We start from the raw sequence: 56914 nt of genomic DNA, 5'->3' as shown, positions 1-56914 counted from the left end.
ATCGACTTCGGCAGAGCGGAAGTTGATGTGGATGACTTCGGTGCCGCCACGGACCATGAAGAACGGTGGCTTCTCGATCACATCGTGGCCGATGTTGATGATCAGGTCGGCGGCTTCGACGGCGCGGTGAACGAAGTCGCCCGACGACAGCGCAGCGTTGCCGAGGAAGCGCGGGTGGCGCTCGTCGACCACGCCTTTACCCATCTGGGTGGTGATGAACGGGATGCCCGTCTTGTCGATCAGTTGCTTGAGGACCTTGGCGGTCATCTTGCGGTTGGCACCGGCACCGATCACCAGGATCGGATTACGCGCGTTCTGCAGTTTTTCGACGGCAGCTTCGATGGCCACGTGCTCGGCCAGCGGGCGGCGGTGCAGGCTGCGCGGGATCGGCAGCGCGTCGGTCTGCTCGGCGGCGATGTCTTCCGGCAGCTCCAGGTGCACCGCACCTGGCTTTTCTTCTTCGGCCAGGCGGAAGGCTTCGCGCATGCGGGCCGGGATGTTGTCGGCCGAGGCGAACTGGTGGGTGTACTTGGTGATGGGGTCCATCATGCCGCACACGTCAATGATCTGGAAGCGACCCTGCTTGGACTTCTTGATCGGCTTCTGCCCGGTGATCATCATCATCGGCATGCCGCCCAGGTAGGCGTAGGCGCTGGCGGTCACCAGGTTGGTGGCACCAGGGCCGAGGGTCGACAGGCTGACGCCGGTCTTGCCGGTCAGACGACCGTAGGTGGCAGCCATGAAACCTGCAGACTGCTCGTGACGGGTCAGTACCAGCTTGATCTTCGACTTGCGCAGGGATTCGAGCAGGTCGAGGTTTTCCTCACCGGGAATGCCGAATACATACTCGACACCTTCGTTTTCCAGGCATTGCACAACGACATCGGCGGCCTTGGCCATTTGGGGTACTACCTCAAAATCTTTGTGGGATTGCAGATTTATTAAGCTGCGTGACTGAGATGTTGCAGGATGTCTCAGTGGCGCGCATCGTAGGCCCTCTGGTTAATAATAATAAATATATTGTTATGATGCTTAGCATCACAGTTCGTTATGAATGCATCTCGCATGAAAGGTAGCACCCCTCAATGAACCTCAAGGCATTGCGCTGCTGTGTCGAAATCGTCCGCCAAGGCAGCTTCACCAAGGCCGCGCAGCACCTGCACATCGCCCAGCCAGCGCTGAGCATGGCCGTTACCCGGCTGGAAGAAGAACTGGGGGTAACCCTGTTCAACCGCACCACGCGCAAAGTGATCCTCACGGCAGAAGGCGAGCAGTTCTTGCCGCGCATTGCCTCTGCCCTGCGCGAAATGGACGTTGCCCGGCAAGAACTGCGCGACATGGCCAACCTCAAGCGCGGTGAGGTGCGCCTGGGTATCCCGCCGATGTTCGGCCTGCACTACGTCCCCGGGTTGATGAACGCCTTCCGCAAGTCGTACCCGGGCATTGCCATGACCGTGTTCGAAGGCAGTGCCGAAGACATTGGCCATCGCCTGGAGCAACGCGAAATCGACCTGGCGCTGCTGGAGTCCCGGCGTGTACCGCCCGACAAGGAGTCGATCCTGCTGGGCAGCGACGAGATGCTGGCGTGCATGCACCCGGATCACCCCTATGCCGGCAAGGCCTACCTCACCGCCGAAGACCTGCGCAATACCGACATGGTGGTGTTCGATCGCACCTTCGTTCAACGCCATCTTCTGGATGCGTTCTTCGCCGAACATGGCATCACATACCAGGTGGCGCTACAGAGCAACTTCGTCTCGCTGGTGGTGCAGGCCGCGCTGGACAACATGGGGGTGGCGACCCTGCTGCGCTCGGTGCAGCAACGCACGCCTGGCATCGTCGGCGTGCCGTTCCGGCCAGCACAGCAGATGAGCTTCCGCTTGTGCTGGCGCTCGGGGGAATACCTGTCGCTGGCCAGCAAGCGGTTCATCGACTTTGCTGCACAGACGCATTACCTGGAGCGGTGAGGGCCAGTCTTCTGGGCGAGATGAGCAATCACCTGCTCCGCGGCACGCCCCAGGCAGCCTTTGAAAAAGTGATTGGCACCGGCGTATACCGACACTGCCCGTTGTTCAGGGCCAGCCCATTGCAGCAGGTTGGCCAGCGGTGCCATTTCATCCTGTTCACCATGCAGTAACAGGCAATCCCCAGGCAGCGGCAATGGCTCGTAATAGCGCCCTCCCGGTACATCCCCCACCGGCAGCCCCATCAATGCGACTGCCTGCAACTGCCCTTCCAGCGCACAAGCAACCCGGGCGAACACGTAGGCCCCAAAGGAAAACCCGACCAGGGCTACCGGCAGCTCGGGCTGTTGCTGGTTGAGGTGACGGATGACCGCGATGCAATCCTCGGCTTCACCGATGCCCTGGTCGTGCGCGCCTTGCGTCTGCCCCACCCCACGAAAGCTCGGCCGTACCACTTGCCAGCCGGCTGCACGCAGCTGCCGTGCCAGGGTCAGCGGCACGATATGCCGTGGGCTACCGCCCAGCAGCGGTTGCGGATGGCTGACCAGCACCAGCCCTTTGGGTGGCCCGTCGGGGTAGTCGATCAACAGCTCGATCTGGCCGACGGCCCCATCGATAAGCAGCGGGTTGCGCGGGGTATCTGACATTGCAGTTGTCCTTGTGAACCGAATGTGTGGCGCGTGTACTCACCGTTTGCCGAGCATTGGCGCGTCAACGCCCGCAGTCTAAAAGAGCAGGCGTACCCGCTGCCACAGGATCCCGTCACTTCAGCCAGGGGCGTAGCAAGCGCGCCCGTACTGAGCAGGACACGGGCTGCAACGTCGCGGAAGCCGGGGCAGCATCCTCGACGTTGCAGCCATCGATTGACTATTATCCCGACTTGAACGTTTCAGCATGTTTCAATAGGGATACAGATGTCAGTCCAGGAACGCCCCCCGCTACCCAGTAAAAACACCGTCGCCAAGATGGAAGCCGCAATGGCACTGGGCAGCTTTGCCATCGGCACCGGCGAATTCGCCATCATGGGCCTGATGCCCGACATTGCCAGTAATTTGCAGTTGAGCGAACCGCAGGTGGGCCATGCCATCAGCGCGTATGCGCTGGGGGTAATGGTTGGCGCCCCGACACTGGCCATTCTCGGTGCCAAACTGTTGCGCAAGCACATGCTGCTGCTGTTGATGCTGCTGTATGCCGTGGGCAACCTGGCCACTGCCTTTGCCCCCTCGTTCGGTGGCCTGGTCGCATTTCGTTTCATCAGCGGCTTGCCCCACGGCGCCTACTTCGGCATTGCCGCAGTGGTGGCCTCGAGCATGGTCGCCAAGGATCAGCGCGCGGGGGCCGTTGCCCGGGTGATGATGGGCCTGACCTTGGCCATGTTGCTCGGCAACCCGGTTGCCACCTTCCTGGGCCAGTACTTCGGCTGGCGTTCGGCATTCGTGCTGGTCGGCGCGATCGCCCTGTGCACCATCGCCCTGGTCTGGCGTTTCGTGCCCCAGCGCCACGACGAAACACGCAGCGACCCGCGCAAGGAGCTCCAGGCCTTTGCCCTTCCACAGGTATGGATGGCGCTGGCCATCGCTTCGATCGGTTTTGCCGGCATGTTCTGCGTGTTCAGCTACCTGGCACCGACCATGCTGCAAGTGACCCAGGTGTCGCCACAGTGGATTCCGTTCGGTCTGGCGGCGTTCGGCGTGGGCGGTATCGTCGGCAACATCGCTGGCGGCAAGCTGTTCGACCGCCTACAGTTCCGCGCCGTGGGCTTGGTACTGATGTGGTCGGTCGCCGTGCTGCTGTTCTTTACCTTCGCCGCCCAGGCGCTGTGGAGCCTGCTGCTGGGCATCGGCCTGGTGGGCACCATGATCGCCTTGGCGGCACCGCTACAGATCCGCCTCATGGACATTGCCCATGAGGCGCCTAGCCTGGCAGCGGCGTCCAACCATGCGGCGTTCAACCTGGCCAATGCCCTGGGGCCGTGGCTGGGAGGCATGGCGATCACTGCCGGCATGGGCTGGACCAGCACCGGGTACATCGGCGCCGCGACTGCACTGGTTGGCCTGGGCATTTACCTGGTGGCGCGGCGGATGAAAGGCGGGCATTGAAGCCGGCATGGTCATAAAGGGTTACCCTACCCCTTTATGCACCCGCCACTGCCGAGTCATTCATGTTCGATTGGGAAGACCTGCGCCATTTCTCCGCCTTCAGCTCGGCCGGCTCGCTGTCGGCCGCTGCCAAGACCCTGGGTGTCGACCACGCCACCGTGGCCCGGCGCATCGCCTCGCTCGAAGCTTCGCTCAAGCTCAAGCTGGTCGACCGACGTCCCCGCGCTTATGCCCTCACCCACGAAGGCCAACGTGTTGCGGAACTCGCCGAGCAGATGGTCATGTCCTCTTTTGCCCTGGAGCATTTCGCCAGCGCCGGCCAACAGACAGTGGAAGGCGAAGTGGTGCTCTCGGCACCACCGGCGCTGCTGGGCAGCATCGTCGCCCGGCGCTTGGGCGAGCTGTACCAGCGCTACCCACAGCTGCGCCTGAAGCTGGTAGGCAGCAAATCCAAGGCATCCTTGGTCCGCCGCGAAGCTGACATCAGCATCGCCCTGGCCAGGCCGACAGAGCCAACTCTGGTGGTCAGCCTGCTGGGGCACCTGGATTACCGGCTGTATGCCTCGCCCGGTTACCTGGCCAGCGCAACGGTCAGGCGCTACATCGGCTACGACGAGTCTCAGGCCCGTTCCCCACAACAGCAATGGCTCAACCTCCAGGCCGGCCAGCAGCCGTTCGCATTGCACAGCAATGACCTGCGCATCCAGGCCCAAGCCTGTGCCGGCGGCATCGGCATCGCCTGCCTGCCCGCGTTCATGGCACAGGAACACGGTCTGAAAGAGGCAGGCAGCGCCCAACAGACAATGAGCATCGAAATCTGGCTGGCCGTGCATGAAGACGTGCGCGCCACGCCGCGGATCAAGGCGGTTACCGACTTCCTTCAGCAACAGGTGCGGCCGCTGCTACGCTTGTGAATTCTTGCAGATGGCGCATGCATCAATACGGAATTTTCGCCCAACCCTGCCAGCGTTAGGCTAACTCCATCACTCACGCCCTTGAAGGAGACGACGATGCAGTACGTAAAGCTGGGTAGCACTGGGCTGGACATTTCAAGGCTGTGCCTGGGCTGCATGACCTTCGGTGAACCCGACGCCGGCACTCATCCCTGGACCTTGGGCGAAGACGCCAGCCGGCCGATCATTCGCCATGCCGTCGAGCAAGGCATCAACTTCTTCGACACTGCCAATAGCTATTCCGCCGGCACCTCGGAAATCATCCTCGGCAAACTCCTGAGGGAGTTTACCCGCCGTGAAGAAACCGTGATCGCCACCAAGGTGTTCTTCCCTGCCAACATGTGGGAAGGCGCCAGCCGGCCCAATGAGCAAGGCTTGTCACGCAAGGCGATCATGGCCAACATCGACGCCAGCCTCAGCCGCCTGGGCACAGACTACGTCGACCTTTACCAGATCCACCGCTGGGATTACCACACCCCCATCGAGGAAACCATGGAAGCTCTGCATGATGTGGTCAAGGCCGGCAAGGCGCGCTACATCGGTGCATCGTCGATGTATGCCTGGCAGTTCGCCAAGGCGCAGCAGGTAGCCGCCAACCATGGCTGGAGCCGCTTCGTGTCGATGCAGAACTACCTCAACCTGATCTACCGCGAAGAAGAGCGAGAGATGATCCCGCTGTGCCTGGATCAAGGCGTCGGCCTGATGCCCTGGAGCCCGATGGCGCGCGGCCGCCTGACACGACCGCATGGGCAGCAAACCCAACGCACGCGCACCGATGTGTCCGGGCAGTCGTTCTATGAAAAGACCGAGGTGGAGGACGGCCGGGTAATCGATGTGGTCGAGCAGATCGCCAGCGAACGGGGGGTGCCGATGGCCCAGGTTGCGCTGGCCTGGGTGCTGGGTAGGGCCGGCGTTAGCGCCCCTATCGTCGGCGCCTCGAAGCCCGCCCACCTGGACGATGCCCTGGGCGCACTGTCACTGCAGTTGAGCGAGGACGAAGTGGCGCGCTTGCAGGCCCCTTACGTTCCCCACGCGGTCACCGGCTTCAAGTAGCAATGGCTTGCGGCAGTTCGATGCGCACCCGCAAGCCCCCTGTGGCGGCGGCCAGCGCGGTAATGCTGCCACCGTGCAAGGCGATGGCACGCTGGGCGATCGCCAGCCCCAGGCCGAAGCCGTCGCTGCTGTCGGTGCCACGGTCGAACGGTTCGAAGATGCGCTGCAGGCGCGCCGGGTCGACGCCCGGGCCATGGTCGCTGACGCACACCTGCAACCATTGCCCACCTGGTGCCGGTGCGGCCTCCACCAATACCGCCGTGCCGGGCTTGGTGTAGCGCACGGCATTGCGGATGACGTTCTCGAAGGCCCGGTACAGGAGTTCTTCATGGCCATGCATAAGAAACGCGCCCTGAGCCAGCAAGGACACTTGGCACTGCTTCATGCCTGCCTCGAAACGGGCATCCTCGACGATCTGCGCCAGCAGTTCGACCACATCCACGCTGGCGAAGTCATTGTTGCCTTGACGGGACTGGGCACGGGCCAGGGTCAGCAGTTGCTCGATCAGGTCGTCCATGCGCCGCGACTCGCGCTCGACCCGCTCCAGCATGTCGGGCCGGTCGGGTTGCTGGCGCATCAGGCCAATGGCGGCATGCATGCGGGTAAGCGGTGAGCGCAGCTCATGGGAAATATCATGCAGCAGGTTCTGCTGGGCCTGCACCAGGGCCTTGAGCTGGCCGGCCATGCGGTCACAGTCCTCGGCCAGGTCGACGATTTCGTCACGGCGCTTGCCCAGCCGCGGCCTGACCCGCACATCGAAACGGCCTTGGGCAACCTGGCCCATGGCCTCGCGCAGCCAGGTCAGCGGCCGGGTCAGGTAAAAGCTGCACAACAGCGCGAACAGCGCGCTCATCACCGCCCCTGTCACAAACGGGCCAAGGTTGCGTGGGCGCGGTGCCATACCGACACGGGTGGCCACCGAAGCGCGCAGCACCAGCGGGCGGCCGTCACGGTCGAGCAGTGCCTGCTCGAAACGCGCCACGTGCACCGTTTGGCCAGCCAGCAAGCGGCCTTGATCGTCGTAAAGGCCTACTTGCACATCCTGCGGCTGTGGCGATACGTCCAGCAACTGGCGGCCGGCCCGCTCGCCATGCCGTTCGAGCAATTGCAGCTCGGTGGCCAGCAGCGAACGCAGCCCGGGTGTATCGCCGCGCAGCTCATTGAGCATGAAGGCCCCCGCCCCCACCAGGAAGGTCAGGGTGTTGGCCAGCCAGAACGCCAGGAACAGCTTCCAGAACAGACGCCGGCGCATCATTCGACGATCAGCATGTAGCCCATGCCGCGCACGCTCTGGATCCAGCTGCTGCCATCGGCACGCGGGCCAAGTTTTTGCCGGATGCTGCTGACGTGCACATCGATGCGTCGGTCATAACGGGTCAGCGGCCGGCCCAGGGCATTGAGCGACAGGTCCTGCTTGCTGACCAGCTGACCGGCCTGGCGCGCCAGGGCTTCGAGCAGGCTGAACTCGGAGCCGGTCAATTCCAGCGTGGCTGCGCCCCAGCGTGCCTCGCGCCGCCCCGGCCACATTTTCAATGCGCCGCTGCGTACCTGTTCAGGTACCTCGGGCGCGCTGGTTTCACCCATCAGGTGTGGCTGCACGCGGCGCAGTATCGCCCGCAGGCGCGCCACCAGCTCGCCAGGAGAGCTGGGCTTGGGTACATAGTCGTCGGCACCCAGCTCAAGGCCGGCGATGCGGTCGATGTTGTCGCCACGGGCCGTCAGCAGCAGTACCGGCACCTGGCTGCGCGCGCGCACGCGGCGTAACACTTCGATGCCCGAAATGCCGGGCAGCATGACGTCCAGCACCACCACCTGGAAGTCACCGGACAACGCCTGGGTCTCGCCTTCTTCGCCGGTGTCCACGGCCGTTGCCTGGAAGCCTTCGCGCGCCAGGTACAAAGAGAGCATTTCGGTCAGTTCGCGGTCGTCGTCGACCAGCAGCACAGGGATCATCAGGGCCAGATATCGCAATTGCAGGGGGGGTAATGATCGCCCTACGCGCCGGCACTGTCACCGCCGGCCGGTCGGACTTTACACATCTTTACCCTCGGCTAACCGCGCCGTACACAGCCCGCCCGTATCCTCATCGCCCGCTGCTTGCGGGTTGCCCGCGCTCGCCTCCCTCCAAATCCGCTTGTCTGGAACCCCCGATGAACTACCCGCGCCTGTTGCTCTCCATCCTGCTGCTGAAAGCCACGCTGGCCCAGGCCTCACCGTTCAGGATCGCCGACATTCGCGTCAACGGCCTGCAGCGGGTTTCCGCTGGCAGTGTGTTCGGTGCCTTGCCGCTGAACGTTGGCGACCAGGCCGACGACCGCCGCCTGGTGGACTCGACGCGTTCCTTGTTCAAGACCGGGTTCTTCCAGGACATCCAGTTGAGCCGCGATGGCAATGTGCTGATCATCAACGTGGTCGAGCGCCCGTCGGTGTCGAGCATCGAGATTGAAGGCAACAAGGCGATCAGCACCGAAGACCTGATGAAGGGCCTGAAACAATCGGGCCTGGCCGAAGGCGAGATCTTCCAGCGTGCCACCCTCGAAGGTGTGCGTAACGAACTGCAACGCCAGTACGTGGCCCAGGGGCGCTACTCGGCCGAGGTCGACGCCGAAGTGGTGCCGCAGCCGCGCAACCGTGTGGCCCTGAAGATCAAGATCAACGAAGGCACCGTCGCCGCCATCCAGCACATCAACATCGTTGGCAACAACGTATTCGATGATGAGACCCTGGGGCAGCTGTTCGAGCTGAAGACCACCAACTGGCTGTCGTTCTTCAAGAACGACGACAAGTACGCCCGTGAAAAACTCTCCGGTGACCTGGAGCGCCTGCGTTCCTACTACCTGGACCGCGGCTACATCAACATGGACATCGCCTCCACCCAGGTGTCCATCACGCCGGACAAGAAGCACGTCTACATCACCGTCAATATCAACGAAGGCGAGAAATACACCGTTCGCGACGTGAAGCTGTCCGGTGACCTCAAGGTGCCGGAAGACCAGGTCAAGTCGCTGCTGCTGGTGCAGCCGGGGCAGGTATTCTCGCGCAAGGTGATGACCACCACGTCCGAGCTGATCACCCGCCGCCTGGGTAACGAAGGCTACACCTTCGCCAACGTCAACGGCGTGCCACAGCCGAACGACCAGGACCACACCGTCGACATCATGTTCGTGGTCGACCCGGGCAAGCGTGCCTACGTCAACCGCATCAACTACCGCGGCAACACCAAGACCGAAGACGAAGTGCTGCGTCGCGAAATGCGCCAGATGGAAGGTGGCTGGGCGTCGACCTACCTGATCGACCAGTCCAAGACCCGCCTGGAGCGCCTGGGCTTCTTCAAGGAAGTCAACATCGAGACCCCGCAGGTGCCTGGCACCGACGACCAGGTCGACGTCAACTACAGCGTCGAAGAGCAGGCCTCCGGCTCGATCACCGCCAGCGTCGGTTTCGCCCAGAGCGCCGGCCTGATCCTGGGGGGTTCGATCAGCCAGAGCAACTTTCTCGGTACCGGTAACAAGGTGTCCATCGGCCTGACCCGTTCGGAATACCAGACCAAGTACAACTTCGGCTTCGTCGACCCCTACTTCACCGCCGACGGCGTGAGCCTGGGCTACAACCTGTTCTACAACAGCACCGACTACAGCGATTACTACGACGATGGGGTTTCGTACTATGCAATCAACAGCTACGGCGCCGGGGTCAGCTTCGGCTACCCGATCAACGAAACCTCGCGCCTGACCTACGGCCTGACCCTGCAGCACGACGACATTTCGCCCGGCACCTACAGCGCTGACGAGATCTACGATTTCATCTCCCGCGAAGGCAAAAGCTTCAACAACCTCAAGGCGTCGATCGGTTGGTCGGAATCTACCCTCAACAAAGGCGTGCTAGCCACCCGGGGCCACTCGCAGAGCCTGACGCTGATGGCTACCACCCCTGGCAGCGACCTGTCGTTCTACAAGCTCGACTACAACGGCCAGGCTTTCCTGCCGGTCACCAGCAACACCACGCTGCGCCTGCACACCAACCTGGGCTACGGCAACGGCTATGGCTCCACCGACGGCTTGCCGTTCTATGAAAGCTACAACGCCGGTGGGCAGGGGTCGGTACGCGGGTTCAAGGACGGCACTCTCGGCCCGCGCAGCACACCGGCCACCGGGGCCTATTCCAGCGCTGGGCAGGCTTACTATTCCGACCGCGACACCGATGTGCTGGGGGGTAATATCCTGATTACCGGCGGTGCCGAGTACCTGTTCCCGCTGCCCTTCGTGAAGGACCAGAGCCAGCTGCGCAGCTCGGTGTTCGTCGATGCCGGCAACGTGTATGCCGACACCTGCTACCTGTCCACCACCCAAGGCTGCGGCAGCGTCGACCTGGCGCAGATAGCTGTGTCGCTGGGGGTTGGCGTGACCTGGTACAGCCCGATGGGGCCGCTGAGTTTCAGCCTGGCGGCGCCATTGAAAAAGCCGGATAACGCCGAAACCCAGGTGTTCCAGTTCTCGTTGGGGCAGACCTTCTGATGCTGCTCATGAAATGAACCGCGCAGCACGGGGGTTGAGCATTACCCGCTTTTACCCCCGCTTTACCCAAGTTGACAGTCACCTTGCCTAAGCTGGCCAGTACTCGAACCCCGCCCAGCAGGACACCCTCATGCCTCCGTTCACACCCTGTTTCCCTACATCACTGCGCGAAAATGAAATACCCGTCGCCCTGCTCGATCTGGTGCAGGAACGCCTGGCCACCCTGCTTGGCCCACGCTTCACGGTGGTACTGGGCGGTAGCGGCAACGGCGATGGTGTCAGTCATTACCACCTCGCAATCCAGCACAACCAGAGCGGGGTTTCCCTGGAGGACTACGGTGACGTCGGTGCCGGTTTCGTCGAGCACCTGCTGCGCATGGGCACCCAAGTGCGGGACATGCTCGACTCAGCCACATTCAACCGTATGGGCAGCGACGAACCTGGCCGACCATTGGTATGGCTCCGCGAGCTGGTCACCCCCGGGGAAACCATTACAATGCCCGGCCCAACCTGAAATATGTTTTCCCCATGAAATCACTGCTTTACGCCGTAACCTTATTATTTTCCTTTACCCTCCCCGCTCTGGCCAACCCGCCGGCCACCTTCACCGAAGCCAAGGTGGTGGCCAAGCAGAAGGTCTACCTGGACCAGGCCAGCAGTGCCATGGGCGACTTGTACTGCGGTTGCAAATGGACCTGGGTGGGCAAGTCTGGCGGGCGCATCGACGCTGCCTCGTGTGGCTACAAGACGCGCAAGCAGCAGAACCGCGCCGAACGCACCGAGTGGGAACACATCGTGCCCGCCCACACCTTCGGCAACCAGCGCCAGTGCTGGAAGAACGGCGGCCGTGAGCACTGCGTGGACAACGACCCGGTGTTCCGCGCCATGGAGGCCGACCTGTTCAACCTTTACCCGGCCGTGGGTGAGGTCAACGGTGACCGCAGCAACTTCAACTACGGCATGGTCACTGGCAATGCCGGCGAATACGGCCAATGCACCACCAAGGTCGATTTCGTCCAGCGCACCGCCGAACCGCGTGACGAAGTCAAAGGCCTGGTAGCCCGCACAACGTTCTACATGTTCGACCGCTACAAGCTGAACATGTCGCGCCAACAGCAACAGCTGCTGATGGCCTGGGACAAGCAGCACCCGGTGTCGGCCTGGGAGAAAGAACGCGACCGGCGCATTGCCGCGATCATGGGCCATGCCAACCCGTTCGTAAGCGGCGAACGCAAGTGGACTGCCGGCTACAAGCCGGTTGGCAGCGGCGTGGTACAGGCGGTGCCGGTAAACGCGGCCAAGCCAGAGGCCAAACCAAGCCTGGCCAGCGCCGGTTCGGTCGGCGCCGTGCTTGGCAACCGCAACAGCCACGTCTATCACCTGTCAGTCGGCTGCCCGGGCTACAACCAGGTTGCAGCGAAGAACCAGGTTACCTTCGCAAACGAAGGTGAAGCGCAGGCAGCGGGGTATCGCAAGGCAGGCAACTGCCGCTGACCGTTTCAAAGGCTGGCCGGCCCTGTAGGAACGGGGTCGCGTCAGCCGTTGACCAGGTTTACCGGCCGCTCACCGGCTAGCGCGCTGAGCAGGTTGTCCACCGCGCAACGCGCCATGGCCTGGCGGGTTTCCTCGGTCGCCGAGCCGATATGCGGGGTCGCTACCACGTTATCGAGCTGCAACAGCGGCGAGTCGGTCGGCAGCGGCTCGTGCACGAACACGTCCAGCCCCGCACCGCGGATACGCCTGGCCCGCAGCGCTTCGATCAGCGCCTGCTCATCCACCACACGCCCGCGTGAGATGTTCACCAGAATTGCCTCAGGCTTCATCAACGCAAGTTCCCGTGCGCCTATCAGGCCTTCGGTGCTGGCACTCAACGGCACCGTCAGGCAAACGAAATCTGCCTGCTGCAACAGCTCATCCAGGCTGCACTGGCATGCGGCATAGCGTGCTTCCACCTCGGGCTTGGCACGCTGGCTGTGATACAGCACGCGCATGCCAAAGCCGGCAGCCGCGCGCCGGGCCAGGGCCTCGCCAATGCGGCCCATGCCGACAATGCCTAGCGTCTTGCCGTGCACATCACTGCCAAAATGCGCCGGCCCCAGGTTGGCCTGCCAACGGCCGTCACGCACCCAGTTCGCCAGCTCCACCACCCGCCTGGCGGTAGCCAGGATCAAGGCAAAGCCTGTGTCGGCCGTGGTTTCGGTCAACACGTCGGGCGTGTTGGTAAGCATCACACCACGCCTGCTGAGTTCAGCAATGTCGTAGTTGTCCACGCCTACCGAAACGCTCGACACCACTTCCAGTTGCGGGGCAAGGTCGAGCAGGCTGGCATCCAGGCGCAGGCTGGCCCCCAGCAACCCGTGCGCCCCCGGTAACGCATCGCGCAGGCGGGCCAGGCCGTCGGGCTGAGTGGTATCCACCCAGGTCACCTCGACGCGATCTGAATCGCCCCTGGTTTCCTAGACACTCTCCAAGCTCAGGAAATAGCGTTTCTCATACTCTACTGGAGACAGCTGCATAGCACTGCTGTGTCGGCGTTTAGGGTTATAGAACATCTCGATGTAATCGAAAATATCACTTCGGGCTTCTTCACGGGTTGTGTAGATCTTTCGTCGGATTCGCTCCCGCTTCAAAAGCTGGAAAAAGCTCTCGGCTACGGCATTGTCGTGGCAGTTTCCCCGCCGGCTCATGCTGCTGATTACATTGTTAGCCTTCAAGAAGCTTTGCCAATCTGAGCTACTGAACTGACTACCCTGATCTGAGTGAATCATCACTTGCTGCTGTGGCTTGCGTCGCCACACAGCCATCAACATTGCGTCGATAGCGAGGTCGCTGCACATCCTTGGCTTCATTGACCAACCAATTACTTGGCGTGAGAACAGATCCAGCACTACCGCCAGGTAGAGCCATCCTTCATAGGTGCGGATGTAAGTGATATCTGTCACCCAGACCTTGTTCGGTTCACTGACATTGAACTGCCGCGCGAGGTGGTTGGGCGAGGCCACTGTTGGTTTACCACCGTAAAACCCTGGACGCCGCCGATAGCCCGTTTGCGAACGCAGCCCCTCCGCCTGCATCAAGCGCCCGACTCGATTTCGTCCGCATTCCTCTCCTAGCTCACGTAGGTCATCGTGAATTTTGCGGTAGCCGTATACGCCTCCGCTTTCTAGCCAAGCGTGTTTGATCAAGCCAAGCAGACGTTGATCTTCTTTTGCTCGGGCAGATTGAGGCTCGGCCAGCCAGGCGTAGTAGCCGCTGGGGTGCACCTTGAGGGTTTGGCAAAGGCGCCGCACCGGGTAATCAGTCGAGTGCTTCTTGATGAAGGCGTACTTTAACCGCACTCCTTGGCAAAGTACGCGGCGGCCTTTTTTAAGATGTCTCGCTCTTCCGTCACGCGCTTGAGTTCAGCGCGCAGCTTGCGCAGTTCGGCCTGCTGATCGTCGTCTTGCTGACGCTGCTCTTGGGGCTTGCTGTAGACCTTGATCCAGGCATAAAGGCTGTGCACGGACATGCCCAGGCGCTGGGCAACATCGGCGACGGGCTTGCCTTTCTCGGTGACTTGCTTGACCGCTTCGATCTTGAATTCTTCAGGGTAACGCTGACGACTCATGGCACCTCCTATTTGGGCCTCATTATGAGGCTTGGAGGTGTCTACGAAACCAGGGGCGATTCATATGCAAAATATGGATTTAGCCTTTCAAGGCTGGAAATGCTAACCAGCCGCCATCTGCTCATTCGATTCAATCGAAAAACTCAACAGGTCCACCTCCACCGCCCCGGCTATTGCGGCGGCATCGTAACCTTCCCATGGAAAACAACAGGAAGTACAGCCATCGACCCAGAAGATGACTCACTCAGCATGGGCATGCGACTAGGCCTGGTCTGGCACCCCAGCCGCACCGGCCTGCCCCACATGGAAATGACCCTGCTCGGCAAACAAGGCCAAGGCGGCAGCGAACTGCGTGATGAGTGGGAATTCATCCGCCGTTACATGGAAGAAGGCCCACACGCCGTCCCCCGCCCCCGCCTGAGCACCCAGCTACCCTCACCCATCCAGGCATTCAGCGCCCAGTTCGAAGGCCTTGGGCGTTTCTTCCGCAAGAGCAACTGGCTGTTCAAAGTTGTCCTGCTGTTTGTCTGGCCCGCTTTCGTTATCATCGGCACCGGCCACTGGCTCAGCCTGCTGCTGTGCTGGCGACCGCGCTGGCCGAAGGTCATCCGCGAGGCCGGCCTGCCCGGCAAGCCAGTCCCACCCGTGACAACCCTGAGCGACTACCCACCCGCAATCCAGGCACGCCTGCTCGCCAACGCCGACCGCTGGCAGCTCAAGCCCGGCAAGCGGCCAGCGAAAAAACCACGCAAACCGCGCAGATCCAAAGCGCAAGCGAAACCAGCTGCACCCAACGAAGATTGTGTCTGAATTCAGAATTCGAACGTGTACCCGACGATCACCCGGTTCTCATCCGCTGCATCGGCAAAATTCGAGCGCATGCTCGCATTGCGCCAACGCAGCGACACATTCCTGAGCGCCCCCGACTGCACCACATAGGTGATATCCGTAGTCCGCTCCCATTCCCGCCCCTCTCCGTCGCCAGCGGCCAATGCCCTGCCCTTGACGCTGGCAATGCGTTGCGGGGCCACCTGATCGCCCTTTACATAACGCACGTTGAACGTCAGCCCGGGGATGCCCACGGCAGCAAAGTTGTAGTCGTAGCGCAGCATCCACGCCCGTTCGTTGGCCAAGGCAAATGTGCTGACCTGCTGTTCGCTGAACAGGTAGGTATCGGTGCCCCCCACGTAGGCATATGCCGTATCCCCACGCACTTTCTGATAGCCGCCACTGAACGTCTGGCCCTGAACGCTGTACCCGAAGTTGGTACTGAGGGTCTGATTGTCGATTCCGCCCAGCAACGCCCGGCCCTGCTCCCTTGCATTGAACCAGCGCCACTCGGTGAACACATTCCCCGGCCCTAGGCGGGTCTTGAACTTGAACCCGGCAAAATCACGCCGGAACAGGTCTTCGAGCGCACTGGTGTGAAGGCTGAGGGTCAGGTTGTTCAACGGCTGGTAATCGACGCCGGCGTAGCGCAGACGATCACTGGTGACCGCCGCCGAATAGGCCCCTTGCTGCGCCATGGCGGTCAGGTCCTCATAGTCGGTGGAGTCACGCAATTTGGTGGCATCCACCTGCAGCAGGGTGAACGTAAACCGGTCCAAGTCTTTGCTCACCAGTTGCACACCGTTGAACCACTGGGGGAACAAGCGGCTGCTGTTGGACGCCAGCAATGGCAGTTGCGGGCTCAGGCCCCCCGCCTTCAATTCGCTCTGCGCCAGCCTGGCCTTGAAGGTAGCCACGGCCTTGGCGTAGTCATCCGCGGCGCGTTTGTCGCTGCCTCGCGGCAACAGGCCGGAACCGCTACGGTCAGGCGAGGAGTCCAGCTTGAGCCCCAGCATGCCGGCTGCGTCCAGGCCAAAGCCAACCACGCCGTCGGTATAGCCAGACTGCAAGCGCAGCATGAGGCCCTGGGCCCATTCACCGCGCCGCGATTGCGTGGCGCTGTCACCGTGAAAGTCGCGGTCGAAGTAGAAATTGCGCAGTTCCAGGCTGCCACTGCCGTCATGGATAAAGGCAGCCTGGGCGGTTTGACAGGCGCAGTAAAGCACCGAGAGCACCAGCGATGCTCGCCGAAAGATCACGATCATTGGTATGCCTTGCTCTTGTTCTTGTTGTTGTTCGAAGACTCAGCGCCAATCAACTTTTAGGGTTGCGCACGTAACGCATCACCACCAGGCATGCGACCAGGATCAGCGGCGCGATTGACAGCATGCCCATGTAGGTACTGTCGGTAAGGTCATTGATCTTGCCCACCATCACTGGTGCAACGATGCCGCTCAGCTGTCCCACCGAGTTGATCGCGGCGGTGCCGGTGGCAATTGCCAGCCCCGAGAACGTCGACTGTGGAATGGTCCAGAAGATCGGGATAGCGATAAAGGTGCCCGCAGTGGCCAGCACCAGCGCGGTCATCATCGCGAAGGGAGAGCCGGAGAACAGGCACGCCAGCAGGTAACCGACGGCGGCCGCCAGCAGGCAGTACACCAGATAGCGCTTACGCTCGCCGGTGCGGTCGGAGTGGCGAGTCAGCAACACCATGCCGATGCACGCTACCGCATAGGGCAATGCCGACAGTACGCCAACCCACAGCATGTCTTGCACCCCCGAGGACTTGATCAGGTGCGGCATCCAGAAATTCAGCCCGTAGGACGCGGTTTTGACCACGTAGTAGATGAACGCCATGATCGCCACTTCACGGGTCAGCAACACCCGCCAGATCGAGCCGAGTATCGGTTTTGCAGCGCGTTTGTCCTGGGCAAGGTTCTCCGCCAGCAGGTCCTTCTCCTCGCGGCTCAACCATTTCGCCGCCTCGATATCGCGGTCCAGCTTCCACAGCACCAGCAGGCCCAGCAGCACACACGGCAGCCCGGACATCAGGAACAACCAGTGCCAGCCAGCGAGGCCCAACACGCCGTCCATTGTCCCCAGCAAAAAGCCCGCAGCCGGGCCCCCCACCGCTCCGGCCAGCGGCACCGCCAGGAACCACAGGCCATTCATCTTCGCCAGGTGCTTGCGCGGGAACCAGCATGCCAGGTAGAACAGGATCGCCGGGCCGAAACCGGCCTCCATGACGCCGATCAGAAAGCGCAGGAAGTACAGCGTGTACTGGGTATAGGCAAATACCAGCGCAGCCGTCGCCAGGCCCCAGGACACCATGATCCGGCAGATCCAGGCCGGAGCCCCGTAGCGTTTCAGGCCGAGACTGCTGGGCACTTCGAACAGCACGTAGCCGACGAAGAACATGCTCGCGGCCAGGCCGTAGGCAGCATCGCTGAGGCCCAGTTCCTGCTGCATTTGTGTCTTCGCAAAACTGATGTTGATGCGATCGAAGTAGGAGAACAGGAAGCAGATGATAGCCAGCGGCATGATGCGCCAGGCCACACGGCGGTATAGCAGCAGCTCATTAATGTGACTGTCGTTGCGCTCACGCGCCAGTTCGCCGGTCAAAGCAACCATGGTGAATCTCCATTCTTGTAATTATTGGAGAGCAGCGACGTCTCGAAGGGCGTCACCAGCAGGTTTTTTAGCGAATACGGATCAGCTTTTCCTTGAAGCTCTGGCCTTTTGCGACGTACTCCGTCGCATTGCGCTGCATACCGGCGATGGCTTCGGCAGTGAGCTCGCGCACTACCTTGGCAGGTGCGCCCAGGATCAACGAGTTGTCGGGAAATACCTTGCCTTCGGTGACGATGGCGCCGGCACCCACCAGGCAGTTGTTGCCGATGACCGCGCCATTGAGCACCACCGCCTGAATGCCGATCAGCGCGCCATCGCCGATGGTGCAGCCGTGCAGCATGGCCTGGTGGCCGATGGTGACACCTTGCCCCACTGTCAACGCAAAGCCGGGGTCGGCATGCAAGACAGCGCCCTCCTGCACGTTGCTGTGCTGGCCGATACAGATCGCTTCGTTGTCGCCCCGTAGCACGGCCTGCGGCCATACGCTGACGCCTTGTTCCAGGGTAACGTCGCCGATGACGCTGGCATCCTCGGCGATGAACGTTTCCGGGTGGAGGTTGGGTGCAAGGTTGTCATATTGGTAGATCGCCATCTCAAGGCCTCCTCAAGCCGCGTCGTCTGTTTTCAGCACGCCCGCCGCACACAGCTGGGCAATGTGCGCGTCGCTGTAACCCAGTTCACGCATCACTTGGCGGGTGTGCTCACCAATCCTCGCGATCGCCCGCCGTGGCTGCAGGCGCTGGCCGTCCAGTGACAGCGGCAATAACGGCATCGGTGTGTGGCTGCCGTCTTCCAGTTGCAGCTCGGCCATGCCACCGCTCTGTAGCAGGTGGGGGTCCTCGAACAACTCTTCAGGGCGGCGGATCGGCGCGAAAGGAATGCCGTTGGCTTCCAGCTGCAACGCCAACTGCCCGGCGTCCAGCGGCGCAAACACCTCGGCCAGGTGCGCCAGCAGCCGTGGCCGCTGCAACACGCGGTCGTTATTGCTACCAAGGGTCGGGTCATCAAGCAAAGCGGTCTGCCCCAGTACCCGGCATAACGCGTGCCACTGGCCTTCCCCTGTGGCGGCGACAAACATCTGCTCGCCACCGGCAAAAGTGAACACGTCATAGATGGCCCAGGCACTGATGCGGTTCGGCATCGGCGCTGCGGCTTCACCGGTGACCACGTACTGCTGCATATGCTGGGCAGCCAGCAGCACGCAATTCTCGTACAGGGCACTTTGCACCTCACGGCCCCTGCCGGTGCTGTGGCGCTCGTTGAGTGCGGCCAGCACGCCAATGGCGCCGAACATGCCACCCATGATGTCGTTCACCGAGCTGCCTGCGCGCAGCGGGCGCCCTACCGGTCCTGTCATGTAGGCCAGACCGGCCATCATCTGCACCACTTCATCCAGCGCCAGGCGGTTATCGTATGGCCCGCTGAGAAACCCCTTGTGCGAGGCATAGATCAGCCCTGGATTGCGCTGGCACAGTGCGTCGTAGCCCAGACCCAGCTTCTGCATACGCCCGGGCTTGAAGTTCTCGATGAAGACATCGGCGGTGTCGATCAGTTGCAGCACGGCCTCACGGCCCTCGGGCGTTTCAACATCGACAGCAATGCATTGTTTGTTGCGGTTGAAAGTGCGGAAAAAGCCCGCCCCTGCGCCCAGCAAACGGCGTGTGCCGTCGCCGCGTACCGGCTCGATCTTGATGACTTCGGCGCCAAGGTCGCCGAGGATCATGCCGCACGTCGGGCCCATGACCATATGCGAAATCTCAACGACACGGATGCCGTCCAAGGGAAGTCTGGACATTGTGGTGCTCCTCTTACGGGCAATTCAGGCGTGGCGGTGTGTGTTGGCGAAGTTGAGCGGCAATCCGGCCCGGGCGATGAAGCCGTAAAGTGGCTCGCCCGGTAGCGCTTCGCTTAGTACCTGCCGGGTTTCGATCAGTGCAGGCAAGTCGATGCCGGTGTCGTAGCCCATGCTTTGCAGCATGAACACCAGGTCTTCGGTCACGGTATTACCAGACGCGCCAGGGGCGAACGGGCACCCTCCCAGGCCCGCCAGGGAGGCATCCAGTTCCCCAATGCCCTGCTGCACCGCCACCAGGCTGTTGGCCAAGGCCAGGCCCCGGGTGTCATGGAAGTGCGCGGCCTTGAGACGGTCGCCTGCAATCTCCCGTACGGCCCGAAGCACCGTTGCCACCTGGCCCGGATTGGCATAGCCAGTGGTGTCCCCCAGGGAGACCAGGTCGCAACCGGCTTCGATCACCTGGCGGGTCAACGCACACAGGTCAGCCAGCGGCACCTCGCCCTGGCGGGTGCAGCCAAAGGCCACTGACATGCCGGCCACGACTTGCACCCCATGCAGGCCCATTTCAGTACGCAGCTGGCACATGCGCCCCAGTTCCTCGACCATCTCCACTGGCGTGCGGCGCACGTTGGCCAGGCTGTGCGCCGTGCTCACCGATACCGGGGCGACGATGCGGTGTGCACCCGATTCAAGTGCGTCCCTTGCGCCACGAAGGTTTGGAGCCAGCACGGTTACTTGCAGGTCCGGGTACGTGAGGGCGTGAGCCACCACTTCGCGGGCATCGGCCATCTGCGGCAGCAAGCGTGCCGACACGAACGACGCGACTTCCATATGACGCACGCCGGCGCCGTAAGCGGCGTCGATCCAGCGGCGTTTGGCTGCTGTCGGCATGATCACTTGCAGGCTCTGCAAGCCATCGCGCAGGCCGACTTCATTGATTGTTATTGTTGTCATCGCGGTCTCTCTGTCTGAAGCGTTGCGCCAGACTAAGAGCTGGATGACGGGCAGAAAAGACGTGTTTCGCGGGCTGATCCATCGTCAGCCACGATGGATCAGCCCGCGACCTGCCAGGCCGGTGCACGCAGCAACAGGTGGTCAAGCAGGCGCCGAGCCGACAGCGAGAGCGTGTGCCGGTCGCGCATGCAGATGACGAATTCGCCAAGCGCCCAGTCGTCAGTCAGCGCAATGACCCGCAGGTCGAACAACGCCGCATAGCGGGATACGGCCTCTTGCGGGAACACCGCCAGGCCAAGGCCGAACTGCACCAGACGGTATGCCGCGTCGAACGACGACACGTACGAACGAAAACGCAGCGCCTTGCCTGACTGTTCAGCGCTTTTACGCATGAAAGCGTTCAATGTGGCAAAGGCCGATAGCCCCAGGTGGTCGTAACCCAGGGTTTCCTCGAAGGCAATCTGGCTGCGGCCGGCCAACGGGTGGTCAGCAGCAACGACCACGGCCAGGTGATCCTGCCGATACGGTACGAAATCCAGGTCACCCACCGCCATGGATTTGCGGCAGATACCGAGGTCTGCAGTGCCCTCGGCCACACCACGAACGACATCGGCGCTGAAGCGCTCTTCGATATCGGCCTGGATGAGTGGGTATTCCAGCATGAACGCTGACAGTTCTTCGGGCAGAAACTCCATGATCGACGATACATTGGCCAGCACCCGCACATGACCACGCGCGCCGTGTGCGTATTCGCTCAGCTCGCTGTCCAGGCGTTCCATGGCGCGGGTCATTTCCCTGGCATGGCGCAGCAGTGCAAGCCCCGCCGGGGTGGGCTCCACGCCGCGCTTGCTACGTTTGAGCAAGGCGGTACCAAAGCGCGCCTCGATGTCTGAAATACGTTTGCTGACGGCGGACGGCGCCATGAACGCGCGCTCGCCTGCGCGGGCGATGGTGCCTTCTTCGCAGACGACGATGAACAGGTTCAGGGAAAGGTGGTCGAGGGGTTGCATCGCTTGGCTCGGCTTGGGGAAGGGACCGCCGTAGCACTGTAGCAAAAACCGCATTGGCTTCTAAAACCGGGTTTGAATTACCGGCCCCCAATCCCCAACCTTGGGGGAACGCTGCCCACCGCCAGCGGCTGGCATAAAGCCCTACTGAGAATCTGTAGCCCCTGCACCACAAGGCCTGCAAAGCATTTTTCAGGTGTTGGCACAGCTCTTGCCGATCTCCTCCCAGACGCCCCAAGTCCATGGGCCCGTTTGCAGGAGGAATTGACTCATGCACCGACCGATACCCCACCCGCTGGCAGTGGCGATTTTCGCCGGCATTCTCCAGCTTCCCGCGCAGGCCGCCTTGAACGCTGTCGATCCAGGCGCTTACGTCCCAGCCAACGGCGGCTTCCCCGCCTGGTACCAGGACAGCCACGGTCGTACCCTCGACCTGTGCCTGACCAAGGCCGTCAGCTCCCGGGTCGCAGGCGCACCTGGCGCACCCTCATACATGTGCACGCTACTGCCCACACCTGGTGTGTTCGACGATACCCAACCCATCGTCTTCCCCACCAACTTCCCTGACGAAGCGTTCTGGTTCACTGCCGACGCTGCAATCGTCGACGCTGCGCGTGGCATCGACCTCAGCTATGGCACGGCGATCGAAGCGGCATTCGCCGCCGAGGAACCTGTCGAGGGTGACCAGGTCAGCTTCGCCCGGGTCCGTATCCGGGTCGACGTACCCACCGCGGGCACCTACGTGGTCACCCACCCCTATGGTGTTGAAGTGTTCGATGTGCCCGTTGCAGGGCGCCGGGCGATCAACATGACCCGCGACATCGGCATCGCCGGCGCAGGCGACTTCACCGGCGCACTCAAGGGCGATGTCGGGCCGTTCCTGCGCAGTGTCAACGGCCCCTACACCGAAGGCAACGAGCGCTTCATCGGTGACCCGAACCTGGAAGAACCGGTAACGGGCAGCCCATTCAACACCAACTACGTACGCATCGAAGGCCCTGGTGGCATCGACCTGCGCACCGAGCTGTTCGCAGTCTCGGGCAAGCTTTCCGAAGTGGTCCTGCCAACCCCGCTGATGCCACAACGCAGCACTTACTCACGCCATACCGAGAACGGCGACCTGATCGCCCAGCAAGACATCTTCGTGTTGGCCCCGCCGCCACCGGCAAGCGTCACCCTGACCAGCCAGACCCCCAACCTGAGCCTCACCGAGGCCAACGGCACCGGCGCCTGGTACGCCCAGTCAGCCCTCAACCCGGCGGCCGGAACCATCGTGACACTGTCCGCTGACAACAGCGTGGCAATCCCGACCAGCAGCCTGACCACCAGCAACGTTCCCCTGACCGACCTGGTCACCATCACGCAGGCCCAGTACCGCCTGTCCACCGGCGAGCTGACCCTGGTGGCCAGCACCAGTGACGAAACAACACCTCCAGTACTTACCGCACATACCGGCAACGGCACGCTGATCGGCAACCTGGGCGGTACCGGCGCCGTGAAGACGTTGAGCATGACCCTCTCGCCCATTCCGCCGGCCAAGGTGCAGGTCACCAGCGCCAACGGTGGTAGCGACTCCGAAGACGTGGTGCTGGTGCCATGAACAGACAAAGGCTCAGCCTTCAAGGAGGCAGCATGAACACTTGGTCGCGCCGTGCGCTGTTGGCCGCCGGTTTCTCTCTTACCGTTACCAGCGCCGCGTTCGCCGCGCTGTCTGATGTCGATCCGGGGCCCTACACCTTCGCCACAGGTGGCTATCCGATGTGGTACAAGGACAGCCTCGACCAATCCCTGGAGCTGTGCCAGTCGCGTGCCACCAGCACCCGTGCGCCAGGCGCACCCGGGGCGCCCGCCTACATGTGCACCTTGTTGCCCGAGCCCGGGGTCTATGACGATGCCCTGCCGCTGGTATTTCCAGATAACTGGCCACCCGAGATGTTCTGGTTCCTGGCCGAAACCTCGATACCACAAGTCGGTAACAGCGGATATGAGCTGGAGGTCTACGTTGCCGGTATAGAGGCAGCCTTTGCTGCTGAAAACCCGGTAGACGGTGATCAGCAAAGTTTCGCCCGCATCCGTATCCGCGCATCGGTCCCACGCACCGGTACCTACACCATCACGCACCCTTACGGGGTGGAGACGGTCAACGTCACCACGGCAGGTCGTCGCGCGATCAACATCACCCGGGACATCGGTATCGGTGCTCCGGGCAACTTCCAGGGGGCGCTGGGGGGGGCGATCGGCCCTTGGCTGAAGGGGGTTGGCGGGCCATATACAGAGGTCAACCCTGACACGGGCACCACCGAAACCTTCATCGGCGACCCCAATATCACCGAAGCGGTCACGGGTAGCCCCTTCAATACCAACTTCGTGCGCATCGAAGGGCCCGCGGGCGCCATTCAGACCAACACGTTCACCGTGTCTGGCAAGGTGCTGGACCAGCGAGCACAAACCCCGGTCACCCTGGAGCGCGCCACCTATTCGCGCAACGGCAGCGGCACCCGCGTGGAAGTGTTCGCCAAGGCCCCGAGTGAGGCCAGCTTGTGCATGCGCAATGGCCTGGCACTGATCGGCACGCCGCCTTCGCCTTGTCAGTTCACCCTGACTTCGGACAACAACGGGTTGTTCTTCAGCCAGCAGTTCAACCAGTCGGTGCCGCCAGCGGTGGTGGTTGTCACCGCCAGCAACGCAGTCGGCGGCACCCAGCCGACTGCGCTCTCGAGCAAGCTCAGCGACGTGGTCAAAGTCAGCACCGCACGCTATGACTGGGCCAACAAACGTCTGTTGATCGAGGCCAGCTCCAGCGACGAAGTAACGGTCCCCGACCTGCTCGCCCAAGGCTACGGCCGCATGTCGAAATCGGGCACACTGCAAAGCATCACGGTCAACGATTTGGCTCAACCGCCCGCCACCGTTACGGTCAAGTCTGCCCATGGCGGTAGTGATGTGGAGCCGGTGATCGTGGTCGGCAGCGCCCCGGTCGAGGCCGCCAACCAGCCACCGCTGGCCCAGGCCGATGTCGGCAGCACCAGTGTCGGTGTACCGATCACACTCAACCTGCTGCTGAACGACAGCGACCCGGATGGCGACGTGCCGCTGACCATCAGCGACCTGACCCAACCCGGGACCGGCCTTGGCGGCGTCGTGCTGAACGGCACCACCTCGGTTACCTACACACCGCCGACCGGGGCCACACAACCGCTGGTAGCCAACTTCAGCTACCGGGCGGTGGATGCCAAGGGCCTGAAGTCGGAACCGGCCACGGTCACCATCAACGTCGCACCTAACCAGGCACCGACTGCCAACCCGGAAACCGTTGCCACCTTGGGCGTGCCATTGACCATCAACGTTCTGGCCAACGACACCGATCCAGAAGGCAACGTACCGCTGAGTGTGGCCAACATCACCCAGCCGGCCGCCGGCCGTGGCACGGTCAGCACCGACGGCACAACCGTGACCTATACCCCACCGGCCACTGTAACCACAGCCTTCACCACCACCTTCACCTACCAGGCACGTGACTCGCTGGGGGGGCTGTCCACCCCAAGTACGGTCACCGTCAACGTGTCGCCTCGGCCTGCCGCAGAAACCTTCGCCGTCACGACAGCCACGGTCACGGCGCGCTCCAACAACCGTTACAACTGGGACATCAGTGGCACCTCGTCGGTGACCACCGGCAATACCGTAACCGTGCGGGTAACCACTACCACGGGCGTCCAGACCTTGGGGACGGCCACGGTAGCGCTGACCGGCCGCTGGCGCCTGGTGGTAAGCAATAGCACCACGATCATCCCGACTGCGGCACCGACGGCGACGATCACCACCAGCCAAGGCACCACGCGCACTGTCAACGTAGTCGTGCAGTAAAAGCCGGAGGCTTCGATGAAACGGCTGTACTCCCTGTTGCTCTGCCTGGCCCTGGCGGGCCAGGCCTGCTGGGCAGAGGACCTGATGGACAATGCCGACCTTGCACCCGGCAACGACCTCGGTGAACCAGTGATCATCCGCCTGCTGCCGGCCGGTGCCGGCCAGGCTGCGGTGATCGAGCAGCAAGGGTCAGGCAACCGCGCCGCCCTCGACCAGAACGGTCAGGCCCTGCTGGGCCGTATCGTCCAGTCCGGCGGTGCCCAGGAAGCGTACATCTTGCAGGAAGGCAGTGACCTGATGGCCATCATCAGCCAACAGGGAAATGGCAACAGTGCGTCGATTCGCCAGAGCGGCAGCAGCAACAACGCCGCCATCGAGCAGATCGGCAACGACAACAGCGCCAGCATCGTGCAGTCCGGCTCAGGGCTCAACAGCTCCGTGACCCAGGCTGGCAATGGCCAGCATGTTCAGATCACCCAATACCGATAGACCTGGAGGCACCACCATGTACAAGCTCGCTCCGTTAAGTGCCGCTATCGTCCTGGCCCTCGCAGGTCAGGCCATGGCTGCTGACAGCACCTCGTCCCAGACCCAGGACGGCAAGGAAAACATCGCCGAAGTCTCTCAGACCCAGGCATCCTTCGCCTCGGCCACCCAGAACCAGACTGGCAAGGGCCACAACCACCTCGCCGTGCAGGCCGAAAGCACCAGCGATATCCAGCAGAGCGCCACCGGCCAGTACAACGCCGGCTACGCTGAGCAACTGTTCGAGAACGGCAGCCAGATCACCCAGCAAGCCGGAGGCAGCTACAACGATGCCTTCGCCAGCCAGTCGATTGGGTCGAACAACGAATCGCTGCAAACCCAACAAGGCGTCGGCAATAAATCCACCGTGTGGCAGGACAGCCAGGAAGGCAGCAAAGCCACCAGCTGGCAATCCGGCCAGCGCAACGAGGCTTTTATCGAACAGACCTTCGGTGGCAGCAACAATCGCAGCACCGTCAACCAGACCGGCCAGGACAACTACGCCACCGCCGAGCACCTGAACCATGTCGATGGCGATATCCAGGTCTATCAGGAAGGCCACGACAACTGGGCCTATGGCGACCAGCGCGAAGGCACTGGCGGCACCATTGCCATTGGCCAGTACGGGGGCGGCAACTCTGTGGAAGTGTGGCAGGACACACAGATCGGTAGCCAGGCCTCCGTGGTCCAGACCGGCCAGTCGAACGAAGGCTATATCGACCAGAGCTTCGGCGTCAGCAACAAGGTCAGCCTGTCGCAGCAAGGCAATGCCAACGCCAGTTGGTCGGACCAGTTCGAGACCAACAACTCGACCACCACCATTACCCAGACCGGCAACAACAACCTGCATTTCACCTATCAGAACGGTGAAAACCTCAACCTGACCATCAACACCCAAGGCAATGGCAACAGCATCACCGCCAGTAACTGGAAAGGCGCCAAGATGGGTGGCCAGTTCGGCACCAACCAGAACGCCACCATCAACCAGGCTGGCAATGGCAACGGCGTCAATCTGACCCAGAAGGGCGCTGACCAGCTGGCCACGCTGACCCAGACGGGTAAAGGCAACCAGATGTCGACCAAGCAGGATGATGTCAGCAACGAGCTGTACTTCGAACAGAACGGCACTGACAACATTCTGATCGCCGACCAGCGTGGTACCGACAACTATGCCTACGGCAGCAGCCAGGGCACCGGCAACACCATCACGCTCGACCAGTCCGGCTATAGCAACCAGAGCTACACCAACCAACTCTACGGAAGCGGAAACGAAGCCACCATCAAACAGACTGACAGCATCAACGTCGCCTACGTGACCCAGGGAGGCCAAAGCAACAAGGCGTTCGTCGACCAGAGTGGTGTCGCCCAATCCGCCACCATCACCCAGCTGGGCAGCGCGAACCTGGCCACTGTGACCCAGCAGTAAACCGCTCCCCCTTGAACCGCGGTGCTCCTCTCCCTGGTGCCGCGGTTCCTTTTTCTGTCATCCCGTCCTCTGCCATCGTTCGATCCGGCCGGCGTGTGCAATCCCCTGACGTGTAGCTGTCGGGTACAATGGCAAACCGCTCGAAGATGTGCAGCCACATGATCCAGTCCGACCTCGACCTGTTCGGCCCCCAGCCGCAACGCCTGGCAAGCCACACCGTGCTGCTGCCCGGCTTCGCCCTGGCCGAAACCGAGGCGCTGCTCGATGCCCTGCGTCCGGTGCTGCGTGCTGCGCCGTTCCGGCACATGTACACCCCAGGAGGCCTGCGCATGGCAGTGGCCCTGACCAACTGCGGTACGCTGGGGTGGGTGAGTGATCAACATGGCTACCGATACAGCCCCAGCGACCCACTCAGTGGCCAGCCCTGGCCCGCCCTGCCCCCGGTTCTGCTCGCCTTGGCCTCCCGCGCCGCAGCCATGGCCGGGTTTGACGGTTTTGTGCCGGATGCCTGCCTGGTCAACCATTACCTGCCGGGCACACGCCTGAGTCTGCACCAGGACCGCGACGAGCAGGATTTCGGCCAGCCGATCGTGTCGGTGTCGCTGGGCTTACCGGCGGTGTTCCTGTTCGGCGGCCTGCAGCGTGCCGACAAGGCTCAGCGCATCGCGCTGAGCCACGGCGATGTGCTGGTGTGGGGTGGCGAAGACCGCTTGCGCTTTCACGGCGTGCTACCGATCAAGCCCGGTGTGCATCCGCGCCTGGGCGAACGGCGGATCAACCTGACCTTGCGCAAGGCGGGTGCCTGAACAGGGGCCGTCATCTGCCAGCCAGCGCAAAACAAGATGAACGCACATGAAACACATTGAACATCTTGGCCAGGCAAGCTTCGAATGATAAGCCGCCTTTCTTTTGTATGGAGCCTGCCATGCCCAACCCGTGTGGTTCTTCGAGCCGTTGTAACGGAGCCATGTACCGATGAAGATGCCTGGCCGCGCACCCAATGCTTCGCTGCAACTCGATTACGTACGCGACACCCTGTTCGGCCCGGTGGCGCAACGAGTGGAATGCCAATGCCAGCTCGCCGCCCTCAACCTGCAAGGTCGCCCAGGGCTGCGCCTGCACGTTTGCCCCCCACTGCCTGACAAGATCGACCGAGCTCACAGTGTGGCCTTCGTCTGGGATGGGCGGAGTTATCACGGCGTGGTTCGCGAGAAGGGAAAGTGCGGCGACGGTGGCCTGAACCTGCTGCTGGAACTGCAATAAGCCGATCAACGGCGGCCGTGGCCGCGCTCGTGGCTGCTTATACCCGGCCAGCCTGGGCTGACCGGGGCACGACAGGCGCGCTCAGGCAATCGCCTTGAGTGGCGCCGGGTGGCTGTCACGCAACGCATGCAGCTGCTCCACCAGGTTGACCAGGTCACGACAACTGTTGAGGTCTTGCAGCGCGACCCCGCTGAGGGTCACGCCTTGGTCGAGATCCTGGCCCTGGCCCAGGCGGATGGTCAAGTGCGCGCCATCCGGGCAACTCACTTCACAGCGGTCTGGCAAGCAGGCCTGCTCGATCAGTTGCCGCATCTCTAGCATAGAAACGCCTATCAACGACATGGTACGACCCTCTCTGTGGGATGGTCTGTTGTATGGAAGTACGCCTTTGTCGGGCGGGGCGCCAATTGATATTGCGCATGCTCGGCCAGCTGACCATGCTCCCCGGCAATGAGCATGCGGGGAATCCTCTAGCACCTTAGTGGAAGATTCCCCGCGGCGGCCGAGTGTTCGAATGCATTAGCAGACTTAACGACGAGTGGTCTCGGTCAACTAGGCGTTGGCCAGGCCCCAGCCGGGAAAGGCCAACCAATTAACAGCATCAGTGTGCGGCGCCTCCCCTCTCGTCCTGCATCTGCCCAAACCGCCCGGCATGGAAATCATCGAACGACTCGGCAATCTCCGCCTGGCTGTTCATCACGAACGGGCCGTAGCCAACGATCGGCTCGTCGATCGGCTCACCGCTGAGCAGCAGCACACTTGCGCCGTCCAGCGCCTCGACGGCTACATCTACACCCTCCCGGTCGAGCAGCACCAGGCTGGACGGGCCTGCTTCGCGCTCGCCGTTGAATCGAACGTTACCACGCAACACCACCAGCGCCGCATTGCGACCGGCAGCAACTGGCAACTGCAAGGCCGCGCCGGCGTTGAGCCGCAAATCCCACACGTCCATCGCGGTGAAGGTTCGAGCCGGCCCCTGGTGGCCGTGGTAGTCACCGGCAATCACCCGCAAGCTCCCGGCATCACCGTCGAGCGCTACCACCGGAATGTCGCCGGCCAGCAGCGTCTGGTAGCCGGCCGCTGCACGCTTGTCCCGCGCCGGCAGGTTCACCCACAGCTGGACCATTTCCAGCGTGCCGCCACTGCGTGCAAAGTCCGGGGAATGAAACTCTTCATGAATGATGCCGTTGGCCGCCGTCATCCACTGCACGTCACCTGGACCGATCAAGCCGCCAGCACCGGTGGAATCACGGTGCTCCAGTTCACCTTGGTAGACGATGGTCACGGTCTCGAAGCCGCGATGCGGATGCTGGCCTACGCCGCGTCGTGCTTGGGTCGGGGCGAAATCATGCGGGCCGGCGTAATCCAGCAGCAGGAACGGGCTGATCTGGCTGGCCAGGTTGTCGTAGGTGAACAGGCTGCGCACCGGGAAACCATCACCCACCCAATGGGCGTGGGGGCTGCGGTGAATACCCAGAATCGTTTTCATGAGAAGGCTCCTCTCTTGGCTGAGATAACCTTATCAATGATGCCAATCACGCGGTAGCTGGCTAAAATGGCATGCATCGTTCCACGTACAGAACAGTCAACCCTGCAAGAAATCGAGCACCTGCTCGGCCGCCATGGCCGGGTCTTCCTGCATGAAACAGTGCCCACCGGGAACTTGCCGTGCGGTCACATTGCGGTTCAGCAGCGCCAAGCGATTCACCGAGTGTGGCACGAAGGGATAGGTGTCTTCTCCGTACAACACCCGTGTCGGTGTCGTGATTGCGGCCAGACTGGCCCACATGCGTTTAGGGAATGAACTGAAGATCTCCACTTCACGGCTGGGCCGGCATTTGAGCACCACGGCCTCGCCACATTCACCGATCGCATGCTCGACATAGGCCTGCAGTGCCGCATGGGTCCAGCCTTTGAAGATGCCGCGCCCTTCCAGCGAGGCCAACGCCGACTCGCGATCGGGCCAGTGGCTACGGCGGCTGGCGGCCTTGCGGGCCAGGGCGTGACGCTGATGCAGGCCGACCAGGGCTGCCGCCCCCATCACACCGATCATGCGTCGGCTGAACAGTACCGGGTCGAGCAGCACGGCACGTGCGAACAGTTGCGGCTCACTGCCCAGGATCAGCCCCGTAAGCACGCCACCAAAGCTGTGCCCTGCGGCAAACCGCTGTACGTCGCCATACTCGCCACGTCCGCCCTGAAAGGCCTCCACCGCCAGGGCAGCGGTGCGGTTCCAGCCGCGAAACACCCCACCATGATCACTGTCCCCATGGCCCTGAACGTCGCAGAGCCACAGGTCGAAATGCTCGCCCAGGCGCATCAGCAACGGTTGGTAGGCCAGGCAACAGAAGCCGTTGCCATGCAGAAAGTGCAGCAGCGGTTTGCCACTGGCCGAAGTTCGCCAGCCACGCAGGGTGAAACCTTCGGCGCATTCGTGGGACCAGGGAATCAACTGCATCGGCTTACTGTACTCTCGGGGTCAGGAAAACGCTGATTCTACAAACAGCAGCGGGTACAGGGAAATCACCAGCAACAGGGCCATCACGACATTGAACAGCATCAGCCAGCGCGAATTCTGCAACAGGTTGCGCAGGGCGCTGCCGAACATCACCCATACCCCCACGCTGGGCAAGTTGACCAAAGCGAACAAGGCCGCAATGACGATCACGTTGGTTACATAGCCTTGCGCTGGCGTGTAGGTGGTAATCGCCCCTACCGCCATCACCCAAGCCTTGGGGTTGACCCACTGGAACGCCGCCGCACCCCAGAAGCCCAGGGGTTTGCGAGCACTGGACGCGGCCGTGCCGACCGGCCCGGAAGTGGCGATCTTCCAGGCCAGGTACAGCAGATAGGCGGCGCCAGCGTAGCGCAGCACCGTGTACAGTGGTGGCCAGGCCTTGAATACCTCCCCCAGCCCCAGGCCGACGGCCAGCACCATCATCATGAAACCAAAACTGATACCCAAGGCATGAGGGACCGAGCGGCGCACGCCGAAGTTCACCCCCGAGGCCAGCAACATGGTGTTGTTGGGGCCAGGCGTGATGGAAGATACGAAGGCAAACAGCACAAAGGCAGTCAGCAGGTCGGCAGAGGCAAGCATGGCGGGCATTCCACTTTCTTTATAGGTGCTGTCACACTACCGGAGCCGCCACTCCCAGCGACCGTTACAGTTTGATTAAATTACACAGATACAAATCACTGTATCGCCAACCCGGACCAAGGAAGCCGTCACCATGAGCCTCACCTTTCGCCCTGCCGTGCGTACCGATGCCGAGCAGATCCTCACCTTCATCACCGAACTCGCCGAGTACGAACGCGCCCGCCACGAGGTGGTCGCCACCCTTGCCGACATCGAGCACAGCCTGTTCGACGAAGGCAGCACTGTGCACGCCCTGATGTGCGAGCGTGATGGCCGTGCAATCGGCTTTGCCGTGTACTTCTACAGCTACTCGACCTGGCTCGGGCGCAATGGCATCTATCTGGAAGACCTGTACGTAACCCCCGAACATCGCGGCGATGGTGCCGGCCGGCAGTTGTTGCAGCACATTGCCCGCGAAGCGGTGGCGAACAACTGTGGGCGTCTGGAATGGAGTGTGCTGGACTGGAACGAGCCAGCGATCGGCTTCTACCAGAAACTGGGGGCCGAGGCGCAGGATGAGTGGGTGCGCTACCGCCTGGATGGCGACAAGCTGGCGGCATTCGCCCGCGGGTGATCGCCCGGTTTCTGCACTTCTGCCTGCAGGAAGAAGACTGCAGGCCTGAGCCTGCCGTACCTGCTGTTCAACGGCCTCGCGCGCTGTATGACATTGACGCCAAGCCCGCCCCATGCTCTCCTTATGCCTCGCGTTCAGGTGCCCCTCAGGGGGTGAAACGGGAAACCGGTGCGTCCCAGGCCCTTCAGCAGGGCCGGACAATGCCGGTGCTGCCCCCGCAACGGTAAGCGAGTGAAGCGTCTGTACCACTGTGCCTCGTAGTACGGCATGGGAAGGTGACGCGTTCCAGGAGCCCAGCTCTTCCTCGCAAGCCCGGAGACCGGCCTGGCGTTCATGAACACCCCGCGGTGGGCGGGCGCTGTTGCATTCCCTTGGGCGACCACGTCCGGGGCTGCCGCGCTCGCCCATTGCCCACAAAAAGCAGAGGATCGCGTCATGCCCGTCACCAGCGCCAAACAACACAGCCTTGCTACCCCCGTTACGCTCAGCCAACGTGTAACCATCGCCGTCGGTGCCAGCTTGCTGGGTCTGTGCCTGGTCTACTTTGCCGGGTTCTCGCACATCGAGGCCGTGCACAACGCCGCCCACGACACCCGCCACAGCGCCGCCTTCCCCTGCCACTGAGTACGCCTGATGATCACGCGCATTGCCCGTACTGCGGGCTTCAGCGGGCTCCTTGCAGCCCTGTTGCTGACCTTGCTGCAAAGCTTCTGGGTGGCTCCGCTGATTCTGGAGGCGGAAACCTACGAGTCCTCGGCCCCGGCCGCACACCACGAACACGGTAGCGAAGTTGCCGCTCATGAACACAGCGCCGAAGCCTGGTCGCCGGAAGACGGCTGGCAGCGCGTGCTGTCCACCACAGGCGGTAATCTGGTGGTTGCGGTCGGCTTCGCCCTGATCCTCGCCGCCCTGTACAGCCTTCGCGAGCCCAAACGCGCCGCCACTGGCGCATTGTGGGGGTTGGCTGGCTTCGCCGTGTTCTGCCTGGCCCCAACCCTGGGCTTGCCACCAGAACTGCCGGGTACGGCGGCCGCCGACCTGGGGCAACGCCAAACCTGGTGGGTCGGTACAGCCAGTGCCACAGCGCTGGGCCTGGCCTTGCTGGTGTTCGCCCGCCACTGGCTGCTGAAGGCGCTGGGCGCCGTGCTGCTGGTCATTCCCCATGTAATCGGTGCACCGCAACCCGAGGTGCACGAAAGCCTGGCCCCTGAAGCATTGGAAACCCAATTCAAGGTAGCCTCCTGGCTCACCAACGCCGCCTTCTGGCTGGCCTTGGGCCTGCTCAGCGCCTGGCTGTTCCGCCGTTCCAGCCAGGCTTGATGCCTGCCTTCTATGCCGGTTTTGGCTGCCGCCGGGGTTGCCCGGCGGATACCTTGCAACGCTTGCTGTGCCAGGCCCTGGACAAACAGGGCCTGGCATTGGCTGACCTGCGCGGTATCGCAAGCATCAGCCTGAAGGCCGACGAGCCCGGCTTGTTGCAACTGGCAGAGCACCTCGGTTTACCGTTGGTGCTGTACCATGGCGCGCAACTGCAACCCTATGAACCACTGCTCAGCCACCGCTCCGCCGTTGCCCACCGGCACAGTGGCTGCTGGGGCGTAGCCGAGAGCGCGGCACTGGCCCTGGCCAGCCAGCGGCAGGGTACGGCCAGGCTGCTGCTGACGCGCCAGGTACTGGGCCCGGCGACGCTCGCCCTGGCCTGCTGAGCGTTTCGCCCCCTCTTTCTTGCCAGGACTTTGCATGACCATCTACTTTATCGGTGCCGGCCCCGGCGACCCGGAGCTGATCACGGTCAAGGGCCAACGGCTGATTCGTCAGTGCCCGGTGATCATTTATGCCGGTTCACTGGTACCCGCCGCCGTGCTCGAAGGCCACCAGGCCGAAACCGTGATCAACAGCGCCGAACTGCACCTGGAACAGATCATCGCTGCCATGCGCAGCGCACACGAAAAAGGTCAGGATGTGGCCCGGGTGCACAGCGGCGACCCCAGCCTGTACGGCGCCATCGGTGAGCAGATTCGCCACCTGCAAGCGCTGGGCATCGATTACCAGATCATCCCCGGTGTTACCGCCACGGCAGCGAGCGCCGCCCTGCTCGGCTGCGAGCTGACCTTGCCTCAAGTGGCGCAGACCGTGATCCTCACCCGCTATGGCGACAGCTCGCCCATGCCGCCGGGTGAGCAGTTAGGCGACCTGGCGCGCCATGGCAGCACCCTGGCAATTCATCTGGGGGTCAAGCACCTGTCGCGCATTGTCGATGAGTTGATGCCGCACTACGGCGCGCACTGCCCGGTTGCGGTGGTGCATCGGGCCACCTGGCCAGATCAGGATTGGGTGCGCGGCAACCTCGGCGATATCGTCGAACGCGTAGCGGCCAAGGATTTCCGGCGCACGGCGCTGATCCTGGTAGGCCACGTCCTGGGGGATACACCGTTCGCCGAATCGGCCTTGTACCGCGCCGGGCATGCCCACCTGTACCGCCCTGGCGACTGAACATTGCCAGCCTTGCCTCGGGCGTAGCAGACTCCGGGTTCCCGCCTGCGAACAGGAGTCATGCCCATGCTGGAACTACGCCCCAACTGCGAGTGCTGTGATGCCGACCTGCCGGGTGACAGCCCCGACGTTATGATCTGCTCCTTCGAATGCACGTTCTGCCGTGCCTGTGCCGAAACCCGCTTCCAAGGCCGCTGCCCGAATTGTACCGGGCAGTTGGTAGCCCGCCCGACGCGGGTCGGTCAGGCATTGGCCAACAACCCTGCCTCCACGCTGCGGATACACAAACCGCACGCCGCCTGCGTCTGAACAACTGCAAAGCACCGGCATCACCGCTGTTTCAGGGTGATGTCTTTCCTGTTTCTTGTAGGACTTTTCAACAATAAGCACTGGGGATTTCAACACTTCTATACTCGGCATTACCAAACCTCGGGAATGGTCGTATCGTGCAGCGCTTCCGATAACCCCACTTGCAGACGTATTCCTGAGTGTTCCAGGAAGCGGACCACATCCCTACAGGAGTTTTCCTCATGACAACCGTGCTGATCGTCGACGACCACCCTATTGTCCGGCTGTCGTTGCGCCTACTGCTCGAGCGCGAGCGCTTCCATGTCATCGGCGAGGTCGGCAATGGCAGTGAAGTGGCTCAGGTAGCCCGCGAACTGCGCCCGGACGTAGTCATTCTCGACATCGGCCTGCCTGGCCTGGACGGCATGGAAGTCATCAAGCGATTGCAGAGCCTGGAGCCGGTACCGAAGATCATGGTGCTGACCGGCCAGGCCACCGATCTGTATGTGCGTCGCTGCCTGGATGCCGGAATAGGCGCCTTCGTCACCAAGGAAGAGGACCACGAGGCCCTGCTGTTCGCCCTCAAGGCCCTGACCAAAGGTTATTCGACCTTTCCGCAAATGTCGGTCAACAGCAACTCGCTGGAGAGCGAGCCGGTGCGCCTGGCCAGTCTCTCCAACCGAGAAATGGAAGTGCTGCGGCGCCTTGCGCGCGGTGAGAACAACAAGAACATCGGCACTTGCATGAACCTCAGCGCCAAGACCATCAGCACCTACCGGGGCCGTATCATGGAAAAGCTCAAGACCGAGTCACTGGTGGAAATGGTCGACCTGGCCAAGCGCAACAGCGTCTATTGAGCGCTCGGCTGCCATGAAACAGTTGCTGGCGAGCGTCCTTCTGGCTATCGGTCTGGCCAACTCCACGGAACTGCAGGCCAGCAGTGAACCACGCCATCTGCTGGCGCGCTCGATCAGTGCCGCTGCCCCACTGACGTTATCCGGCGATGATCGCCACTGGCTGAAACAACGCGAACGCCTGGTAATGGGCAGTGCGCGCCCCGATTACCCCCCGTTCGAAATCAACGTCAGCCAGCATGACTATGAGGGACTGAGCGCAGACTACGCCGGCATCATCGGCGAACAGCTGGATATCCCCATTGAAGTACGTCGTTTTGACAGCCGTCACGAGGCCATCACCGCCCTGCGTGATGGCCGTATCGACTTGTTGGGTAGCTCCAACGCCTTCGAGGCGGCGGACGCCCAGCTAAGCCTCAGCACCCCCTATGCCGACGACCTGCCAGTGATCGTCACCCGTGAAGGGCGCAGCTTGAAAAGTACGCCCGAGCTCGCCGGCCTGCGCCTGGCGATGGTCGATCACTACCTGCCGGCCGTCAGCGTTCGCACACTGTACCCCAAGGCGCAACTGAGCCTGTACCGCTCGACCCTGGCCGGGCTCGCTGCCGTGGCGCTGGGCGAGGCAGACGCCTATCTGGGCGATGCCATCAGCACTGACTACATGATCGGCAAAAGTTTTCAGGGCACGTTGAAAATCGACCATTTCTCTCAGTTGGCCCCAGAGGCTTTTGCCTTCGCCATCGCCAGCGACAACCCGCGCCTGCATCGGCTGGTGGACAAGGCGCTGTCACGCATAAGCGAAAGTGAACGCCTGAACATTCTGCGCCGCTGGAGCAGTGGTAACACCAGCCTGCTGCTGCAGCGCCACCTCACCGCCTTGAGCGAAGAAGAAGAATCCTGGATCACCGCCCACCCCACTATCAGCGTACTGGTCAATACCTCGCTGGCACCCTTGACGTTCAACGATGCTCAGCACCGCCCTAGCGGTATCACCCTGGACCTGCTCAAGCAGATCTCGCTGCGCACGGGGCTGCAGTTCACACCCGTCGAGAGTGCTTCATCGCAGGCCATGATCGACCGCCTGGTGCGGGGCGAGGCACAGATGATCGGGGCGCTGGGCTATGGTGCCGACCGCTTGAAGCAACTGCGCTACACCCGCCCCTACCTGGTCAGCCCGCGCGTGCTTGTTACCCGCAACGACGGTGAATCACCTGCACAGGCCAAGGCCCTGGATGGCAAGCGCATCGCCTTGGTGCGCGGCTCACCGCAGCAGGCCGTTTTGCAACAGCGATACCCGCAGGCCGAGATAGTCGAAGTTGACAACCCACTGGGCCAGATGGAGGCCGTGGCCAACGGTGTTGCCGACGCTGCCCTGAGCAGCCATATCAATGCTGCCTATTACATCAGCCATGTGTTCAAGGACCGTTTGCGCATCGCCAACATGCTCGACGACGCTCCGGCCATTGCCGCCTTTGCCGTAGCCGCCGACCAGCCCCAATTGCAGGCCATTCTCGACAAGGCGCTGCTAAGCATTCCACCTGAAGAACTGGACCAGTTGATCAACCGCTGGCGCACCAGCACACTGGTGAGCGACAGCCCCTGGCGCGACTACCGCACCCTGGCTTTGCAGGTGCTGGTGCTATCGGCCCTGCTGCTGGCCGGGGTGGTGTTCTGGAACAGCTACCTGCGCAAGCTGATCAACCAGCGCACCGAGGCACAGCACGCGCTGCAGGCACAGCTCGCGCTGAGCCGCGGGCTGCTGGAGCAGTTACGCCAGGCCAAGGACGATGCCGAACAGGCCAGCCAGACCAAAAGCACCTTCCTGGCCACCATGAGCCATGAGATCCGCACCCCGATGAATGCCGTGATCGGTCTGCTGGAACTGGCCCTGGAAGATAGCCGCAGCGGCCGCAGCGACGCCCAGACCTTGCAGACCGCCCATGATTCGGCCATTGGCCTGCTTGAGCTGATTGGCGATATTCTCGACATTTCCCGCATCGAATCCGGGCACATCAGCCTGCAGCCAGTACCCACCAATCTGGTCGAACTGGTGCGCGCCACGCTGCGGGTGTTCGAAGGCAATGCCCGGGCCAAAGGGTTGCATCTACATGGCGAGCTGCCTGCAGAGCCGGTATGGGTGCTGGCTGATCCACTGCGACTCAAGCAAATTCTGTCCAACCTGATCAGCAACGCCATCAAGTTCACCGACCGTGGTGAAGTGCAGGCATGCCTGCTGCTGCCCAAAGTTGCCGGCCACGGCATTCTGGCTATCGAGCTGAATGTGCGCGACACCGGCATCGGCATCAGCCCCGCCGACCAGGCCAGGCTGTTCAGTGCCTTCGTTCAGGTCGATGGCCCGAGGGCACGTCAAGGGGCAGGCCTGGGGTTGGTCATCAGCCGTACCCTGGCCGAACTGATGGGCGGCGCCCTGAGCCTTCAGAGCGTCGAGGGTGTTGGCACCCGGGTACAAGTCAGCCTGCGGTTACCTGTCTGCGAAGCACCGGCACAAGCGGACCCGCAACTCACCACACATGAAAGTAACAGCGGCCCGCTCAATATCTTGGTGGTCGACGACTACCCGGCCAACCTGCTTTTGCTGGAACGGCAACTGCAAACCCTGGGGCACCATGTGACACTGGCGGAGAATGGCGAGATCGCCCTTGCACGCTGGCAGGAAGCGCGCTTCGACCTGGTGATCACCGATTGCAGCATGCCGGTCATGGACGGGCATGAGCTCACCCGGCGCATTCGCAGCCTGGAGGGTGAGCGCGGCCTGCCAGCAGGCCGTATTCTTGGCGTGACCGCCAACGCCCAGGCCGAGGAGCGTACTCGCTGCCTGGCCAGCGGCATGGACGAATGCCTGTTCAAGCCGATTGGTCTGCGCACGCTCAAGACCCATCTGCCCCAGGTGCGCCCTCAACAGCCGTCGCCGGAGCCTTTCCATAGTGGGTTCGACCTGGCCGAACTGCGTCACCTGACCCAGGACGACGAACAGTTGACGCGGCATTTGCTGGAGCAATTGTCGATAAGCGTCGGTGAAGACCTGGCCGCCCTGAGAGCCTTGGCAACAGACGCCCCTGATGAAACCGTGCGCGCCCTTGCCCACCGCATCAAGGGTGGCGCGAAAATGATCAGGGTGCGCACTGTGGTCAAAGACTGTGAAGCTATCGAACACGCCCACGCAAAAGGGCTGCCGACCGTCGAACAGCGCGCGCAACTGCAACTCAGCCTGCAGGCACTGCTTGACGAGATGCGCGAGGCGCTCAATGCAATTGCAGCGTCGAGGTTATCTGGCTGATGGCGTCCACGACGTGCCGTGAGCCTTGCTGGATTTCCATGATCACCGTCCCCGCCTCATTGGCCAGCGCCACGCCGTGACCGGTGCGGTTGAGGCTCGATTGCATGCTGGCCACTGCCAATAGCGACAGGTCGTGGTTCTGCCGCACCACATCGACGATTTCCAGGGTGGCCTTGCTGGTTCGCGCGGCCAGGTTGCGCACCTCATCGGCCACCACGGCAAAGCCGCGCCCGTGCTCGCCGGCACGCGCTGCCTCGATGGCTGCATTAAGGGCCAACAGGTTGGTCTGGTCGGCGATGCCCCGAATGGTCAGCACAATCTGCCCGATCACATCCGACTGCTTGTTTACCGCGTCGATGCTGCGCGCAGCGTCGTTAAGCTCCTGGGAAATCTGCTCGATTACCTGCACCGCCTGCTGCACCACTTCGGTCCCCTTGCGCGCGCAGGCATCGGTCTGCACCGAGCTGGCATGGGCGGCATGGGCGGCGCTTTGCTGGGTGCAGACCTGATGGGTGATGTCGCTGGCAAACTTGACCACTTTGCACAGGCGGCCCTTGCTGTCGAAGATCGGGTTGTAGGAGGCCTCCAGAAAAACGGTCTGGCCTTGCTTGTTGACGCGCTCGAAGCGGTGCGAGTGGTATTCGCCACGGTTCAGCGAAGCCCAGAACTCTCGGTACTGGGCCGATTCGCGTTCATGCGCCAGGCAGAACAGCCCGTGGTGGCGGCCAACCACTTCATCGAGGCGGTAGCCCATGGTGTCGAGAAAATTCTGGTTGGCCTTGATCACCCGGCCTTGGGGAGTGAACTCGATCACCGCCATGGAGCGGCTGATGGCCTTGAGCAGGCTTTCGCTCTCGTGCTCCAGCACTACCCGCTGGGTGATGTCCGACGCCACCTTGATTACGCTGGTGACTTGCCGGTGCTCGTCCAGCACGGGCATGTAGCTGGCTTCCAGCCAGACCTCGCGCCCCGCCTTGTCGATGCGCTCGAACGTACCGCTGATAGCCTTGCCCTGCCCCAACTCGCGCCACAGTTGCTGGTACTCGGCGCTTTTTGCATAGTCCGGCTCACAGAACAGCCGGTGGTGCTTGCCACGCAGCTCGTCGGCGCTGTAGCCCATGGCCTGGCAGAAGCGCTCGTTGGCGTCGAGAATAGTACCGTCAGGGGCGAACTCGATCATCGCCATGGAACGGCCGATAGCGGCCAGTTTGGCTTGCGCATCGGCCAACGCCTGGCGGGTGCGCTGGATTTCTGCCAAATCAGACTTGCGATGGAAATCGAACATGACGCGGGGCTCCGTATGCGCGGTTTTTTGAGCATAGATCGCCGTTGGCAAGTCGTGGCATCTACAGCGCCTGTCTTGAACCAGCGCGCCCCCCCGTAGGAGCGGGTTCACCCGCGAACACCGGCACAGCCGGTGCCATGCCCCGCAACGCACGCTTCGCAGGTAAACCCGCTACACCTTCGTTTCGGGCCAATCATTCCTGTGGGAGTCGCGCGAGAAGGCCTTGGCGGGCACTCTCAGGTGCTCTCGCGCACCATCAGCTCAAAGCCCAGATCCTGCTGCGCATTCGTCACCCGCTTGCCATCCAGCAACGCCAGCAGCGCCTGTGCCGCGCCCCGCCCCACCGCAGCCCGTGGTGTGCGAATGGAGGTCAGCCGCGGCACCATATGCGCCGACGCAGGCAAATCGTTGAAACCGACCATCGCCACCTGGCGTGGCACCTCCACCCCTTGACGCAAGGCCTGCAGCACCGCGCCCTGGGCCAGGTCGTCGTTACAGAAGAAGATGCCGTCGACATCCGGCGCCTGCTGCATCAGTTGACTGAACAGCACACTGCCCAGGGCAATCGACGATGGCTCCGGGGCCAACACCTCCAGCTCGGCAGCCTGCAAACCAGCCTCTGCCAAAGCCTGACGGAAACCCTCGGCACGCTGCATCACCCTCGGGTCCAGCTGCGCGGCAATGAATGCAAGGCGCTTGCGCCCGCGCTCGATCAGGTGCCGTGCAGCAGCACGCCCGGCCTGATGCTGCGAGAAGCCGACCGACAAAGCCCCTGGCTCGCCATTGAGCTCCATCATGTGCACACACGGCACGCCGCTGGCAGCCAGCATCTGCCGGGCAGCATCGCTACGCTCGAAGCCGGTCAGCAAAATGCCGCAGGGCTGATAGGCCAGGTAATTGCGGATCAGGTTCTCTTCTTCGGCAAGGTCGTAGTGATAGTTGCCGATCAGCACCTCTAGCCCACGAGGGCGCATGACCTCGTGGATGGCCTCCAGGGTGTCGATGAACAGTTGGTTGGACAACGACGGGATCAACACCACCACCGACTGACTGCGTGCCGAGGCCAGCGCCCGGGCGGCCGGGTTGGCAACATAGCCAAGGTTCGCCGCTGCGGCGATGACCTTTTCCACCAGGTCAGGCGCAACGGTGCTGACCCCACGCAAGGCGCGCGAAGCGGTAATCGGGGAAACCCCGGAAAGCCTGGCAACTTCGGCCAGGGTGGGACGACCTGTAGTTCGGGAGCCGGTGCGGGACATGAATGTTGTAATTTTACTACTTGCAAGGAGAGGGAACGGCCACTAAGGTAGCGCTGTCTCAGGATGCAGGCAATGTAATCTTTGGTAGCAGCCACCACGCGCTCGCCACCAGGCGTCCATACTGCGTAAGGACAAGACCAATAACACCGGGGAGGTGGCTGTTCGTCAACGGCGAGACAGCGCTATCTCACCCGCAGGAGGTACTGATGAATTCTCCCCTGTCCGCCATTGTGGTGATGGGCGTGGCCGGTTGTGGCAAAAGCTGCATCGGCGCCGCCATTGCTGCCAGAAGCGGCGGCCGCCTGATCGAAGGCGACGCTTTCCACCCTGCCGAAAACATCCGCAAGATGAGCGCTGGCATCCCGCTGGATGACAGCGACCGTGCCGGCTGGCTGGTCCGCCTTGGTGAAGAGTTGCAAGCCACCACCCAGGCCGGTGAACGCCCGATCCTGACCTGCTCGGCACTAAAGCGCCGCTACCGCGACACCCTGCGCGATGCCATGCCCGGGCTGGTGTTCGTGTTCCTCGAACTGTCGCCTGCCGAGGCCGAAAAACGCGTGCTGGCTCGCCCAGGGCACTTCATGCCGGCCAGCCTCATCGACAGCCAGTTCGCGGCCCTGGAATCGCCACGCGGCGAGCCATTGACGCTGGCACTGGACGCCACCCAACCGATCGAAGCACTGGCCGAAGCGGTGGACCACTGGCTAAAGCACTGCGGTGAGCCGGGCCTGGCGCAAACCGCCTGACCTCGGCGGCTTTTCCGTCTCACCAAAGACAGCGCTACCCCAACCCGTAAACGCGGCAAAGACTCCAAAAAGCTACGCCCAAAACAACGATAAGACCGAGGCCTTCAAACCATGTTCGGACTGGCTACTGATACCTTCCTGCTGCTCGACGCGCTGGTTACCATCGTCGGGCTGATCCTGCTGATCACCCACTTCAAGGTTCACCCCTTTGTCGCCCTCACCCTCGCGGCCGGCTTCCTGGGCCTGACTTCCGGCATGCCGGTGGCCAAGGTCATGAAATCGTTCCAGGACGGTTTTGGCGGCGTACTCGGCTTCGTCGGTATCGTGCTCGCCCTGGGCACCATGCTCGGCAAGCTGATGGCCGACTCCGGTGGTGCCGACCAGATCGCGCAAACCCTCATCCGCGCCTTCGGCAAGAAGAACGTGCATTGGGCGATGATGTTCGCCGCCTTCCTGGTGGGCATCCCGCTGTTCTTCGAAATCGGCTTTGTGCTGCTGATTCCACTGGTGTTCATCGTCGCCCGGCGCTCGGGCGTCTCGTTGGTGAAAATCGGCATTCCGCTGCTGGCCGGCCTGTCGGTGGTGCACGGTCTGGTGCCACCACACCCGGGCCCCTTGCTGGCGATCGGCATTTTCCACGCTGACATTGGCAAGACCATCTTCTACGGCCTGATCGTCGCACTGCCCACCGCGATCATCGCCGGCCCTCTGTTCGGTAACTTCATTTCCCGCTACATCCCGGGCAACCCGTCCCAGGAGCTGATGGACCAGATCGCCAAGGACTCCGATCAGGGCAACCTGCCAAGCTTCAGCATCACCCTGATCACCGTACTGCTGCCGGTCGCGTTGATGCTGCTTAAAACGTTCGCCGACGTGGTGCTGCCTGCCGAGCACATCGTGCGCCAGTGGATGGACCTGATCGGTCACCCGATCACCGCCCTGCTCGCCGCCCTGTTACTGGCCTTCTACACCTTCGGTTCGGCCCGCGGCTTCAACCGCCAGCAGATCATGAAGATGCTCGACCAGAGCCTGGCACCGACTGCCGCCATCGTGCTGATCGTCGGCGCTGGCGGTGGCTTCAAGCAAATGCTGGTGGATACCGGCGTAGGCAACGTGATCGGGCAGATGGCTGTGCAGGCAGAAATTTCGCCGATCATGCTGGCATGGCTGGTGGCGGCGGTGATCCGCATCGCGACCGGCTCCGCAACGGTCGCCACCATCACCGGCGCGGGTATCGTGGCACCGGTGATCGACCTGGTGCCGGGGGTGAACCGTGAGCTGTTGGTACTGGCCACCGGTGCCGGCTCGCTGATCCTGTCGCATGTGAACGATGCCGGTTTCTGGCTGGTGAAGCAGTACTTCAACATGACCGTGGCAGAAACCTTCAAGACCTGGAGCATGATGGAGACGATCCTGTCCATCGTCGGCATCATTTTCATCATGTTGCTGTCGCTGGTGGTGTGACCGTTGATCAGGGTAATGGCACCTTGACGGTTCGGGTAAGGCCAAAGGGAAGTATGAGCCTTACCCGTACAGCAAAGGAGCCTGCCATGCCCCGCTCGATCTTCCTGTCGATTGCCCTGCTCGCCTCGCCGCTGGCCTTTGCTGTCGGCACAGGTCCGACCTACCCCGACGACCCGCACAATACGGCGCCACAACCCGGCGTGGACAGCACCCTCAACCCGATCGAGAAGCCCTTGCCGCGGGCCACCGACCCGCGCATACAGGGCAACGAACCGCAAAGCCCGCCAGCCAAGCAGAATGACAATCGCGATCTGCCGGGGATGGAGGGCAGTGGGTCGGAAGGTACCGGCCGGCAAGGAGAAGGCAGCTCAGGCACAGGTAACCCCTGACGACCCGGCCTGAACTACCACTGACGCTTGTCAGGCCGGGTCAGCCCCAGCTTTTCGATCCGGTAGCGCAGCATATCCCGCGACAACCCAAGCATCCGCGCCGATTTGGTCACGTTCCAGTCGGTGCGGTCCAGGGTCTTGCAGACAAGGTCACGCTCCATGTCAGGCAGGCTTGTACCCGGTTCTGGCTCGTGCCGCGGCATTTCGAACATGGCCGCCATCGGCTGTTGCACCAACGGCTCGTCAACCAAGGTCATGCAAAGGTTCAACTGATGCGCTTGCACCACCTCGTTCGGCGCCAGCAACACGGTCTGCTCCAGCATGTTGCGCAATTCACGCACATTGCCAGGCCAGCTATAACCGAGCAGCAGGCTTTCGGCCTCGGCCGAAAAGCGCAGGTTCGGCTTGCCATAGCGCCGGCTATGGTGGGCAAGGAAATGCCGTGCCAGTAGCAGGATGTCCTGCCCGCGCGAATACAGGCGCGGCACCTTCAGGGCGATAATGCGAAGGCGGAAGAACAGGTCACGCCTGAATTTGCCCTGCTGCACCATTTGCTCCAGATTACAGTTGGTGGCGCTGATCACCCGCAGATCCACCTTGCGTTCCTTCACGGCACCAATCCGGCGGATGCTGCGGTCTTCCAGCAACTTGAGCAGCTTGGCCTGCAGCACCAGGTCCATTTCGCCGATCTCGTCAAGGAACAAGGTACCGCCATCGGCAGCCTCCACCAGGCCTACCCGGCGTTCCTTGGCATCGGTGAACGCGCCCTTCTCGTGGCCAAACAGTTCGGCCTCAAGCAGGTTGGCAGGGATCGAAGCGCAATTGAACTCGATGAAAGGCCCTTTACTGCGCGAACCATCGAAATGCAGGGCACGGGCCACCAGTTCCTTGCCAGTACCGGTCTCGCCTTCGATCAGCACCGGTGGCAGGTCGTCACTGGCCATGCGCCGCTCGGCATCGAGTACCTGGCGCAGGGTGTGCTTGAGGGTGAGCATCACCGGCGACTCGCCGATCAAAGCCTGCAACCCGGACTTCTGCGCCTCGCGCTCCTGGTAGAACGACAGCGTGCGCTCCATGCGCTCGGTAGCCAGGGCCTTGTCCAGGGTCAGCTTGAGCTCGGCCAGTACCACCGGCTTGGTCAGGTAATGAAAGGCGCCCTCCTTCATCGCCTGCACGGCATCTTCGACATTGCCGTAGCCGGTCATCATGATCACTTTCAGGTCCGGCACCTGGGCCACCAGCGTGCGCAGCAGGTCGTGCCCGCTCATGCCTGGCAACGAGTTGTCGGTCAGCACCGCGTCAGGTTGCGCCCGCTTGATCTGCTCCAACGCCAGCTCCGCGCTGTGGCACACGATGACTTCGTAGCCCTTGAGGCTGAGGTAGGTGCGAATGTTGTCGGCAAGGATTTCATCATCCTCGACGACCAGGATGCTGTGCTCCATGTTCCCCTCCCGCTGCAATATTGAATGTAAGGCTGACGCGGGTTCCTTCCTCTTCGCGGCTGCTCAGGCTGACCGAGCCGCCAAAACGTTCCATGATGCGTTTGACCAGGGCCAGGCCTACACCGAGGCCACCCTGCTTGGTCGTGAAGAACGGTTTGAACACCATCCGTTCCTGCTGCTGGCTCATGCCTTTGCCGGTGTCGGTCAGCACGAACTCGGCACGCACGCCTTCTTGCACATTGACCTGGGCATTGAGCATCCCGCCAGCGGGCATGGCCTCCAGGGCGTTGGAAAACAGGCTGTTGAGAATCTGCGTGAGCTGCAGCGGCTGGCTGACCACCCATTGCACGTCAGGCCCTTCGAAATGGAAGCGCACGCCGTTGCGTTCGATCTGCTGGGCAAAGGCCAGGTGGGTGTCCTCAATAGCCGCCACCAGGTCCACGGCCTCGGGCTCGTCACTGGCCGGGCGCAACGACACCAGCAGGTCGCGCACCCAGCGCGACATGCGGTCGACCTGGCTGATGATGTCAGTGATGTTCTTCTGCGCAGCAGCGTTGGCGGTTTCCTGGGCAAGTTCGGCGCTGGAGCGTATGTTGGCCAGCGGGTTACGCATGCTGTGAGCCACTGCCGACGACATTTCTCCCAGCGCCACGTAGGTTTCGCTAGCCACCAGCCTGTCCTGCTGCAGGTGCAGCATGTGTGCCGCCCGGCGCACGATCCAGAACAGGCCGAAGTAGATCAACGCCCCACCCACCAGTGTCGAGGCCCAGATCAGCACATAGCCGCGCTGGATGCGCCGGATGAGGTCTTGCGGCTCCTTGTAGATTTCCACCATGGCCAGTACCTGCTCACCCTGGCTGTCGAACAGCGGGATGTAGTTCTCGATGAACAGGTAGCGTGGTGCGCGCTGAAACTTCTGCTCCTCACGATCGTCCGCAACCTTGTGATAGCTGGCCGACACCGCCTTGCGCGAGCGGAAGGCGCGCTCAAGATCGCCATCAGCCTCTATCCGCTTGCCAATCAGCTCCACGTTGGTGGACCAGACAATGGTGCGGTCGCGGGCATAGACATTGGCCAGCAAGGTGTCCGGCAGGTGCTCGACATGATCGAGGAACTCGATCCGGGTCGATTCGGCCAGGGCCGGGGTGACCTGCAAGTGCTGCAGGTCCAGCCGCGGGTCCAGCAACTCGCCCATGGTGGTGCCAGGCGGCAATTGCGAATGCCGCACTTCGGCCTGGGCCATTGCCTGAATGAACTGCGCGGTAAGCATGGCATCGCGCTCCACGCTGTCGCGCACCACGAAGCGCGTCGAAACGTAACCCAGCCCACCTGCCACCGAGGTAATGATCAACAGGCTGATCACCGAAAACCAGCGCAGCAGGTTGAATTCACGCAAGGGTACGGGCCGTCCGCTGGCGGTCGCATTGGCCTTGTCGGGCACTTCGTCTTCCAGCATCTGCATCCCGTGATTCCCGCGCAGGGCGTACGTTCAGAACTGCATCAAGGCCAATGGCAACAGCCACTGGGTAGCAATCCACCTGGGCAGTCGCAGCTGCCATTTGTCGCGTGTCGCGCTTCACAAACTTCGCTGCAAAAACTTGGCCATCAGCAACATGCAAAATTAAAAATGTTATTTTTCAGTAGGTTGCCAGAACTTATTAAGATTAATTAGAGGATTAACCCCCACATTTGGGTGATTATCACCCAAAAACATAAATCCTTTTGATATCAACATCTTACTGAACCATCTTGATGTCATTTGACGAATTCACGCCAGTCGGAAACTTAACGAAACCCTTGTGCCATGGCCTTCACTGCTGCTGAGCCGGACCGTACCGCCGAAACGTTCCATGATGCGTTTCACCAGCACCAGCCCCACCCCCAGCCCACCCTGTTTGGTGGTGAAGAACGGCCGAAAAGCCATACGCTGCTGCTCTTCGTTCATGCCCTTGCCATTGTCGGACAGGCGCAAGGTCAGGCTACGCCGGTTGTGACGTACCACCTCGATACGCAACCGCCCGCCCTGCTCCATCGACTCCAGGGCATTGGCGATCAGGCTACTGAACACCTGGCGCAGCAATACCGGGTGCCCCAACACCTGCACGGCCGGTAACGGTTGCAGGTCCAGGCTTACCCCGCCGCGCGCCAGCGGCACAGCGTAGGTCTGCAGGCTTTCCTGCAACGCCTGCGGCAAGTCCACCGCCAACGCCTCGTCGTTCAGCGGGCGCAGTGACTGCAGCATCTGGCGGATCCACTGCGACATGCGATCGACCTGGCTGATGATATCGTTGACTTGGAGTTGCGCCGGGCCTTCGTCGAACGCCTGGGCCAGTTCGGCACTTGAGCGGATGCTGGCCAGCGGGTTGCGCAGGCTATGGGCCACCGCCGAAGACACCTCACCCAGTGCCACGTAGGTTTCGCTGCTGATCAGGCGTTTCTGCTGCACCGCCAGCAGCCGTGCAGCGCGGTGCATGATGCCGTAAAGGCCGATATAGACCAGTGCAGCGCCGACGGTGATGGCCAACCAGATCAGGACCAGGCCATGCTCGATGCGTGCGATCAGGTCATGGGGCTCTTTATAGATCTCGACCATCGCTGTGACCTGCTCGCCATCGGCATCGAACAGCGGAATATAGTTCTCGATCAATAGCTGCCGGGGCGGGATGATGAACTTCTGCTCGGAGCGGGCCTGTTCGAAATTGTGGTAGCTGGCCGAAACCCGCATCTTGTACTCGAAAGCCCGATTCAAGTCTTCGTCGCCTTCAATCAGCTTGCCGATCAGTGCCGGGTTGGTGGACCAGATCACTGTATGGTCCAAAGCATAGATATTGGCCAGCAGCATATCGGGCAGGTGAGCGATATGGTCAAGGAACTCGCCGCGGGCCTTGCGCCGGGCTTGCGGGTCGACGTCGGGCAAGTTATTGCGGTCGGTGCGCGGGTCCAGCAGTTCGCCCATGGTCCGCACATTGGGGATCGACACATGGCGCACTTCGGCATCGGCGATGGAGGTGATGAACTGTGCGGTGAGTAACGCGTCACGCTCGACGCTCTCGTCGATGATGAAACGGCTGGAAATCAGCCCCAAGCCGGCAGCCACCGAGAGGATGATGGCGAGACTGACCCAGGCATACCAGCGCAGCAGGTTGAACGGCTTGCGCGGGACGGCCAACTCGTTACCGGCAGGCACGTCAATAGTGTCGGAACGAGGGGCGACGTCCATAACGGACACCTCAGTTGGGCACCTTTAGAAGGTTATAGCCCAGACTTGGGGAAACCATGGTATTAAATTAATGGCATCCGCCGAAGGGTATTTATCCCCTCCTCACTTCACTACCCGATACAGACTGAGGGTGGCGCGGCCCCTGTGGGAATACGGGATCTGCAAGCCAGTCGTTACAAAGGCGAATCGTCAGCCAACCCTTGCAACTTGCGATACTCCCGCAACACCGTGGGCACATAGCGCCGGGTCTCGGCAAACGGCGGCACGGCACCGCGCCGCAATACAGCATCCGGGCCAGCGTTGTAGGCCGCCACGGCCAAGGTGATGTCGTTGTCGAACAGGGTGAGCATCTGCTTGAGGTAGCGTGCCCCGCCTTGCACATTGTCTTCCGGGTCCAGGCGGTCTTGCACCCCCATCTCACGGGCAGTGTCCGGCATCAGTTGCATCAACCCCACTGCACCCGCCCGCGAACGGGCTTTGGGGTTGTAGCCGGACTCGGCCTTGATCACTGCATGCAGCAGCGCCGGCGGCAGGTTGTGGACACGCGCAGCCGTGGCGACTACCTCGGCGTAAGGGCGGCCCGTGATCATCTGCGCTTTGACCGGCCCACCCTGGGCCAGCGGCTCGTTGATCACCTTTTCATAGTGTCGCCCGGGTCGATGGACATTGCTCAGGACGTAGCCCCCCTTGGCATCGATTGAGATGTACACATCGGCCTGGGCAGCACCTGCCGCCAGCCAGATCAAACCAAGGATGAGTCCACGCATGCCGGTCGCCTCTTCGTCGTGGCCCCCGATGTGGGGGAAATGCCCCGGAAAACCCGAGGACAGTCACCACGACGCAAGCACTGTGCCGCTTCCTGTGCCGCATGGCGCAAGGCCCCGAGGCAGACGTGCACGGCTGTTGCATGGTGCATGTCAACGCTTGTCCCCATGCAGTGGAGGGTTTCACCATGCAGCGCAGAACCAACCCGCAACGTGGCTTCACTCTGCTTGAACTCCTGGTGGTCCTGGTGGTACTCGGCCTGCTGGCCGGCATCGTCGCGCCCAAGTACTTCAGTCAGCTCGGCCGCTCCGAGGCCAAGGTAGCGCGGGCGCAGATCGAGGGGCTGAGCAAGGCCCTGGACTTGTATCGCCTGGAGGTCGGCCACTACCCCAACAGCGAACAAGGCTTGCAGGCGCTGGTGGTCGCCCCCAGTGGCGAGGCTCGCTGGACCGGCCCGTACCTGCAGAAGGCCGTGCCGCAAGACCCGTGGGGCCGCCCTTACATCTACCGGCAACCCGGCGAGAACGGCGGTGAGTACGACCTGCTGTCGATGGGCAAGGACGGCCAGCCGGGTGGTGATGGGGAAAACGCCGAAATCACCAGTTGGCAGTAAGGAGAGCGGCCATGCGCTACAGCCTCAAGGCCCTGGGTAGGCAGGGCGTGGTGCAGTTGCAGATCGATGCCGAGGACGCCGACCAGGCCCGCCGCCAGGCCGAAGACCAAGGCCTGCGTGTGCTCAGCCTGCGCAGCAGCGGCGGCGCGCTGCGCGGCATGGCCTGGCGCCGTGAAGCGGCATTCGACCTGGTGCTGTTCAGCCAGGAACTGTCAACCTTGCTCAATGCCGGCCTGCCGCTGATCGACGCACTGGAAAGCCTGGCGGAGAAGAGCCCGGCAGCGACAGCGCGCAAGGTGCTCGCCGAGCTGGTGCGCCAGCTGTACGAGGGCCGCTCGCTGTCCCAGGCGCTGGGCCAGCAACCGCGGGTTTTCCCGCCGTTGTATGTGGCGCTGGTGCAGTCCAGCGAACGCACCGGTGCTCTGGGCGACGCCCTCACCCGCTACATCAGCTATCGCCAGCGCCTGGACCTGGTCCGGCAGAAGCTGGTGGGTGCCTCGGTCTACCCGTTACTGCTGTTGCTGGTGGGAGGCGGTGTGGTGCTGTTCCTACTCGGCTATGTGGTGCCGCGTTTCAGCCAGGTGTTCGAGGGCATGGGCACCGAGCTACCCTGGCTGTCACGGGTGCTGATGCAGGTCGGCCTGTTTCTGCATGCCCAGCAAGCGCCACTGGCGCTGGGCACCGTCGGTGGGGTCGCGGCGCTTTGGCTGCTGCGCCGGCACCCGCGTGTACGGTACTGGGCCTCTTGCCAGCTGCGGCGCCTGCCCGCACTGCACCAGCGCCTGATGATGTACGAGCTGGCGCGTTTCTATCGCTCGCTGGGCATTCTGCTGCAAGGCGGCATCCCCATCCTCACCGCCATGGGCATGGCCCGCGGCCTGCTCGGCAACGCAGCAGCGCAGGGCCTGGAGCAGGCCAGCCAGCGGGTGGGCGAAGGGCTGCCGCTTTCCGATGCTCTGGCGGCCGGGCACCTGGTGACGCCGGTATCCCTGCGCCTGCTGCGCGCTGGTGAGCAGTCTGGCAACCTGGGCGAGATGCTGGAGCGCTGCGCCGACTTCCATGACCAGGAAATCGGCCGCTGGGTGGAATGGTTCGTCAAACTGTTCGAACCGCTGCTGATGACCTTCATCGGCCTGCTGATCGGCCTGATCGTAATCCTCATGTACATGCCAATCTTCGAGCTGGCCTCAAGTATTCACTGAAGGGCCAGGCCTAGGCTTTCGCGTAACCTGAAGCCCACACAGGCAGTGTTCTGCGCCCAACCCTGGCCGCCATCGATAGTTGATCCCCACTTATCATTCAGCGTGATATTAACCTTCGTCCCGTTCGATTCGTGCCTCGCGCGCAACACACTCACACTCCGCCCACTACTAATACTTTGGCGGAGTTCTCCATGGAACAATCACTCAAACCTTTGCGCTTCCCCCTCGCTGCCCTGGCAGTGGTGGTGATCAGCGCTTGCGGTCGAACCCCCGACGCCGTGCAGGCTCCCGCCGCGCCCAAGGTAAGTGTGGCCAAGGTGATCGAACAACCGATCACCGAATGGGACGAGTTCACCGGCCGCCTCGAAGCCCCGGAAACCGTCGAAGTGCGCCCGCGGGTCTCCGGCCAGATCGACCAGGTCGCCTTCACCGAAGGCGCCCAGGTCAAAAAAGGCGACCTGCTGTTCCAAATCGACCCGCGCCCGTTCCAGGCTGAAGTCCGCCGCCTCGAAGCCCAACTGCAACAGGCCAAGGCCACCGCCATCCGCAGCGCCAACGAAGCCCGCCGTGGCGAGCGCCTGCGTGATAGCAACGCCATCTCCGCCGAACTGGCCGAATCGCGCAGCAGTGCCGCCGCCGAAGCCCGTGCCGGCGTCGATGCGATCCAGGCCCAGCTCGACCTGGCACGCCTGAACCTCAGCTTCACCCGCGTCACCGCGCCCATCAGCGGCCGTGTCAGCCGCGCCGAGTTCACCGCCGGCAACATCGTCACCGCCGATGTCACCCCGCTGACCAGTGTGGTGTCCACCGACAAGGTCTACGCCTACTTCGACGCCGACGAGCGCGTGTACCTCAAGTACACCCAGCTGGCCCGTGAAGGCCAGCGTAGCCAGAGCACTCCGGTATACCTGGGCCTGACCAACGAAAGCGGCAACCCGCACCTGGGCCAGATGAACTTCGTCGACAACCAGGTCAACCCGCGCACCGGCACCATCCGCGGCCGCGCGGTATTCGACAACAGCGACGGCCAGTTCACCCCGGGCCTGTATGCGCGCCTGAAGCTGGTCGGCAGCGCCCAGTACGACGCCATGCTGATCAACGACGAAGCCGTGGGTACTGACCTTGGCAAGAAGTTTGTGCTGGTCATGGACAAGGACAACAAGGCCACCTACCGCGCCGTGGAACTGGGGCCGAAGCTGGAAGGCTTGCGCATCGTGCGCAGCGGCCTGGGCAAGGACGACCGCATCGTGGTCAAGGGCCTGCAGCGCGTACGCCCTGGTTCGCCGGTAACCCCGGAAGAAACACAGATGGCCAGCGAACAAACCCTCGCCGCCCTCGCCCAACAGCGCCAGGCCCTGGAGGCCAGCAACCCGGCGCCGAAGGTGGCGGGCAACAACGTGAAAGTCGCCAGCGCCCAGGCGCCACGCGGTTAAGGGACCCTACCGATGAACTTCTCGAAATTCTTCATTACCCGGCCGATCTTCGCCGCGGTGCTGTCGCTGGTGCTGCTGATCGCGGGTTCGATCTCGCTGTTCCAGCTGCCGATCAGCGAATACCCCGAAGTGGTGCCGCCCACCGTGGTGGTGCGCGCCAACTTCCCCGGCGCCAACCCCAAGGTCATCGGCGAAACCGTTGCCGCGCCGCTGGAGCAGGCCATTACCGGTGTGGAGAACATGCTGTACATGTCCTCCCAGTCCACTGCAGACGGCAAGCTGACGCTGACCATCACCTTCGCCCTGGGTACCGACCTGGACAACGCCCAGGTGCAGGTGCAGAACCGCGTGACCCGTACCCAGCCCAAGCTGCCCGAGGAAGTGACCCGTATCGGTATCACCGTCGACAAGGCCTCGCCTGACCTGACCATGGTCGTGCACCTGACCTCGCCGGACAACCGCTACGACATGCTCTACCTGTCCAACTACGCCATCCTCAACATCAAGGATGAACTGGCGCGCCTGGGCGGCGTAGGCGACGTGCAGCTGTTTGGCATGGGCGACTACTCGCTGCGCGTCTGGCTGGACCCGAACAAGACCGCTTCGCGCAACCTGACGGCCAGTGATGTGGTCGCGGCAATCCGCGAGCAGAACCGCCAGGTAGCCGCTGGCCAGCTGGGCGCGCCACCTGCCCCAGGCTCGACCAGCTTCCAGCTGTCGATCAATACCCAGGGCCGTCTGGTCAACGAGGAAGAGTTCGAAAACATCATCATCCGCGCCGGTGCCGATGGCGAGATCACCCGCCTGAAAGACATCGCCCGGGTCGAACTCGGCTCCAGCCAGTACGCCCTGCGCTCGCTGCTGAACAACCAGCCGGCGGTGGCCATCCCGATTTTCCAGCGCCCAGGCTCCAACGCCATCGAGATCTCCGACGAAGTGCGGGCGAAAATGGCCGAGCTGAAAAAGGACTTCCCGGAAGGGATGGACTACAGCATCGTCTATGACCCGACCATCTTCGTGCGCGGCTCCATCGAAGCGGTGGTGCACACCCTGTTCGAAGCCCTGGTGCTGGTGGTGCTGGTGGTGATCCTGTTCCTGCAGACCTGGCGCGCCTCGATCATCCCGCTGCTGGCGGTGCCGGTCTCGCTGATCGGTACCTTCGCGGTCATGCACCTGTTCGGTTTTTCACTCAACGCGCTGTCGTTATTCGGGCTGGTGCTCGCCATCGGTATCGTGGTGGACGATGCCATCGTCGTGGTGGAGAACGTCGAACGTAACATCGGGCTGGGCCTGAAACCGCTGGAAGCTACGCAAAAGGCCATGAGCGAAGTGACCGGGCCGATCATCGCCACCGCTCTGGTGCTGTGCGCGGTGTTCGTACCTGCAGCGTTCATTTCCGGCCTGACCGGGCAGTTCTACAAACAGTTCGCCCTGACCATCGCCATCTCGACCGTCATTTCGGCGTTCAACTCGCTGACCCTGTCGCCAGCCTTGGCCGCGGTGCTACTCAAGGACCATCATGCACCCAAGGACCGTTTCTCGCGGTTCCTCGACAAACTGCTGGGCAGCTGGCTGTTCTCCCCTTTCAACCGGTTCTTCGACCGGGCCAGCCACAGCTACGTCGGTGGCGTGCGCCGCGTCATCCGCTCCAGCGGCATCGCCCTGTTCGTGTATGCCGGCCTGATGGGCCTGACCTACCTCGGCTTCTCGTCCACGCCGACCGGTTTCGTGCCGGCCCAGGACAAGCAGTACCTGGTGGCCTTCGCCCAACTGCCGGACGCGGCCAGCCTCGACCGTACCGAAGCGGTGATCAAGCGCATGAGCGAAATCGCCCTGAAGCAGCCTGGCGTGGCCGACTCGGTAGCCTTCCCGGGCCTGTCGATCAACGGTTTCACCAACAGCCCCAACAGCGGCATCGTGTTCACCCCGCTCAAGCCGTTCGATGAGCGCAAGGACCCGAGCCAGTCGGCGGCAGCCATCGCAGCCGCGCTGAATGCCCAGTTCGCCGACATCCAGGACGCCTACATCGCCATCTTCCCACCGCCGCCGGTACAGGGCCTGGGCACGATTGGCGGGTTCCGGCTGCAAATCGAAGACCGTGGCAACCTGGGGTACGAAGCGCTGTACAAGGAAACCCAGAACATCATCGCCAAGAGCCACAACGTCCCGGAGCTGGCAGGCCTGTTCACCAGCTACCAGGTCAACGTGCCACAAGTCGATGCCGCCATCGACCGGGAAAAGGCCAAGACCCACGGTGTGGCGATCACCGACATCTTCGACACCCTGCAGGTTTACCTGGGCTCGCTGTACACCAACGACTTCAACCGCTTTGGCCGCACTTACCAGGTCAACGTCCAGGCCGAACAGCAGTTCCGCCTTGATGCCGAGCAGATCGGCCAACTGAAGGTGCGCAACAACCTTGGCGAGATGATCCCGTTGGCGACCTTCCTCAAGGTCAGCGACACCTCCGGGCCGGACCGGGTCATGCACTACAACGGCTTCATCACTGCCGAGATCAACGGCGCTGCCGCCCCGGGCTACAGCTCTGGTCAGGCGGAAGCTGCGATCGAGAAGTTGCTGAAAGAGGAACTGCCCAACGGCATGACCTTCGAGTGGACCGACCTCACCTACCAGCAGATCCTCTCGGGCAATACCGCATTGCTGGTGTTCCCGCTGTGCGTGCTGCTGGCGTTCCTGGTGCTGGCCGCCCAGTACGAAAGCTGGAGCCTGCCGCTGGCGGTGATCCTGATCGTGCCGATGACCCTGCTGTCGGCCATCACCGGTGTGATCGTATCGGGTGGCGACAACAACATCTTCACCCAGATCGGCCTGATCGTACTGGTGGGCCTGGCGTGCAAGAACGCGATCCTGATCGTCGAGTTCGCCAAGGACGAACAGGCCAAGGGCCTCGACCCGCTGGCTGCGGTGCTGGAAGCCTGCCGCCTGCGTCTGCGGCCGATCCTGATGACCTCGATCGCCTTCATCATGGGTGTGGTGCCCCTGGTGTTCAGCTCCGGCGCAGGTTCGGAAATGCGCCATGCCATGGGTGTGGCGGTGTTCTCCGGGATGATCGGCGTGACCGTGTTCGGCCTGTTCCTGACCCCGGTGTTCTTCTTCCTGATCCGCCGTTTCGTCGAGCGTCGCCAGGCCCGCAAGGCTGAACACGCTCAAGTGCTGGAGAACCACGCATGAACCTGCTCAAACCCTTGACCCCAAGCCTGCTGGCACTGGCCCTGGCGGCCTGTGCGGTAGGCCCGGACTACCAGGCGCCAGCCACCGAACCTGCACAATTGGGCAGCGATGTGCAGGCCAAGGCCTACGACCGTAGCCGCTTCGAGAGCCTGTGGTGGAAGCAGTTCGACGACCCGGTGCTGAACCAGCTGGTGCAGGCTTCGCTGGACGGCAACCGTGACTTGCGCGTGGCCTTCGCCCGCCTGAAATCGGCCCGCTCGATCCGCGAAGACGCCGAAAACGACCCGTTCCCGGTGGTCACCAGCCGTGCCAGCAGCGATCTCGGCAAAGGCCAGATCCCCGGCCAGACCACGCAGCGGGTGAACAGCGAGCGCTACGACCTGGGCCTGGACATGGCCTGGGAACTTGACCTGTTCGGCCGCATCCAGCGCCAGATCGAAGCCAGCGAAGCCCAGGAAGCGGTGGCCGCCGCCGACCTGCAACAGTTGCAGGTCAGCCTGATCGCCGAACTGGTCGATGCCTACGGGCAACTGCGCGGTGCCCAGTTGCGCGAGAAGATCGCCCTGGCCAACCTGAAGACCCAGCAGGAATCGCGCACCATCACCGAAACCCTGCGCGATGCGGGCGTGGGCAATGACCTCGACGTGGTGCGTGCCGATGCGCGCCTGGCCGGGGTCGAAGCCACCGTGCCACAACTGCAAGCCGAACAGGCACGGGCGCGGCATCGCATCGCCACCCTGCTCGGCCAGCGCCCTGACGCGCTCAGCGTAGACCTGTC

General features: G+C 62.5%; 49 protein-coding genes, 4 pseudogenes and 1 riboswitch (2 of these 54 running past the window's edge). Of the genes and pseudogenes, 30 read left to right on the top strand and 23 right to left on the bottom strand.

Going from position 1 to position 56914, the window contains the following annotated elements; genetic code table 11:
- On the bottom strand, window positions 1-900 hold the 5' portion of the coding sequence (locus tag PRJ_RS12965; protein ID WP_004576806.1) for an acetolactate synthase large subunit. The gene continues 744 nt to the left of window position 1, outside the view; only the first 900 of its 1644 coding nucleotides appear in the window; its start codon is at window positions 898-900; the stop codon falls past the left edge of the window.
- A 185-nt stretch (window positions 901-1085) separates the two neighbouring features.
- On the opposite strand from PRJ_RS12965, the gene PRJ_RS12960 reads away from it, so the two are divergent.
- A complete protein-coding gene (locus PRJ_RS12960) occupies window positions 1086-1967 on the top strand; it encodes a LysR family transcriptional regulator (RefSeq protein WP_104961596.1) in 882 nt (293 codons plus the stop codon).
- Here PRJ_RS12960 and PRJ_RS12955 read toward each other — a convergent pair.
- Window positions 1952-2611: an alpha/beta hydrolase gene (locus PRJ_RS12955; protein ID WP_104961595.1), complete on the bottom strand. Its 660-nt coding sequence runs from the start codon at window positions 2609-2611 to the stop codon at window positions 1952-1954. The two genes, PRJ_RS12960 and PRJ_RS12955, sit on opposite strands and share 16 nt — an antisense overlap.
- A 267-nt stretch (window positions 2612-2878) precedes the next feature.
- Between PRJ_RS12955 and PRJ_RS12950 the strand changes: the two genes are divergently transcribed.
- The 3 genes from PRJ_RS12950 to PRJ_RS12940 all read left to right on the top strand — a co-directional run bounded on the left by PRJ_RS12950 (window position 2879) and on the right by PRJ_RS12940 (window position 6069).
- Window positions 2879-4063 (top strand): MFS transporter, encoded by a 1185-nt coding sequence (locus PRJ_RS12950; RefSeq protein WP_020192738.1) that lies wholly within the window; start codon window positions 2879-2881, stop codon window positions 4061-4063.
- 62 nt (window positions 4064-4125) lie between these two features.
- Window positions 4126-4977, top strand: a complete 852-nt coding sequence (locus PRJ_RS12945; RefSeq protein WP_104961594.1) for a LysR family transcriptional regulator — start codon at window positions 4126-4128, stop codon at window positions 4975-4977.
- A 96-nt stretch (window positions 4978-5073) separates the two neighbouring features.
- A complete protein-coding gene (locus PRJ_RS12940) occupies window positions 5074-6069 on the top strand; it encodes an aldo/keto reductase (protein WP_010954243.1) in 996 nt (331 codons plus the stop codon).
- On the opposite strand, the gene PRJ_RS12935 is transcribed toward PRJ_RS12940, so the two are convergent.
- Together PRJ_RS12935 and PRJ_RS12930 are read right to left on the bottom strand one after the other, a co-directional pair.
- The gene (locus PRJ_RS12935; protein ID WP_012052222.1) at window positions 6062-7324 is read right to left on the bottom strand and encodes an ATP-binding protein; all 1263 of its coding nucleotides are present in this window, start codon (window positions 7322-7324) and stop codon (window positions 6062-6064) included. The two genes, PRJ_RS12940 and PRJ_RS12935, sit on opposite strands and share 8 nt — an antisense overlap.
- On the bottom strand, window positions 7321-8022 hold the full coding sequence (locus PRJ_RS12930; protein WP_014860135.1) for a response regulator transcription factor: 702 nt from the start codon (window positions 8020-8022) through the stop codon (window positions 7321-7323). Before PRJ_RS12930 ends, PRJ_RS12935 begins: the two co-directional genes overlap by 4 nt.
- A 197-nt stretch (window positions 8023-8219) precedes the next feature.
- On the opposite strand from PRJ_RS12930, the gene bamA reads away from it, so the two are divergent.
- The 3 genes from bamA to PRJ_RS12915 all read left to right on the top strand — a co-directional run bounded on the left by bamA (window position 8220) and on the right by PRJ_RS12915 (window position 12077).
- On the top strand, window positions 8220-10583 hold the full coding sequence (gene bamA / locus PRJ_RS12925; RefSeq protein WP_104961593.1) for an outer membrane protein assembly factor BamA: 2364 nt from the start codon (window positions 8220-8222) through the stop codon (window positions 10581-10583).
- Between the two features lie 130 nt (window positions 10584-10713).
- A complete protein-coding gene (locus tag PRJ_RS12920) occupies window positions 10714-11097 on the top strand; it encodes a hypothetical protein (RefSeq protein WP_104961592.1) in 384 nt (127 codons plus the stop codon).
- A 14-nt stretch (window positions 11098-11111) separates the two neighbouring features.
- Window positions 11112-12077, top strand: a complete 966-nt coding sequence (locus tag PRJ_RS12915) for an endonuclease (RefSeq protein WP_104961591.1) — start codon at window positions 11112-11114, stop codon at window positions 12075-12077.
- 41 nt (window positions 12078-12118) lie between these two features.
- On the opposite strand, the pseudogene PRJ_RS12910 reads toward PRJ_RS12915, so the two are convergent.
- Window positions 12119-13021: pseudogene (locus tag PRJ_RS12910) on the bottom strand (2-hydroxyacid dehydrogenase); the annotation flags it as partial.
- 18 nt (window positions 13022-13039) lie between these two features.
- Window positions 13040-14190, bottom strand: a protein-coding gene (locus PRJ_RS12905) for an IS3 family transposase (RefSeq protein ID WP_104960814.1) whose coding sequence is annotated in 2 segments (ribosomal slippage) — window positions 13040-13956 and window positions 13956-14190 — 1152 coding nt in all. Because the reading frame shifts where the segments join, the coding sequence is not laid out codon by codon here.
- A 63-nt stretch (window positions 14191-14253) separates the two neighbouring features.
- Here PRJ_RS12905 and PRJ_RS12900 point away from each other — a divergent pair.
- A pseudogene (locus tag PRJ_RS12900) lies at window positions 14254-15000 on the top strand (DUF6708 domain-containing protein); the annotation flags it as partial.
- Between the two features lie 2 nt (window positions 15001-15002).
- Here PRJ_RS12900 and PRJ_RS12895 read toward each other — a convergent pair.
- From PRJ_RS12895 to PRJ_RS12870, 6 genes are all read right to left on the bottom strand, one after another.
- Entirely contained in the window at window positions 15003-16283 is a 1281-nt protein-coding gene (locus tag PRJ_RS12895; RefSeq protein ID WP_104961590.1) for an OprD family porin, read from the bottom strand.
- A 49-nt stretch (window positions 16284-16332) separates the two neighbouring features.
- Window positions 16333-17649: an MFS transporter gene (locus PRJ_RS12890; protein WP_104961589.1), complete on the bottom strand. Its 1317-nt coding sequence runs from the start codon at window positions 17647-17649 to the stop codon at window positions 16333-16335.
- 67 nt (window positions 17650-17716) lie between these two features.
- The gene (locus PRJ_RS12885) at window positions 17717-18241 is read right to left on the bottom strand and encodes a gamma carbonic anhydrase family protein (protein ID WP_104961588.1); all 525 of its coding nucleotides are present in this window, start codon (window positions 18239-18241) and stop codon (window positions 17717-17719) included.
- Between the two features lie 12 nt (window positions 18242-18253).
- Window positions 18254-19444, bottom strand: a complete 1191-nt coding sequence (locus tag PRJ_RS12880; protein WP_010954265.1) for a CaiB/BaiF CoA-transferase family protein — start codon at window positions 19442-19444, stop codon at window positions 18254-18256.
- A gap of 24 nt (window positions 19445-19468) precedes the next feature.
- Window positions 19469-20398: a hydroxymethylglutaryl-CoA lyase gene (locus tag PRJ_RS12875; RefSeq protein ID WP_104961586.1), complete on the bottom strand. Its 930-nt coding sequence runs from the start codon at window positions 20396-20398 to the stop codon at window positions 19469-19471.
- 98 nt (window positions 20399-20496) lie between these two features.
- Window positions 20497-21408: a LysR family transcriptional regulator gene (locus tag PRJ_RS12870; protein WP_064493220.1), complete on the bottom strand. Its 912-nt coding sequence runs from the start codon at window positions 21406-21408 to the stop codon at window positions 20497-20499.
- 268 nt (window positions 21409-21676) lie between these two features.
- Between PRJ_RS12870 and PRJ_RS12865 the strand changes: the two genes are divergently transcribed.
- The 6 genes from PRJ_RS12865 to PRJ_RS12840 all read left to right on the top strand — a co-directional run bounded on the left by PRJ_RS12865 (window position 21677) and on the right by PRJ_RS12840 (window position 28483).
- Complete coding sequence (locus tag PRJ_RS12865; RefSeq protein ID WP_104961585.1) at window positions 21677-23005, top strand: hypothetical protein; 1329 nt, start codon at window positions 21677-21679, stop codon at window positions 23003-23005.
- A gap of 32 nt (window positions 23006-23037) precedes the next feature.
- Window positions 23038-25269 carry an Ig-like domain-containing protein gene (locus PRJ_RS12860; protein ID WP_104961584.1) on the top strand — a complete coding sequence of 744 codons (2232 nt, stop codon included), beginning with the start codon at window positions 23038-23040 and terminating at the stop codon, window positions 25267-25269.
- A 15-nt stretch (window positions 25270-25284) separates the two neighbouring features.
- The gene (locus PRJ_RS12855; protein WP_020191832.1) at window positions 25285-25758 is read left to right on the top strand and encodes a curlin; all 474 of its coding nucleotides are present in this window, start codon (window positions 25285-25287) and stop codon (window positions 25756-25758) included.
- 16 nt (window positions 25759-25774) lie between these two features.
- Window positions 25775-27220, top strand: coding sequence for a curlin (locus tag PRJ_RS12850; RefSeq protein WP_104961583.1), 1446 nt, complete (start codon window positions 25775-25777; stop codon window positions 27218-27220).
- 158 nt (window positions 27221-27378) lie between these two features.
- On the top strand, window positions 27379-28026 hold the full coding sequence (gene alkB, locus PRJ_RS12845; protein WP_104961582.1) for a DNA oxidative demethylase AlkB: 648 nt from the start codon (window positions 27379-27381) through the stop codon (window positions 28024-28026).
- A gap of 169 nt (window positions 28027-28195) precedes the next feature.
- On the top strand, window positions 28196-28483 hold the full coding sequence (locus PRJ_RS12840; protein ID WP_003253801.1) for a hypothetical protein: 288 nt from the start codon (window positions 28196-28198) through the stop codon (window positions 28481-28483).
- Window positions 28484-28564: 81 nt separating this feature from the next.
- Here PRJ_RS12840 and PRJ_RS12835 read toward each other — a convergent pair whose 3' ends face one another.
- The 4 genes from PRJ_RS12835 to PRJ_RS12820 form a co-directional block, all read right to left on the bottom strand.
- On the bottom strand, window positions 28565-28825 hold the full coding sequence (locus PRJ_RS12835) for a DUF1652 domain-containing protein (RefSeq protein ID WP_064491187.1): 261 nt from the start codon (window positions 28823-28825) through the stop codon (window positions 28565-28567).
- 259 nt (window positions 28826-29084) lie between these two features.
- The gene (locus PRJ_RS12830) at window positions 29085-29972 is read right to left on the bottom strand and encodes a pirin family protein (protein WP_104961581.1); all 888 of its coding nucleotides are present in this window, start codon (window positions 29970-29972) and stop codon (window positions 29085-29087) included.
- Between the two features lie 96 nt (window positions 29973-30068).
- A complete protein-coding gene (locus PRJ_RS12825) occupies window positions 30069-30941 on the bottom strand; it encodes an alpha/beta fold hydrolase (RefSeq protein WP_104961580.1) in 873 nt (290 codons plus the stop codon).
- Window positions 30942-30962: 21 nt separating this feature from the next.
- Entirely contained in the window at window positions 30963-31592 is a 630-nt protein-coding gene (locus tag PRJ_RS12820; protein WP_012052198.1) for a LysE family translocator, read from the bottom strand.
- A gap of 124 nt (window positions 31593-31716) precedes the next feature.
- Between PRJ_RS12820 and PRJ_RS12815 the strand changes: the two genes are divergently transcribed.
- From PRJ_RS12815 to PRJ_RS12780, 8 genes are all read left to right on the top strand, one after another.
- On the top strand, window positions 31717-32196 hold the full coding sequence (locus PRJ_RS12815) for a GNAT family N-acetyltransferase (RefSeq protein WP_010954276.1): 480 nt from the start codon (window positions 31717-31719) through the stop codon (window positions 32194-32196).
- A gap of 119 nt (window positions 32197-32315) precedes the next feature.
- A riboswitch (cobalamin riboswitch) is annotated at window positions 32316-32539 on the top strand.
- 92 nt (window positions 32540-32631) lie between these two features.
- Complete coding sequence (locus tag PRJ_RS12810) at window positions 32632-32820, top strand: CbtB domain-containing protein (RefSeq protein ID WP_014590842.1); 189 nt, start codon at window positions 32632-32634, stop codon at window positions 32818-32820.
- A gap of 9 nt (window positions 32821-32829) precedes the next feature.
- A complete protein-coding gene (locus tag PRJ_RS12805) occupies window positions 32830-33516 on the top strand; it encodes a CbtA family protein (protein ID WP_014756910.1) in 687 nt (228 codons plus the stop codon).
- Window positions 33516-33902, top strand: coding sequence for a cobalamin biosynthesis protein (locus PRJ_RS12800; protein ID WP_020190465.1), 387 nt, complete (start codon window positions 33516-33518; stop codon window positions 33900-33902). The genes PRJ_RS12805 and PRJ_RS12800 overlap by 1 nt, the downstream gene beginning before the upstream one ends.
- A 34-nt stretch (window positions 33903-33936) precedes the next feature.
- Window positions 33937-34689: a precorrin-4 C(11)-methyltransferase gene (gene cobM, locus PRJ_RS12795; RefSeq protein ID WP_014590839.1), complete on the top strand. Its 753-nt coding sequence runs from the start codon at window positions 33937-33939 to the stop codon at window positions 34687-34689.
- A 66-nt stretch (window positions 34690-34755) separates the two neighbouring features.
- On the top strand, window positions 34756-34998 hold the full coding sequence (locus tag PRJ_RS12790) for a DUF1272 domain-containing protein (protein WP_064491192.1): 243 nt from the start codon (window positions 34756-34758) through the stop codon (window positions 34996-34998).
- Between the two features lie 221 nt (window positions 34999-35219).
- Window positions 35220-35834, top strand: a complete 615-nt coding sequence (locus PRJ_RS12785; protein WP_003253824.1) for a response regulator transcription factor — start codon at window positions 35220-35222, stop codon at window positions 35832-35834.
- 13 nt (window positions 35835-35847) lie between these two features.
- A complete protein-coding gene (locus PRJ_RS12780) occupies window positions 35848-39129 on the top strand; it encodes a transporter substrate-binding domain-containing protein (protein WP_104961579.1) in 3282 nt (1093 codons plus the stop codon).
- Here the strand turns inward: PRJ_RS12780 and PRJ_RS30690 are convergent.
- The 3 genes and pseudogenes from PRJ_RS30690 to PRJ_RS12770 all read right to left on the bottom strand — a co-directional run.
- Window positions 39095-39514 (bottom strand): annotated as a pseudogene (locus tag PRJ_RS30690) (methyl-accepting chemotaxis protein); the annotation flags it as partial. The gene PRJ_RS12780 and the pseudogene PRJ_RS30690 sit on opposite strands and share 35 nt — an antisense overlap.
- 117 nt (window positions 39515-39631) lie before the next feature.
- Window positions 39632-40309 (bottom strand): annotated as a pseudogene (locus PRJ_RS30685) (PAS domain-containing protein); the annotation flags it as partial.
- A 341-nt stretch (window positions 40310-40650) separates the two neighbouring features.
- Window positions 40651-41670 (bottom strand): LacI family DNA-binding transcriptional regulator, encoded by a 1020-nt coding sequence (locus PRJ_RS12770; RefSeq protein ID WP_003253830.1) that lies wholly within the window; start codon window positions 41668-41670, stop codon window positions 40651-40653.
- A 206-nt stretch (window positions 41671-41876) separates the two neighbouring features.
- Between PRJ_RS12770 and PRJ_RS12765 the strand changes: the two genes are divergently transcribed.
- From PRJ_RS12765 to PRJ_RS12755, 3 genes are all read left to right on the top strand, one after another.
- The gene (locus tag PRJ_RS12765) at window positions 41877-42416 is read left to right on the top strand and encodes a gluconokinase (RefSeq protein WP_010954284.1); all 540 of its coding nucleotides are present in this window, start codon (window positions 41877-41879) and stop codon (window positions 42414-42416) included.
- Window positions 42417-42527: 111 nt separating this feature from the next.
- Window positions 42528-43880, top strand: coding sequence for a GntP family permease (locus PRJ_RS12760; RefSeq protein WP_060489439.1), 1353 nt, complete (start codon window positions 42528-42530; stop codon window positions 43878-43880).
- Between the two features lie 86 nt (window positions 43881-43966).
- Window positions 43967-44269, top strand: coding sequence for a hypothetical protein (locus tag PRJ_RS12755; protein WP_020192721.1), 303 nt, complete (start codon window positions 43967-43969; stop codon window positions 44267-44269).
- 14 nt (window positions 44270-44283) lie between these two features.
- On the opposite strand, the gene PRJ_RS12750 is transcribed toward PRJ_RS12755, so the two are convergent.
- The 4 genes from PRJ_RS12750 to PRJ_RS12730 all read right to left on the bottom strand — a co-directional run bounded on the left by PRJ_RS12750 (window position 44284) and on the right by PRJ_RS12730 (window position 49698).
- Window positions 44284-45711 (bottom strand): sigma-54 dependent transcriptional regulator, encoded by a 1428-nt coding sequence (locus PRJ_RS12750; protein ID WP_104961577.1) that lies wholly within the window; start codon window positions 45709-45711, stop codon window positions 44284-44286.
- The gene (locus tag PRJ_RS12745) at window positions 45680-47173 is read right to left on the bottom strand and encodes a HAMP domain-containing sensor histidine kinase (protein ID WP_104961576.1); all 1494 of its coding nucleotides are present in this window, start codon (window positions 47171-47173) and stop codon (window positions 45680-45682) included. The genes PRJ_RS12750 and PRJ_RS12745 overlap by 32 nt, the downstream gene beginning before the upstream one ends.
- 306 nt (window positions 47174-47479) lie before the next feature.
- Window positions 47480-48931 carry a HAMP domain-containing sensor histidine kinase gene (locus PRJ_RS12735; protein ID WP_104961574.1) on the bottom strand — a complete coding sequence of 484 codons (1452 nt, stop codon included), beginning with the start codon at window positions 48929-48931 and terminating at the stop codon, window positions 47480-47482.
- Between the two features lie 173 nt (window positions 48932-49104).
- Window positions 49105-49698, bottom strand: a complete 594-nt coding sequence (locus tag PRJ_RS12730) for a lytic transglycosylase domain-containing protein (RefSeq protein ID WP_020192387.1) — start codon at window positions 49696-49698, stop codon at window positions 49105-49107.
- Window positions 49699-49883: 185 nt separating this feature from the next.
- On the opposite strand from PRJ_RS12730, the gene gspG reads away from it, so the two are divergent.
- The 5 genes from gspG to PRJ_RS12705 all read left to right on the top strand — a co-directional run.
- Window positions 49884-50309: a type II secretion system major pseudopilin GspG gene (gene gspG, locus PRJ_RS12725; protein WP_003253843.1), complete on the top strand. Its 426-nt coding sequence runs from the start codon at window positions 49884-49886 to the stop codon at window positions 50307-50309.
- A gap of 11 nt (window positions 50310-50320) precedes the next feature.
- Window positions 50321-51511, top strand: coding sequence for a type II secretion system F family protein (locus tag PRJ_RS12720; RefSeq protein ID WP_049587690.1), 1191 nt, complete (start codon window positions 50321-50323; stop codon window positions 51509-51511).
- A gap of 191 nt (window positions 51512-51702) precedes the next feature.
- The gene (gene mexE / locus PRJ_RS12715; RefSeq protein ID WP_104961573.1) at window positions 51703-52944 is read left to right on the top strand and encodes a multidrug efflux RND transporter periplasmic adaptor subunit MexE; all 1242 of its coding nucleotides are present in this window, start codon (window positions 51703-51705) and stop codon (window positions 52942-52944) included.
- A 12-nt stretch (window positions 52945-52956) separates the two neighbouring features.
- The gene (locus PRJ_RS12710; protein ID WP_003253849.1) at window positions 52957-56136 is read left to right on the top strand and encodes an efflux RND transporter permease subunit; all 3180 of its coding nucleotides are present in this window, start codon (window positions 52957-52959) and stop codon (window positions 56134-56136) included.
- On the top strand, window positions 56133-56914 hold the 5' portion of the coding sequence (locus tag PRJ_RS12705) for an efflux transporter outer membrane subunit (protein ID WP_104961572.1). The gene runs 634 nt beyond the window's last position; 782 of the gene's 1416 nt are visible here — the first part of the coding sequence; it begins with the start codon at window positions 56133-56135; its stop codon lies off the right edge, out of view. Before PRJ_RS12710 ends, PRJ_RS12705 begins: the two co-directional genes overlap by 4 nt.

Source organism: Pseudomonas sp. XWY-1 (genome assembly GCF_002953115.1).
Lineage (GTDB): Bacteria > Pseudomonadota > Gammaproteobacteria > Pseudomonadales > Pseudomonadaceae > Aquipseudomonas > Aquipseudomonas alloputida.
The sequence above is the reverse complement of the archived record's forward strand: the minus strand, read 5'-3'. Positions and strand labels throughout refer to the sequence as shown.

What these genes read in the sequence shown, in the direction of transcription:
- PRJ_RS12960 (WP_104961596.1), top strand. Translation starts at nt 1,086, where the DNA reads ATGAACCTCAAGGCATTGCGCTGCTGTGTCGAAATCGTCCGCCAAGGC.
- PRJ_RS12955 (WP_104961595.1), bottom strand. Translation starts at nt 2,611, where the DNA reads ATGTCAGATACCCCGCGCAACCCGCTGCTTATCGATGGGGCCGTCGGC.
- PRJ_RS12950 (WP_020192738.1), top strand. Translation starts at nt 2,879, where the DNA reads ATGTCAGTCCAGGAACGCCCCCCGCTACCCAGTAAAAACACCGTCGCC.
- PRJ_RS12945 (WP_104961594.1), top strand. Translation starts at nt 4,126, where the DNA reads ATGTTCGATTGGGAAGACCTGCGCCATTTCTCCGCCTTCAGCTCGGCC.
- PRJ_RS12940 (WP_010954243.1), top strand. Translation starts at nt 5,074, where the DNA reads ATGCAGTACGTAAAGCTGGGTAGCACTGGGCTGGACATTTCAAGGCTG.
- PRJ_RS12935 (WP_012052222.1), bottom strand. Translation starts at nt 7,324, where the DNA reads ATGATGCGCCGGCGTCTGTTCTGGAAGCTGTTCCTGGCGTTCTGGCTG.
- PRJ_RS12930 (WP_014860135.1), bottom strand. Translation starts at nt 8,022, where the DNA reads ATGATCCCTGTGCTGCTGGTCGACGACGACCGCGAACTGACCGAAATG.
- bamA (WP_104961593.1), top strand. Translation starts at nt 8,220, where the DNA reads ATGAACTACCCGCGCCTGTTGCTCTCCATCCTGCTGCTGAAAGCCACG.
- PRJ_RS12920 (WP_104961592.1), top strand. Translation starts at nt 10,714, where the DNA reads ATGCCTCCGTTCACACCCTGTTTCCCTACATCACTGCGCGAAAATGAA.
- PRJ_RS12915 (WP_104961591.1), top strand. Translation starts at nt 11,112, where the DNA reads ATGAAATCACTGCTTTACGCCGTAACCTTATTATTTTCCTTTACCCTC.
- PRJ_RS12895 (WP_104961590.1), bottom strand. Translation starts at nt 16,283, where the DNA reads ATGATCGTGATCTTTCGGCGAGCATCGCTGGTGCTCTCGGTGCTTTAC.
- PRJ_RS12890 (WP_104961589.1), bottom strand. Translation starts at nt 17,649, where the DNA reads ATGGTTGCTTTGACCGGCGAACTGGCGCGTGAGCGCAACGACAGTCAC.
- PRJ_RS12885 (WP_104961588.1), bottom strand. Translation starts at nt 18,241, where the DNA reads ATGGCGATCTACCAATATGACAACCTTGCACCCAACCTCCACCCGGAA.
- PRJ_RS12880 (WP_010954265.1), bottom strand. Translation starts at nt 19,444, where the DNA reads ATGTCCAGACTTCCCTTGGACGGCATCCGTGTCGTTGAGATTTCGCAT.
- PRJ_RS12875 (WP_104961586.1), bottom strand. Translation starts at nt 20,398, where the DNA reads ATGACAACAATAACAATCAATGAAGTCGGCCTGCGCGATGGCTTGCAG.
- PRJ_RS12870 (WP_064493220.1), bottom strand. Translation starts at nt 21,408, where the DNA reads ATGCAACCCCTCGACCACCTTTCCCTGAACCTGTTCATCGTCGTCTGC.
- PRJ_RS12865 (WP_104961585.1), top strand. Translation starts at nt 21,677, where the DNA reads ATGCACCGACCGATACCCCACCCGCTGGCAGTGGCGATTTTCGCCGGC.
- PRJ_RS12860 (WP_104961584.1), top strand. Translation starts at nt 23,038, where the DNA reads ATGAACACTTGGTCGCGCCGTGCGCTGTTGGCCGCCGGTTTCTCTCTT.
- PRJ_RS12855 (WP_020191832.1), top strand. Translation starts at nt 25,285, where the DNA reads ATGAAACGGCTGTACTCCCTGTTGCTCTGCCTGGCCCTGGCGGGCCAG.
- PRJ_RS12850 (WP_104961583.1), top strand. Translation starts at nt 25,775, where the DNA reads ATGTACAAGCTCGCTCCGTTAAGTGCCGCTATCGTCCTGGCCCTCGCA.
- alkB (WP_104961582.1), top strand. Translation starts at nt 27,379, where the DNA reads ATGATCCAGTCCGACCTCGACCTGTTCGGCCCCCAGCCGCAACGCCTG.
- PRJ_RS12840 (WP_003253801.1), top strand. Translation starts at nt 28,196, where the DNA reads ATGAAGATGCCTGGCCGCGCACCCAATGCTTCGCTGCAACTCGATTAC.
- PRJ_RS12835 (WP_064491187.1), bottom strand. Translation starts at nt 28,825, where the DNA reads ATGTCGTTGATAGGCGTTTCTATGCTAGAGATGCGGCAACTGATCGAG.
- PRJ_RS12830 (WP_104961581.1), bottom strand. Translation starts at nt 29,972, where the DNA reads ATGAAAACGATTCTGGGTATTCACCGCAGCCCCCACGCCCATTGGGTG.
- PRJ_RS12825 (WP_104961580.1), bottom strand. Translation starts at nt 30,941, where the DNA reads ATGCAGTTGATTCCCTGGTCCCACGAATGCGCCGAAGGTTTCACCCTG.
- PRJ_RS12820 (WP_012052198.1), bottom strand. Translation starts at nt 31,592, where the DNA reads ATGCCCGCCATGCTTGCCTCTGCCGACCTGCTGACTGCCTTTGTGCTG.
- PRJ_RS12815 (WP_010954276.1), top strand. Translation starts at nt 31,717, where the DNA reads ATGAGCCTCACCTTTCGCCCTGCCGTGCGTACCGATGCCGAGCAGATC.
- PRJ_RS12810 (WP_014590842.1), top strand. Translation starts at nt 32,632, where the DNA reads ATGCCCGTCACCAGCGCCAAACAACACAGCCTTGCTACCCCCGTTACG.
- PRJ_RS12805 (WP_014756910.1), top strand. Translation starts at nt 32,830, where the DNA reads ATGATCACGCGCATTGCCCGTACTGCGGGCTTCAGCGGGCTCCTTGCA.
- PRJ_RS12800 (WP_020190465.1), top strand. Translation starts at nt 33,516, where the DNA reads ATGCCTGCCTTCTATGCCGGTTTTGGCTGCCGCCGGGGTTGCCCGGCG.
- cobM (WP_014590839.1), top strand. Translation starts at nt 33,937, where the DNA reads ATGACCATCTACTTTATCGGTGCCGGCCCCGGCGACCCGGAGCTGATC.
- PRJ_RS12790 (WP_064491192.1), top strand. Translation starts at nt 34,756, where the DNA reads ATGCTGGAACTACGCCCCAACTGCGAGTGCTGTGATGCCGACCTGCCG.
- PRJ_RS12785 (WP_003253824.1), top strand. Translation starts at nt 35,220, where the DNA reads ATGACAACCGTGCTGATCGTCGACGACCACCCTATTGTCCGGCTGTCG.
- PRJ_RS12780 (WP_104961579.1), top strand. Translation starts at nt 35,848, where the DNA reads ATGAAACAGTTGCTGGCGAGCGTCCTTCTGGCTATCGGTCTGGCCAAC.
- PRJ_RS12770 (WP_003253830.1), bottom strand. Translation starts at nt 41,670, where the DNA reads ATGTCCCGCACCGGCTCCCGAACTACAGGTCGTCCCACCCTGGCCGAA.
- PRJ_RS12765 (WP_010954284.1), top strand. Translation starts at nt 41,877, where the DNA reads ATGAATTCTCCCCTGTCCGCCATTGTGGTGATGGGCGTGGCCGGTTGT.
- PRJ_RS12760 (WP_060489439.1), top strand. Translation starts at nt 42,528, where the DNA reads ATGTTCGGACTGGCTACTGATACCTTCCTGCTGCTCGACGCGCTGGTT.
- PRJ_RS12755 (WP_020192721.1), top strand. Translation starts at nt 43,967, where the DNA reads ATGCCCCGCTCGATCTTCCTGTCGATTGCCCTGCTCGCCTCGCCGCTG.
- PRJ_RS12750 (WP_104961577.1), bottom strand. Translation starts at nt 45,711, where the DNA reads ATGGAGCACAGCATCCTGGTCGTCGAGGATGATGAAATCCTTGCCGAC.
- PRJ_RS12745 (WP_104961576.1), bottom strand. Translation starts at nt 47,173, where the DNA reads ATGCAGATGCTGGAAGACGAAGTGCCCGACAAGGCCAATGCGACCGCC.
- PRJ_RS12735 (WP_104961574.1), bottom strand. Translation starts at nt 48,931, where the DNA reads ATGGACGTCGCCCCTCGTTCCGACACTATTGACGTGCCTGCCGGTAAC.
- PRJ_RS12730 (WP_020192387.1), bottom strand. Translation starts at nt 49,698, where the DNA reads ATGCGTGGACTCATCCTTGGTTTGATCTGGCTGGCGGCAGGTGCTGCC.
- gspG (WP_003253843.1), top strand. Translation starts at nt 49,884, where the DNA reads ATGCAGCGCAGAACCAACCCGCAACGTGGCTTCACTCTGCTTGAACTC.
- PRJ_RS12720 (WP_049587690.1), top strand. Translation starts at nt 50,321, where the DNA reads ATGCGCTACAGCCTCAAGGCCCTGGGTAGGCAGGGCGTGGTGCAGTTG.
- mexE (WP_104961573.1), top strand. Translation starts at nt 51,703, where the DNA reads ATGGAACAATCACTCAAACCTTTGCGCTTCCCCCTCGCTGCCCTGGCA.
- PRJ_RS12710 (WP_003253849.1), top strand. Translation starts at nt 52,957, where the DNA reads ATGAACTTCTCGAAATTCTTCATTACCCGGCCGATCTTCGCCGCGGTG.